The sequence below is a fragment of the Kitasatospora sp. NPDC056731 genome (assembly GCF_040687675.1).
In the GTDB taxonomy this organism is placed as follows: domain Bacteria; phylum Actinomycetota; class Actinomycetes; order Streptomycetales; family Streptomycetaceae; genus Kitasatospora.
Genome location: NZ_JBFBNR010000059.1, coordinates 1 through 41,528, shown reverse-complemented (window position 1 = coordinate 41,528; position 41,528 = coordinate 1). Strand labels below are relative to the sequence as shown.

Genomic DNA, 41,528 nt, shown 5'->3' with positions numbered 1-41,528 from the left:
TCCAGCCGCACCGCCTCGCGGCGCTGACGTGCCTTCGCCGTCAGTCCGCCCCCATCCGCATAGCGCATACCAACGGCATAGCGCGCAAATGACCGTCAGTCAGCTACACAAACAGGCCAATCACCTCGAAGCGCCAAGGTCAGTAACGCTGTTGACGCACCCGCCGCGCCGGCCTCAGCCGGTGGCCGTCGGAGTGGGCGAAGCCGCGCCGGTGGGCGGGGCCTGGCAGGGCAGGACGACCATCACACTCACACCCTGGCCGGGCTTCGACGCGCCCGCCGAGACGGTGTAGCCGTCGGGCTCGTGGACGGCATCGAACTCCCAGGTGGGCGCGGTGGGCTGAGCGTCCGAACCGGACGCCAACGAGGTGATCTTGAAACCCTCACCGGCGAGCTTCTCCCGCAGCGCCCGCAGCACCTCGGGGCGCTTGTCGTCCTCGGCCTTCAACAGGACCCCCGAGCTGAGCTGGTAGGCCTCGCCCTCATCGGCCACACCCAATCCCCGCCCCTGGCACCTGTAGTAGCCGACGAGCTTGCTCCACGGATCGCGCTCAAGGCCCGTCAGCTCGCGCACGTGGTCCTGGACCCGATCCGCCCGGGCCAGTGCCTCCTCCCGGGACTCGACACGTGTGGGCGCGCTCGGTGTTCCCGATCCTCCGCCGGCGACCCCACGGACGAGCATGAGCCGAGCACCAGGGCGCCCGACACCATCACCACGGCCGCGCAGGCCGCCCGTGCGGCCGCCCCGGACGGCACGGCCGTCGATCTCTTGAACAAGTGCAGTACTCTCCCCCGCTGACAGGTGTGCGTTGTGCCATCCGGATGCTATGGCACCACCGGGGAGGCTCCGCATGTGCCGAAGCGTGACAGCTGACACCAAGGCGCGCGCGTACCGATGGACCCGAGGGACCCGGGGAGCCACCTGACGAGCACGATGAACCGGGCCACCACAGGTGGAACCCGGCCGGGCATGCGGGAACTACGGGAGACGTGTCGCCGTCCGGACGAGGTCGGCGACGGCTCTGGACCGACTGTGCGGTGGCCAGGCGATCACGGTGGTGACTTTCGGCGCGTCCAGCACGGGCACGGCGGCGAGGCCACCGTGCAGCTGGGCTCGGCACGACTCCGGTGAGACCGCGCAAGCCCGGCCGAGCGCGACGAGCTGCAACAACTGTGCGTGGTCGCGGACTTGGGGGCCGGGGCCGGGTGCGTAGGTGCCGTCGGGGTTGGGCCAGCGTGGCAGGGGCAGGCCCGGCAGCCCGGCGATGTCGGCCATGTGTACGTGGTCCCGGGCGGTGAGCGGATGCCCGGCCGGCAGGACCGCCACCTGGCCCTCCGTGCTGAGCGCCTCGGCGTGGAGCCCGGCCGTCGAGTCGAACGGCCGGTGCAGCAGCGCCACGTCGGCCCGGCCCTCGCGCAGAAGTCGTCCCTGCTCGGCCGGGCCGCACAGGATGACGTCGACGGGGACCGAGCCGGGTTCGACGGCGTACGCGTCGAGCAGTTCCGCCAGCAGTTCGCTGGACGCGCTGGCCTTCGTGACCAGGACCAGGCCGGGACCGCCGGTGGGGGAAGCGGCGGCGCGGCGGGTCCGACGCTCGGCGGCGTCGACCGCCTCCAGGACCGCCCGGCCCTCGACCAGCAGCACCGAGCCGGCGTCGGTCAGCGTGACGGTGCGGCTGGTCCGATCCAGCAGGGCTGCCCCGAGCCGGCGTTCGAGCTGCTGGATCGCCCGTGACAGCGGCGGTTGCGCGATCCCGAGGCGCTGCGCGGCGCGCCCGAAGTGCAGCTCTTCGGCGACAGCGACGAAGTAGCGCAGTTCCCGGGTCTCCATCCGGCCACGGTACTCCGGATCAATACCCAGACGGTATCGGTGCCCACCCGATCGGTCTTGGACCCCCACCGGGGGCCGCGGGCAGCATGGCCCCATGAGCGAACGAACGACTGCGCTGGTCACCGGCGCGAACAAGGGAATCGGCTACGAGATCGCCGCGGGCCTGGGCGCCCTCGGCTGGAGCGTCGGCGTCGGCGCCCGCGACGACCAGCGCCGGGAGGCCGCGGTGGAGAGGCTGCGCGCGGCCGGCGTCGACGCGTTCGGCGTACCGCTGGACGTGACCGACGACGCGAGCGCGACCGCCGCCGCCCGGCTGATCGAGGAACGGGCCGGGCACCTCGACGTGCTCGTCAACAACGCCGGCATCGCCGGCGGCATGCCGCAGGAGCCCACCCGGGTCGATCCCGCCACCATCCGCACGGTCGTGGAGACCAACGTGATCGGCGTCATCCGCGTCACCAACGCGATGATGCCGCTGCTGCGGCGCTCCGCCTCACCGCGGATCGTGAACATGTCCAGCAGCGTCGGCTCCCTCACCCGGCAGTCAGGAGCCGCCGCCGAGCAGACGGCGGGTCCGGTGGCCGTGGCGTACGCGCCGTCGAAGACGTTCCTGAACGCCGTCACCCTCCAGTACGCCCGGGAGCTGAGTGGCACGAACATCCTGATCAACGCCGGCTGCCCCGGCTACGTCGCGACCGACCTCAACGGCTTCCACGGCGTGCGCACCCCCGAACAGGGCGCGGCGATCGCCATCAAACTCGCGACCCTGCCCGACGACGGCCCGACCGGCCAGTTCTTCGAGGACGCCGGCGTCGTGCCCTGGTGATGCGCACGGCTGCCGCTGAACCGGTCGGCAGAAGGCTGTCATGCCGGGCGTCGCGACCAGCGGAGAGCGGCTCAGCCGGGGCTTCCCGGGGCGAGGTGCCGACATTCTAGATCATCAAGTTGAGGTTCTGTCAGGTTCCGCGACTTCGGCTCCGGGTCCACCACCGGTTGTGCTTCCCTTCGTTCCGGAACGCCGAGTTCGGCGGCCCGGTTCTGCCCCGCGACACACACGATGGAGACGGAATGCCCGAGAACGAGACCGTAACTCGCGCCACCCTGCGCACGCTGACCCTGGACATAGAGGGCCGACCCTCCACCACGTGGCGCCTTGACGACCCGCAGGTACTCGCCGATCTGAAGAAGACTCCGTTCGTCCTCGCCGAAGGTGCCCACTACAGGCTCAGTTACAGCTTCACGGTGAGCGGTGACATCGTGTCCGGCCTCAGGTACGTCTCCGCAGTCTTCCGCAAGGGTCTCAAGGTCTCCAAGGACCAGCAGATGCTCGGCTCATTCGGCCCGCAGGACAAGGAGCACACGGTGTGCATTCCCCGGCACGGCTGGGAGGAGGCTCCGAGCGGGCTGCTGTCCCGCGGCAGCTACACCGCCAAGTCAACCTTCGTGGACGACAACGGCACGACGCTCGGGGAGCTCGAGTACGCCTTCGACATCACCGAGAACTGGCCGGCCACCGAGTCGACCAGCTGACACACCTCCTCCCTTCCTCCCCACGCCAAGGGCAGGCACTCGCCCTTGCCCTTGGCGTGGCCCCGCACCGCCTCGGTTTCCGGGCCCGTCCGACGCCGTGACGTGCTCCACCGAGCAGGAGGTGCTCTCCGGGTTCCGACCGGGCCCTCCGCGCCGAAGCGCGGCGGCCTCCACCGAGATCGGCCGAACGGGTGGGCACCAGCGGCGCCGGAGGCCTTGTGCGTGCACGAAGGCAAATCGCCGTGCGTAACTGTGCGCGGGTCCGACGGCCACACGGTCCGCCGTACGAGCCGATGGCCGCAGCCCTCCCCGCCCCGCACCCCGAACGGAGCCGCCCGCCCATGCGCACCCCCACTCTCGCCGCCCTCTCCCTGGCGCTCGCCCTACCCCTGACGGGGTTGGCCGCCACCGGCACCGCCGCCGCCCAGTCCCCCGCCTCCCGAGAGGTGCCGATCACGGAGTGCGCGGACGTCCCCAAGGTCCGCGACGCCGGCGCCGAGAACTACCTCTGCACCCGGAAGGAACTCGGCCCGGTCACCCTGCCGACGGACCCCGTGGTGACCAAACTGCTGGAGGGCTACGACCGGCTGGGCGGGGTGACACCGGCGCGCTTCCTGGACTGGTACCGGGACTGGAGGGGGTGGAAGTACCCGGACAACAACGGCTTCGTCGACAACAACGGCACCCTCGACAGGGCCGAACAGACCATGACGGAACACCAGAAGCTGGACCGCTTCGGGAACAGCGCCTACGGCTCCTACCTCGCCCCCGGCGGCACGCCGTTCCCCCAGCGCGCCCTTCCGCCGGACTCCCTCAACGAAGGCGACGCCAACTACCACTGCTTCGAGGTGCAGAAGAAGTTCACGGTCCAGCAGGGGCACATCGCGGGCGCGTTCTCCCAGCCGGGCAACGGACTCCAGCAATGGCTCGACCCGGCCCTGAAGCCGAGCGACATCCCGGGCACGTACGACGTCGCCGCCCTCATCACCGCCGGGTACTTGATCGAACACGTCGCCGACAAGACCTTCTGCCTGCCGGACAACAACGCCGTCTGACCCCCACCCGGGCAGACCGGGCTGCGCACGGTCGGCAACCGACACCCGCCCCGCCCGGCAACGCGCCCGGCGGGGCCGGCGCAGCAGTCGGCACGGGTCTGCGACCTGCAGCGACACCGGGACGGTCCGGCCTTCGGCGCTCCCGCTCCTACCGCCGCTGCCCCTCGCTCACCAAGCGTTCTGACACGAACCCCGCATGCACCGGACCCGGCCGTCCGAAGCTCGGCGTGCGGGTTGAGCACCCTCCGCAGCACCTCCGCACCATGGCGCGGGAAAGTCCGGTGCATCGATGACTGCCGGCCCCTAGCATGCGTGGGTGAACCTTTCGCATCTCGGCGTGCCGATCGGGCCCATGATCCGTGTCCACGGCGGGTTCGCCAACCGGATGTACCGGCTCGACACCGACCAAGGGTCGTTCGCGGTGAAGGAGTTGAACGTCGTCGACCGCCGCTGGACCTATCGCGTCGAGGACGTGTTCAGGTTTGAGCGGGCGGCCTTCGCCGCCGGCATCCCGATGCCGGAGCCGATCTCGGCCGGCCACCACACGCTCGTGCACCGATGGGTCGAGGGAGAGAAGGTGCCGGAAGCACCGGTGTCGGCGGCGTACGCGTTCGAGATCGGTGAGATCCTCGCGCGCATCCACGCGCTCGACGTCGCGTGGACCCATGTGCCGATCGAGGAACCGACGTCACGGGACTGGCCCGAGCTCGCCGCGCGGGCGGCGGCGACCGGACAGCCGTGGGCCGACGAACTCGCCTCTCGCGTCGAGACGTTCCTCGCGATCGCCCACTTCGTCGACACCTGCGAACGGCCAGGCCCCGTCGTGCTGACCCACAAGGACATCCACCCGTGGAACCTGCTCGCCCGAGAGGGTCGGCCGGTGGTGCTCGACTGGGAGCTCTCGGGAATGCTCGACCTGTCCGGTGAGCTCGGCTCGACCGCGCTGAGCCTCGCGAAGGGACCCGGCTTCGACCACATCGAGCCCGCCGTCTTCCGCTCGGTCCTCGACGGCTATGTCGCGGGGGGCGGAGCGCTGCCGCCGCCAGGTCCGAGCTGGTTCGTGTTCATGATCGGCGGCTGGCTGGGGCACACGAGGTGGAACATCCTCCGGTGCCTCGCCGGTGTCGAGGCGAGCACCGGCCCTGACCTCGCGCTGTCGCACGAGTCCGTGCGCAACGGCTTGCGCGGCCTCCCCGACCTGTTCGGCCGACTTCCGGAGTTCGAGGCGCTGCTCGTGTGACAGTGACCCGCACCTGTGCCCGGCATGCGGCGCAAGGCGCGCCGGACGCGACGCCGTCGGCCACGACCTCGACATCTGGACGGACCTCACCCTCTCCACCGACTTCGCCCAGGACGACGACACGGACGACCGAGCCCCCCCTCGCCTGTGAGCCAGATCACCGTTGAGGTTGACCCTGGGTCAGGGCTCAAGCTCCTCGCAACGGCACGACGCCGACCCGGGCGTCACCGATGCGAAGGAGCACACCACCATGCCACTCCCCGATTCCGACCTTTCCGGCCCTTCCGGCCCTTCCCACCAGGACGAGAGCACCCTGCGGACCGTCGCCCTCGACGCCCCAGGGCAGGACCGCCCGGAGCTGCAGAAGGCGATCGAGGAGATCGTCGACTCCGGTTTCACCGGGGTGTCGCTGCGCGTGCACGACGAGCGGGGCGCGTGGGTCGGCAGCGCCGGGGCGGCCGAACTGGGCGGGGCCGCGAAGCCGCCGACGGACGGGCGGGTCCGGATCGGCAGCAATACCAAGACCTTCACCGCGACCCTGGTGCTGCAACTGGTGGCCGAGGGCAAGGTCGGGCTGGACACCCCGGCGGCGCACTACCTGCCCGAATTCGGGCTGGACGGGCGGATCACGGTGCGGATGCTGCTGCAGCACACCAGCGGGGTGTTCAACCACACCGGCGAGGTCTACGCCGACGGGACGGTCGCGCCGGGCATCCCCATCCCCTACGGCACCACGGGCAGGGAGTGGATGGACAACCGGTTCAAGACCTACCGGCCGCAGGAGCTGGTACGGCTGGCGCTGTCCAGGCCGGCCCGGTTCGAGCCGGGGGCGGGCTGGAGCTACTCCAACACCAACTACGTGCTGGCCCGGCTGCTGATCGAGAAGGTCACCGGCCGCCCGCTCGCCGAGGAGATGCAGCGGCTGATCCTGGGGCCGCTCGGGCTGTCGGGCACCGTGCTGCCGGGCGCCTCGCCGGAGATCCCCGAGCCGCACGCCCACGCCTACTACCGGTACGAGGACGCCGGCGAGCAGAGGACGATCGACATCACCCGCCAGAACCCCTCCTGGATCTCCAGCGGCGGCGACATGATCTCCACCACCCGGGACCTCCACACGTTCATCTCCGCGCTGCTGGGCGGCAGGCTCCTGCCGGCCCCGCTGCTGGCGGAGATGTGCACCCCGCACCCGACGGGCATCCCGAACATGGACTACGGCCTGGGCGTGTTCGTGGTGACGACGGACGGCGGCGCCACCGTCGTCTCCCACAACGGCGCCGCCGTGGGCCACGCGGCGCTGATGTACAGCACGCCCGACGGCAGCCGGACCCTGACCGCCGCGCTGAACTGCGTGGACGACGCCGGCCTGTCCATCGGCGGGGCGTTCCAGCAGGCGATGCACAGGCTCGTCGACGAGGTGTTCTGCGGCGGGCCGGCCGATCCGGCCCGGCCGACGGACTGATGTGGTGTGCGGAGCCACCGAGTTCGAGTACGAGGCAGGATTGGCGGATGAACGGAGTCACGATCGGGCAGGCGGCGGCATTCGTCGGCATCACGGTGAAGACGGTGCGGCACTACCACAAGCTCGGCCTGGCCGAGGAGCCGGAACGCGACAGCTCCGGATACCGGCGGTACGGATCGGCCGACCTGTTGCGGCTGGTGCAGGTCCGGACGCTGGCCGCCGCCGGGGTGCCGCTGGCCGAGACCGGGCCCCTGCTCGACGCCGACGCCGCGCTGTTCACCGCGAAGCTCGCCGACGTCGAACGTCAACTCACCGAACGGATCGACGAGTTGATTGCGCGGCGCGACACGCTGCACCGACTCGCCGACGGCGACCGGGCGCTACTGCCCGACCGCGCCGTGGCACTGCTGGAGCGGATGGCCGACCTCGGCTTCACCCCGGACGAGGCGGCGGCCACCAGGGAGGGCTGGGTGCTGGCCAGGGCCCTGGTCCCGGAAGGCTTCGACGACTACCTCACCCATGTCGAACACGCCCTGCTGGACAGCCGGTTCGTCGCCTTGCTCAAGCGCGGCGCCGAAGCCGCGACCTGGGAACCGGACGACCCGCGCATCGCCGAACTCGCCGCCGCCGCGGCCGACCACTTCCTCGCCAACCCCGCCCAGCTGAAGATCGTGACCGGCCTCCAAGCCCGCACCGAAGCCGCGACCCGGTACCAGCTGATCGCCCACCACGGCGAAGAACAGGGATCGGCCGAGGCCCGGCTGGTCGCACTGGTCGAGACCAGGCTCCGCTCCGCCAGCGTCCGCATCCCCAGGCCGGACTCCCCCTGACCGAGACGGGACCGATCATTCGAGGAAGCCGCCCCGGCCTACGGGGCCGGGGCGGCTTGTGCGTTTGTCGGTGGCGCAGGTGTCGGGGGCTCAGGCGCCGTACTCGTAGCCGACCGTGACCCGGGTCGGGACGACCCAGAGGCCGAACTCGATCACGCCCTCGTCGTCCGACCAACGATGCACCCCGCCCAGGACCGGGGACCCCACGCGAAGACCCAGGGCCGATGCCTCTCGGGCATCGCACTCCCGGGCATGCATGTCATCCCGGGCATGCGTGATCGTCCGGCCGGAAGCGTCGAGCACTTTCGCAGTGAGACCCGCGTTCTTGCCGGGCGCCGTCGAGAGCAGATCCGGCACCAGCGCGGCGAAGTGCGCCGGGTACCAGACGACCGCCAGCATGGTCCGGCTCCGGCCCCGGCCCGCGATGTACTCGCGCCTGACAAGCTGATCGCCGGGATCGAGGTTGAAGATGTCCTGCACGTACAACGGGGGCACCACCAGCTCGGCGGCCGTGACCCGGCTGGTTTCGCCCTCCATCAGGCTGGACCTGAGCCGCTGGACCGTGGTCAGCCGGTCCCGTCCCGTCGCGGTCGACGTCACCTCGTCCGCGACGAACGTGCCACGCGGACTCGTCCTGATGAGCCCTTCCACCATCAGCTGGTTCAAGGCCCTGCTGACGGTTGCCGCTGCGACGTTCCACCGCTGGCACATCTCCCTGTTGGTCGGGAGTTTCTCGCCTGGAACGAGTTCGCCGGTGAGTATCGCCTGCCGGTAGTGATCGGCGATCGCGGTGAACGTCTTGGATCCGGCCATGCGCTACTCCTCGGTCGAGGTGATAGTCACTCAGGAGCACACTAGTGCACCGACGTTGAAGCCGGCAGCACTTCTCCTCGCTCTACCTTCTGACCTAGGACACAGGTTGAGTGCTCTAGGGAGTTCGCAGTGGCGGTTCGCAAGAGGTCTCGCGCGACGATCTGCCGGCCGAAGGCCGGCGAGGTCGTCAAGGACCTTACGGGCACAGGCATCAAGCGCTTCCAGGTGGTGATCTACCTGGCCAAGGCCAGTCCTGCCTTCCCCGAGTTGGAGATGCGCAGCTGCGAGGAGTACGCGCTCGCCTTCGGGTGGACGGTGGCCCTCACCGTCGTTGATGACGAGATGGAGAAGCCCCCGGACCAACGCCCCCTGCTTCTGGCCGCCTTGCAGACGATCCAGAACCTGGGCGCTGGAGCGATCCTGATCCCGTCCAGGGCGACCGTCTCCCCCATCGACGGCGAGTTCGACGAATTCTCCCGGCGGGTCGAGAAGGTCGGCGGGTTCATCCAGGTGACCCGCCGATGAGCCGGCGATACGGGATCGTTCCCGCCGACGCCGCTCACGGGGCCTCGTACCCGGTCTGGGTCATCCAGGACCACAAGACCGGCCAACTGGTGAAGGCGCTGCCTCCCCGCTCCGAACCGCTGCGCTTCTACTCGTACGACCGGGCGGAACGATGGGTGAGCGCCAATGAGAAACCCCGCCCGGACTTCACGGCTGCCGGGTGACCGTCAGACACACGCCAGGTTCCGGGGGCGGTCGGAGGGCTCGAAGTTCAGCGCACCGGCTCGGGTGAGGGGGACGGGGCGCCCGCCCAGCGGTGCAGGGCGGCTTCGAGGCCGGCCTCGGCGGCGGCGGTGCTGGTGTCACAGGCCCAGGCGACCACTCCGTCCGGGCGGACGAGGACTGCGGTCGGTGTCGCGTGGTCGTCGGTCACGCTGGTCACCCGCCCGGGCCAGTCCGAGGCGAGGCGGGTGAACGCGCCGTCCGCCGTGCGGTCGAGCAGCAGGAACCCGCCGCCGTGGCCGTGGTCGACCAGCCGGGAGCCGTCCCCCAGCCACAGGTCGGGGACGTACCGCCCGACCAGCGGGTGGTCGCCGGGCAGGTCGATGCGCTGCGTCACCCCGGAGATCTTCTTGACCGCGTGGGTCGCGCCCGCCCCGGTGTCCAGCAGGTCGGCGACGACCTCCCGGAGCGCGGCCGACTTGGCGTCCCCGCGCATCACCCCGATCTGGGCCCGCGTCCAGTCCAGCACCCAGGCGCCGAGGGGGCGGCGCTCGGCGTCGTAGGTGTCGAGCAGCCCTTCGGGCGCCCACCCGGCGACCACGGCGCCGAGCTTCCAGCCGAGGTTCATCGCGTCGCCGACCCCGAGGTTGAGCCCCTGGCCGCCGAACGGCGAGTGCACGTGCGCGGCGTCGCCGGCCAGGAGCACCCGCCCCGAGCGGTAGGCCGCGGCCTGGCGGGCGTTGTCGCTCCAGCGGGTCGCGGGGCCGCGCAGCGCGGTGAGGGTGACGTCGGTGCCCGAGACCCGGCGCAGGCTGCTCTGCACCTCCTCAAGGGTGACCGGCGCGGAGCGGTCGGCGGGGCCGCCGTCGAACTCCACGGTGACCACCCGCCCGGGCTGCGGCCCGTAACGGTAGGCGCCCCGGGTCGACCACGCCCATCCGTCCGCGAGCATCGTGGGGTCGGCGATGTCGACGACCGCCAGGTGTCCGGTGAGTTCGGGGTCGGTGCCGGGGAAGCCGATGCCCGCGAGGCGGCGCACGGTGCTGCGCCCGCCGTCGCACCCGACCAGCCATCCGGTGCGCACCGTGCCGGCGGTGGTGGTGACGAGCACGCCGTCGCCGGTGTCTTCGAGCGCGGTGACCTCCACCCCGCGACGCACCGCCACGCCCAGGCGCGCGACCTGACCGGCCAGCAGTGCCTCCAGCTCGCGCTGCGGCACCATCCGCGCTCCGTCGACGGCGGTGTGCGCGGCGAGGTCGGCGTCGGACCAGTCCACGAGGTCGGCGTCGAGGACCATCCCGGCGAAGTGCCCGGTGAAGCGGGGTGCGCGCGCCGGCCGGCCGCCGCCGGGCGGCTGGTCGACCGCGCGGGCGAACGCCCCGACCCGTTCGAGCTGCTCCCGCTGCACCTGTTCGGCGGCCGGCAGCAGGCCGCGGCGGTCGAGCGCCTCGGCCGTCGGGACGTTGACCGCCCCCGCCTTCATCGACCGGTCCGGCTCGGCGAGCCGTTCGAGCACCTGCACCGTCGCCCCGGAGAGCGCCAGCTCGGCGGCGAGCACGAGGCCCACCGGCCCGGCGCCGACCACGGTCACGTCCACGTCCACGTCCACGTCCATGTCCCGCTGCACGTCCCGCTGCACGTCCCGGCTCACGGCCTGGTTCGAATCCTGGTTCACATTCGTAGTCACGAACAGTGTTCTATAAACGAACGGCGTTCGTGTCAAGCTATGATGGTCCGGTGAACCCGAGAGAGCGACGCGCGGCACGCCACCAGCCGCCGAACCCCGACGCCGAGACCGACCCCAGGCCGCGGCGCCGCAAGGCCCCCATCACCGTGGACCAGGTCATCGACACCGCGCTGGACGTCATCGCCACCGAGGGCTACGAGGCACTGACCATGCGCCGCCTCGCCGGCGCCCTCGACACCGGACCCGCCTCGCTCTACGCCCACGTCGTCAACAAGGCCGACCTCGACGAGCTGCTCATCGGACGGCTGTGCGCCGCGCTCGCCCTGCCCGAGCCCGACCCCACGGCCTGGCGGGACCAGATCCGCGGCGTCTGCGCCCAGATCCGCGACCAGTACCTGGACTACCCCGGGATCTCCCGCGCCGCGCTCGCCATGGCCCCCACCGACCTCGAAACCATGCGCGTCAGCGAAGGAATGCTGGCGATCCTGCTCGCCGGCGGCGTCGCGCCGCAGGCCGCCGCCTGGGCCGTCGACGCGCTCCTGCTGTACGTGGCCGCCTACTGCCTCGAAGCCTCGATCGTGCGCCAGCGAGCAGCACATGACGACGACGCGTGGGTCCTCGACCGCGACGAACTGCAGCGCCGCCTCACCGCCCTGCCCGCCGCGGCCTTCCCCCACACCACCCGCCACGCCGCCGAACTCACTGCCGGCACGGGCCACGACCGCTTCGACTTCACCGTCTCCCTGATGATCGACGGCCTCGCCCACCGTTAGGGGCTCTCTATCCAACTCTGTTCACACAGCTCCGCCCGCCGCCCCGGCCCGAGAACGAGGGCCGGAACGACGGGCGGAGTGACGCGCGGGTGCGGTCAGGCCTGGGCGTTGCCCGGCTGGCGGCCCGGGGCGTCGGCGGCGGCGCGCTTGAGGACGGCGGTGTTCGCGATGACGGTGCCGGGCTTGACCCCGGAGACCTCGGTGACCTGGACGCTGCGCTCGCCCAGGAAGGTGTAGGAGCTGCGGTCGAAGATGATCTCGTCGCGGGAGCCGGTGGCGGTGTTGGTACGGGCGATCGCGATGCCGGTGCGCCCGGCGGCGTCGGTGGCGCTGTCGACGAGGACGACACCGGGGATGCGGGCCGCAGCCTGGTAGAGCGCGGCGGCGAGCTCGCCGGGGACGGCCTGCTCGCGGATCAGGTCGCCGATGGTGACGAACGCCTGCTGGTCCGGCCCGCTGCCGCTTCCCTTGGTCTCGGTGTAGATCTTCTGCAGCAGTTCCTGCGGGTCGGTGGGCAGGGTGCGCAGGTAGTCGTAGGAGGGTGCGTTCAGGTGGTTGCCGCTGTCCGCCGAGAGTGCCGCGCCGCCTTCCGGGGACTTGCCCTCTTCGGTGAGCCAGCCCGTACGGCCGTCGGCCGAGTGCCAGATCTGCCGCTGGTGGGGCTTCTCGACCCACACCTTCGACGTGCCGCTGCTGAGGTCGACGGAGCCCGAGAGGTGGGAGACGGTGCTCTCGATGTAGACGTACTGCCCCGGGCGCAGGACGACGTCCGGCGCGGCCTTGGCGGCCAGCGAGATCCGCTCCACCGCGCCGGCCAGGCCTGCGGTGTCGCCCGCCGAGACCTGGATGACGGGCGCGGAGATGCGCTCACTGCCCGCGGGGGTCGCTCCCGGGCTGCCGAGCGTGGTGGCCGCCACGGTGGCGGCGAGGGCGAGTGCCGCCACCGTGGTGGGTACGGCGATCAGCAGCCGCCGGCGCTTCCTGGCCTCGGGGCGGACCGGCACTGCGGCTTCGGTGGTACGGGTGATCTCGTTCATCAGGAACTCCTCGATCTGGCGCTGCCGGCCGAGCGGGACGGCAGGTGCTCCGGCCGCCGGCAGCAGGTGCCTCAGCTCCGTGTCATCGAGCGGCTGCCGCCGCTGCGGGATGCTGGTCATCTGCTTCACTCCTTGTTCGACCGGGCCGGAACCATCCGGCCACCCTGTACTTGTCCGGCTGCCCGCAGGGGTTCCCGGCGAGTTTTCGAGGCCTGCCGCAGTTCCTTGTCGGCCAGGGCACGCAGCCGGGTGCGGGCCCTGGAGAGCCTGGAGCGCACGGTGCCGACCGGGATGCCCAGCGCCTCGGCGGCCTCGGGGTAGCTGAGGTCCGCCCACACGCACAGCGAGAACACCTCGCGCTCCCCACGGCGGAGTTTCTCCAGCGCCGTCTTGGCGGCCAGCAGCTGATCGCGGTCGGCGAGCCGGCCGACCAGCTCGTCGGCGAAGTCCGGGGCGGGGTCGGCGAGCGGCATGCGGGCGAGGGCGGCCGCATGCCGGCGGGCGGCCCTGGCCCGGTTGCGCAGCACGTTGACGGTGATGCCCATCAACCACGGGCGAGGAGTGGCCCCTTCGTCGCGGAGCTTGTCCCGCAGGCGCCAGGCCTCCAGGAAGACCACCGCCATGACGTCCTCGGCACCGGCGCGGTCCCCGCTCACCCGGACCGCGTGTGCCAGAACCGCGCGCGAGTGCTCCTGGAACAACTGCCGGAAGGCGTCCGGGTCCCCGGCTCTGATCCGTTCGTGCAGCGAATAGTCCACACCTCTGGTTGTCCGGCCACCGCGAAGCAGTTCCAGTGAGCTGCGTCACAGGTGTGCCGGCAAGCGGCGGATGCCTTTCGCGTTGACGACGGGTCCTCCGCGCAGGTGCCGATTTGAGCGGCGGCACCTGCGCGGCGGCACCTGAGGCGCTCGGCCCGGTGGCAAGCGGCTGCCACCGGGCCGTCCCCCGAACGCCACGAGGTGTTCCGGCGAACCCCCCGTTGCCGAGAACTCTGCAGCGGCGGCGCATTGTCCGAAAGAGCCCTCTGGGCAGGACATTCAAGTCGGACAACGATGTGAGGGGGCGGGAGGGGCCTGCCAGGGGTGGTGAACGTGGACGCGCGGCCGAACGGGACACAGCGCAAGGCCCGACTGGGCAGACCGGAGCGGTTCGTCGATCCGCAGGCCGGTCCGGTGGAGCGGCTCGCCTGGGAGCTGCGCCAGTTGCGGGACCGGTCGGGCGCACCGAGCTACCGCGTGCTGGCGAAGGAGTCGCACTACTCGGCCAGCACGCTGGCGGAGGCGGCGAAGGGCGAGCGCCTGCCGTCGCTGGCCGTGGTGCTCGCCTACGCGCGGGTGTGCGGCGGGGAGAAGGCGGAGTGGGAGGCCCGCTGGCTGGCGGCTTCCCGCGCCGTCCAGGGGCCGTCCGCCACGGCGCAGGACGGCGACGAGGACCGCCCGGACGGGGGCGACCCCGCTCCCTGCCCGTACCTGGGCTTGGCCGCGTTCGGCACGGGGGACGCCGACATCTTCTTCGGCCGCTCGGAACTGGTGAGCCACCTGGTCCGGCACGTGGGTGACCACCGGCTGACGGCGGTCGTCGGCGCCTCCGGCAGCGGCAAGTCCTCCCTGCTGCGGGCCGGGCTGCTCCCCCGGCTCGACGAGGCCTGGCACACCGCGCCGCTGGTCCCCGGCGACCGCCCGCTGCGGGCGCTGGCCCTGGCGGTCTGCGCCCTGACGGGCGGTGACGCGGAGGCGCTGTCCCGCACGCTGGCCGACGAGCCCGCGGCCCTGGGGATCGCGCTGGACACCTGGCTGGTCACACAGCCCGCCGACCGGCGCGCCGTCCTCGTCGTCGACCAGTTCGAGGAGCTCTTCACCACCTGCGCGGACGCCGGGGAGCGGGAGGCGGCCCTGGCCTGCCTGGCCTGGACGGCCGGCGAGCGTACGACCGGCAACGGGGCCGCCGGCGCAGCCGAGGCCCGGGTACGGGTCGTCATCAGCGTGCGCGCCGACTTCTACGACCGCTGTCTCGCCCACCCCGCCCTGGCCGCCGCCCTCCGCTCGGGCGCCCAACTACCGGTCGGCGCACCCACCCGGGCCGAGCTGCGGGACATCGTCGTCGAACCCGCGGCCCGAGCGGGCGTCGTGGTGGACCCCGACCTGCTGGAGGCCGTCCTCGCGGAGGCCACCGGCCAGCCCGGCGCCTTGCCGCTGGTGGCCCACGCGATGCGCGAGACCTGGACCAGGCGCCGCGGGGCCGTCCTGCGGCTGGCCGACTACCGGGCCACCGGCGGCATGCGGGGAGCCATCACCCAGACCGCCGAGGCCATGTACGCCGCTCTCCCGCCGGGCCACCAGGAGGCCATGCGGCTGCTGTTCCTCCGGCTCACCGCCCCGGGCGAGGGCACCGAGGACACCCGCCGCCGCCTGGCCCGGGAGGAACTCGACGGCCTCGCCGACGCCGCGACCGTCGACGACCTCCTGCACCGGCTCGCCGCCGCCCGCCTGATCGTCCTGGCCGACGGCACCGTCGACGTCGCCCACGAAGCGGTCATCCGCGCCTGGCCGCGGCTGCGCCACTGGCTCGACGTCGATCGCGAGGCCCTGCGGACGCACCGCCGGCTCACCCAGGCCGCCCTGACCTGGCACGAACTCCAGCGCGACCCGGGCGCGTTGTACCGGGGAGCGCAGCTCGCCACCGCCTGGGGCTGGTCCCGGACCCGCGGCGCGGCGCTCAACCGGCTGGAGTCCGCCTTCCTGGACGCCAGCACCGCGGCGGACGGCCAGCGTGGCCGCCGCCGGCGCCGGACGGTCGTGGCGCTGGCCGTCCTGACCGTGCTCTCCCTGGTGCTGGCGGTGACCGCGTTCGTCCAGAGGGAGCAGTCCGACGCGCAGCGCCGCGTCGCGGTCTCCCGCGAACGGGCCGCCCAGTCCAGGCAACTCCTCGAGACGCAGCCCGAGGCCGCGGCGCTGGTCGCGCTGGAGGGCTACCGGACGGCCCGCACCACCGAGGCCCGCGGCAGCCTGCTGAGCGCCTACGCCGCCTACTCCTCCAACCAGTTCACCGGTCACACCGGCACCGTGACGGCGGTGGCGTACGCGCCTGACGGCCGCACCCTGGCCACCGGCAGCGCCGACCACACCGTGAAGCTGTGGGACACCACCACCCACCGCATGCTCGCCACCCTGACCGGCCACACCGGCATCGTCAACACGGTCGCCTTCAGCCCCGACGGCCACACCCTGGTCACCGGCAGCTCCGACCGCACCGTACGGCTGTGGGACGTCGCCTCCGGCCGCACGACGGCCATCCTCACCGGCCACACCGGCGCCGTCTCCTCGGCGGCGTTCTCGCCCGACGGCCGCACCCTGGCCACCGCCGGGTACGACCAGACCGCCCGGCTGTGGGACGTGGCGTCCCGGCGTGCCCTCACGACGCTCACCGGTCACACCGATTCCGTACGAGCGGTGGCGTACGCGCCCGACGGCCGCACCCTGGCCACCGGCAGCGCCGACCACACCGTGAAGCTGTGGGACACCACCACCCACCGCGTGCTCGCCACCCTGACCGGCCACACCGGCGCCGTCGGCACCGTCGCCTTCAGCCCCGACGGCCGCACTCTGGCCAGCGCCGGCGCCGACCGCGCCGTGCGGCTGTGGGACGTGGCGTCGCACGACACCACGGCCGTCCTCGACGGGCACACGCAGGAGGTGAGCCAGGCCGCGTTCACCGCCGACGGCCGCACCCTGACCACGATCGGCCAGGACAACACGGTCGCCCTCTGGGACGTGACCGAGCGCCGACTGACCGCCACCCTCCACGAGACCAACACATCCGCCCCCGCGCTGGCGCTCTCCCCCGACGGCAACGAGCTGGCCACCACCGCCACCGACAACATCGTCCACACGTGGAACCTCAGGAGCCGCCAGATCGCCGCCACCTTCAGCGCGACGAACGACCTGGACACCCTCGCGACCGTCGCCACCTACGCCCCCGACGGCCGGACCCTCGCCATCGGCCACACCGACGGCTCCGTCACCACGTGGACCACCGCTCCGCTGCGCCCCGCCGTGACCTTCGCGGCGCACGGCCAGGGCATCATGCACCTGGCGTTCTCCCCGGACGGCCTCCTGCTGGCCGCCGCGAGCTCCGACCGCACGGCACGCCTGTGGGACGCCGCGTCAGGCCGCCCGGTGGCCACCCTCGAAGGCCACACCGACCAGGTGTCGAGCATCGCCTTCTCCCCCGACGGCCGCACCCTGGCCACCAGCAGCCTCGACACGACCGTGCGCCTGTGGGACGTGGCGACCCACCAGACGACAGCGGTCCTCCAGGGGCACACCAGCCTGGTCGCCAAGGCCGTCTTCTCCCCCGACGGCCGCACGCTGGCCACCGCCGGGTACGACGGGACGGTGCGCCTGTGGGACCTGGCCACGCACCGCACCCTCGCCGTGCTGTCCGAGAACACCAACGCCATCGCCTCCCTGGCCTTCTCCCCCGACGGCCGCACCCTGGCCACCGGCAGCTCCGACGCCACCGTGCGCCTGTGGGACGTGGCGCAGCGCCGGACGGTCGCCACCCTCACCGGCCACATCAACACCGTCTTCTCCGTCGCCTTCAGCGCCGACGGCCGCACGCTGGCCAGCACGGACGCCAGCGGCACGGTGTGCCTGTGGGACGTGGCATCACAGCAGGTCACGGCACTGCTCGTCGGTCACACCAGAGCCGTGCACACGGCCGCCTTCAGCCCCGACCAGAGCACGCTCCTCACCGCCGCCGGCGACGGAGCACGGCTGTGGCCCACGGACGCGGACCGGACCGCCGACCGCATCTGCGAACTGAGCCGGACCAACCACTGGCCCGGATCCCTCTCCGGCACCACCGCGGGCGAGGCCTGCCGGTGAGCGGACTCACGGCGGTATCACGACCTGATGGCCGCACGCTTCCGCCCGCACACCCCGAACGCCGGATGTGCCACGAAGACACCGCCAACCCCCCGTTGCGCGAATCGTCGGAGCGGGCGGGCGTGCCGGGGCGCCGGTCGCGGTCCGTCAGTTGGGCATCGGGCGCGGGCGGCTGGCGGGGGGATCCGAGGGGATGTCATCCACGCTGGGCAGGTTCTTCAGGAGCCAGTGGACGCTGTTGTCACCGCCGAGTTCGGGGAAGTCGACGACGGCGGTCTCGCAGAGCCAGAGCAGGTGCTCCTTCATGGTCCGGTGCCCCTTGGCCTTCTGCTCGGCGGCGAAGTCGTAGTACTCGAAGGTGGGAGCGGCACAGGTCCCGTCCCAGGCGGGGTCGTCGCTGCCCGGGGTCGTCATGAGGAGTTCCGCGATGGGGTAGAGCACACCGCTCATCGAGGCGATGAAGGTGCGCTCCAGGTGGTAGCGGGTGTTCCGCTGGTTCGGGTTGAAGTTCGACTGGACGTCGTAGAGCTTGTCGAGCATGGCCAGGGTGTAGCAGTAGGCGGCGTTGAAGAGGACTGCCAGGCCTGCGGCCGGTCCGGAGAAGCCCTTCGCCCGGGGATCGCTGGGGACGTTGCGGACCTGCCCGGTGACCTCGATGCCCTGTTCGATCCTCTTGAACTTCGCGTAGTGCGAGAGCTCGTCGAGGCCGGGGCGCGGGTTGACCGGGTCGATCGGGACGGTGGCCTTCTTCGGGTCCACGCCCTCGCCCTGCTCGACCACCATCTTCAGAGCGGTCTCGGCGGTGTGGAGGTCGGTGATGACCACGGGTTCGCCGCCGCCGTCGTGGTTCCAGTAGGCGCTCTCGTACTGCCAGGGGGCGTTTGCCTTCGCGTACTTCCACACGTCGTCCGGGTCGGCCTCGGTCAGGTGCTTGAGGCCGACTTCGATCGCCTTGTAGAACTGGCCGAGCGTGTTGTACTCGCCCGGTTGCGGCTTGGCGCCCTTCTCGGCGGGCAGTTCCAGCGGCAGGAACACCCGGTTCATCAGATCCTTGCTGCACGGCTCCAGGTGGAGGGTCAGCGGCGGAGTCCGATGGAGCATCAGGCTCGGGTACCTGGTGATGAAGTCCGGGTCGTAGAAGACGATCCGGTCCGCTCCGCCGAGCGCGATGATCAGGTTGCGCACCAGGCACAGGTGCAGCATCTCCTCGATCGCGATGCTGATGATCGTGCGCTGGGCGGAGATTCCCGGGTCCCACTGGCTGTGGCCCTTGGTCCCGATGGAGTAGGCCGCGTACAGGTACATCGGGACGGTCGACAGCTCGACCTGGGCCGCCTGGTACAGGTGGTCGAGCAAGGTGTCGATGTCCTCGATCGGTCGATCGGCCTTGATCGTGCCGATCGGGGTGACCGCGAAGGGGATGTCGGGCAGGCGGCGGGTGGCGGGCTTGGTGGCGTCGGTCGTCATACCTCGGCTCCGTTCGGTTCCGGGCGCTCGGGGCGCGGTGAGGGCGGTGCGGGCGGTGCGGATGGCGGACCGGCCCGGTCGGGGCGGCCTGAGTACGCGGTGTTCCGGGAGGCGAGGAGCGTGCGCCGGACGTCCTCGGTCAGCTCCGTGACGTGGACGCCGTGGTCCCGGCGGCGCAGCACCAGGAGTACGGGGCACGCGGCCGGCGGCTGCGGGTCCTCGCCGCGGGCCACCGCGGCCGCGTAGCGGTGCACGGGGTGCCGACAGGCCAGCACGCGGCACGCACGGGCCGGCTCGGCGTCGTACACCTCGGCGAAAGCCCGTTCATATCCTGCGAGTTCGACGATCAGCTGGACCCAGGGGTCGACGTCGTGGCACGGCAGGTCGTGGTCGGGTCTGGTGGTCGCGAGGTGTGACGCGAAGCCGTCGGCGAAGTGCTCCAGGGTCCAGCTGCGGGGCGGGCAGGTGTTCAGGTACTCGGTGGCGAGCGCGTCGAAGGCCTCCGGCCCCAGGAGTCGGCGCAGGGCGGGGAAGCAGGAGCGCAGGCAGGCCAGCAGGCGCAGCCGGTAACCGCGGCGGTAGATGTCCAGCCGCTCGCCGGCGGTGAGCCGGCTGGACGGTGTGAGCACCTGGGCGGTGGCCGCGCCGCCCTCCTGGTCAGGGCCGGTGGCGTGGAGGACGGCGGCCTGCAGCCAGTGCTGGAGTTCGGCCAGGTGCGCCGGCGCCCCTTCGACCGTCGACATGTCAGACTCCCGTCGAGACAAGGACGTTCGTCGGGTGGAGGGCCCGCCGGCGCGCCTTGTCGAGTTCCGCGACCAGCTCGGGGAAGGGCGGCAGGCGGTCGTCCCACTCCAGCAGGGTGGACACGGGCCCGGTCAGCGCGATCGCCGCGTCGTACAGCTCCCACACGGCCGGGGCGACCGGTCCGTCATGGGTATCGATCAGATGTGTGCCCGCGTCGGTGTGACCGGCCAGGTGGATCTGCACGACCCGGTCGTGCGGGAGTGCTCCGAGGTATGCGCGCGGATCGGTGTCGTGGTTGACGGCCGACACGTAGACGTTGTTGACGTCGAGCAGGAGCCCGCAGTCGGCCTCGATCGCCAGCCGTGCGACGAACTCCTCCTCCGGCATGGTCGATGCGGCGAAGCCCACGTACGTGCTGGGGTTCTCCAGCACCAGCGGGCGCTCCAGGAAGTCCTGCACGGTCCTGACCCGTCGCACCAGATGGGCCAGCGCGGCCTCGGTGAAGGGGACCGGCAGCAGGTCATGGGTGTTGAGCCCGGCGACCCCGGTGAAGCACACGTGGTCCGACACCCAGGCGGCGCCCACCGCACCGGCCAGCTGCCGGAGCCTCCTCAGGTAGTCGAAGTCCAGGGGCTCCACGCTGCCGATCGACAGCGACACCCCGTGCATGACCAGGGGGTGCCGCTCGGCGACCCGGTCCAGTACGTGACGCGGGTGGCCGTGGGAGTCGAGGTAGTTCTCGGAGATGATCTCCAGCCACTCGGCGCCCAGCTCATCGCCGAGGTGGTCCAGTACGTACCGGTGGTGCGGGCTGCGCAGGCCGACACCGAACCCCAGGTTCGGCAGGTCGAAGCAGGACACCCGGTCGGCCCGCTCACCGTGGTGACGCTGCGTCACGCGTTCGCCTCGTCCGACGGCAGCGGGAGCACCTGCGGCTTGCTCCGGTCGAGCCTCTTCTTCCTCCGCTCGGCCTCGTTCACTTCGTACGGCGGGACCAGGTCGTCCGGGTAGCCCTCGCCCGGGGACGGGCCGAACGGGAGGCCGGCGGCGTACATCCGGGCCTCGAACAGCTGGCGGGCGAGCTTCCAGACGCTCTTGCCCTTCAGCGGGCCGCCCGCGAACACCCGGCTGACGTTGATCGGGCTCGCGCAGCTGCCGTTCTGCCGACAGGCCTGGTCGCCCGGCTTGGCGAGTTCCGCGTCGGGGCCGGTGTAGCCGCACCCGCCCTGCCCGCGGCACTCGTTGGCGCCGTGGCACACGTGCAGGACGGTGGCACAGGCTCCCATGCCCGCCATCGGCGCCTTCTCGTCGATGTCGTGGTTCCGGCAGGCGTTCAGGCCCATGCACACGTGGAGCTCAAGGGCCTTCTGCAGATCGGCCGCGGACACGCGCGGCCCGCCGGCCTCGTGCGCGGCGTGCCGCAGCGCGATCCCGTCGTCGCCGCCGAGGATCACGCGCTCGATCTCCGCCAGCTCCTCGGGGCCCAGATCCGGGAAGCCGTCACCTTCGGCCCCCCTGCCACTGTTCTTCCTGCCACTCACGAGTACCTCCTCGATCGCCTTGGGCCAGGCGCGCACGGCAGCGCGATATCGCTGCGATGTGACGCAATGTGACGTGACGAAATGTCATGCAATGTGATGCACGCCACAGCCGCCAAGGTCATCACAGTCGGAGGCGGGCTGGATAGCGCCAAATGAGTAGCATGCGAATTATTTCTGCCACGCGCGGCGCCCGGCCGTTGTCCGCGTCGGCGCAGGGCCCCGGTGGCGGCGGGCCCCTGCGTCGACGGCAGGTGTCAGGACGGCAGGTGTCAGGACGGGAGGGTCCAGCGCTGGTTGGGGCCGCCGTGGCAGTCCCAGATCTGCAGCCTGGTCCAGTCGGCGCCGCTGCCGTCGCGGGCGTCGAGGCAGCGGCCGGAGGCCGGGTTGAGGAGGGTGCCGTCCGGGCGTGGCTGCCAGCGCTGGGCGCCGGTGCCGTTGCAGTCGTAGAGCTGGGCGGGCGTTCCGGCGGCGGTCCAGCCGTTGGTGACGTCCAGGCACTTGCCGAGGGCCCGCAGGGAGCCGTCCTGCCCGACGGTCCAGTCCTGGGCGCCGGTGGAGTTGCAGCGGTAGAGCTGGACGGCGGTGCCGTTGGCCGTGTCGGCGCGGATGAGGTCCACGCACTGCCCGGCGATGCCGGTCACCCGGCCGGTCGGGCGGGGGGTGGCCCAGCTCTGTTCGGCGCCCCCCGAGCAGGTCCGCAGCAGCAGCCGGCCGTCGGCGGCCGCGAGGCAGCGGCCGGACTCCGGGTGGAGGAGCGAGGAGTCCGGGCCCGGGCGCCACACCTGGTCGGCACCTGCGGTGCAGTCCCGCAGCCGGACGGCGGCGCCGTCGTCCGGGCCCGCCGGGGTCAGGCAGCCGTCGAGGGCACGGACGGTGCCGTCCGAGCCGACCGTGGCGTCCTGGGCCGCCGTGCCCGCGCAGCCGGCCAGCCGTACCGCCTCGTTGCCGTCCGCGGCGGCGGCGCCCGCGTCCAGACAGGACCCGTCGGCGGCGGTGATCCGCCCGGACCAGGTGGAGACGGCCGGCGAGGCCGGGACGTCCACCACGCCCTGCAGCTTCGGCGCGCGCGAGGAGGAGCCGACCGTCAGGCCGTACCGCCCGCCGGGCACCTGCCAGCCGTGCACGCCGGGATCCCAGACCGCGAAGGAGGAGCGGTCCAGCGGCAGTTCCACGTGCGTCGATCGGCCGGGCGCCAGCGTGACCTTGTCGAAGGCCTTGAGCTGCTGCGGCGGCTCGCCGGCCGCGGACGGGAAGGAGACGTACAGCTGCGGCACCTCGGTGCCGGTCCGGGCGCCCTGGTTGGCGAGGTCGAAGCCGACCCGCACCCGGCCGGCGGCGTCCGGGCCGGTCACGGTGAGGTTGCTGTAGCCGAAGGTGGTGTACGAGAGGCCGTGGCCGAAGGGGAACAGCGGGGCGGTGGCGGTCGCTTCGTACCAGCGGTACCCGACCGCGAGCTGCTCGGTGTAGTGGTAGGCGCCGTCCGTGCCGGGGTACTGGGAGGCGTCCCGGATCGGCGTGGCCGCCGCCGAGGTCGGGAAGGTGACCGGCAGCCGCCCCGCCGGGTCGGCGTCGCCGAACAGCACGTCGGCGAGCGCGGTGCCGCTCTGCTCGCCCGGGTACCAGGCCTCGACCACCGCCGGCACCGCGTCCAGCCACGGCATGGTGACCGGCCCGCCGGTGTTGAGCACCACCACCGTCCGCGGGTTGGCGCGGGCGACGGCGCGGATCAGCGCGTCGTCCGCCGGGGCGAGGTCCAGCGAGCCGCGGTCCGCGCCCTCGGTCTCCTCGTCGCCGACCACCACCACCGCGACGTCCGCCCCGGCGGCCACCGAGGCCGCCGCGGCCGCGTCGTCGCCCGGGTGGTAGCGCACCGAGACGCCCGCACCGGCCCGGGCGGCGATGCCCTGACGCGGCGTCACCACCTGGTCGGGGTAGGGGGCGACGTGCGAGGAGCCGTAGCCGCCGGTGTAGGCGTGGTCGGCCCACGGGCCGATCACCGCGACGGACGACAGGTGGGCGGCGTCCAGCGGCAGCACCGCCCCCTGGTTGCGCAGCAGCACCGTCCCGGCGGCGGCCGCCGCCCGGGCGTCGCGCGCGCCGGCGGCGGGGTCGGCGGCGGGCGGCTGGCCGCCGTCCAGCGCTCCGGTCCGGACCATCAACCGCAGCACCCGCCGCACCTGGTCGTCCAGGACGGCCGGGGCGAGCCGCCCGTCGGCCACAGCGGCCGTCAGGTCGGCGAAGTACGACGTACCGCCGAACTCCTGGTCCAGCCCGCCCGCCGCGGCGTTCACCGAGGAGTGGGTGGCCGGGTAGTCGGAGCCGACCGCCCCGTCGAACCCCCAGCGGCCCTTCAGCACGTCCCGCAGCAGCGGGAAGTTCTCGCACGCCCAGATGCTGTTGACCGGGTTGTAGCCGCACATCGCCGACCAGGCCCGGCCGTCCCGGACGGCCGCCTGGAAGGCGGGCAGCTCGATCTCGGCCAGCGTCCGTTCGTCCACCTCGGAGCTGTACGACTGCCGGTTGTTCTCCTGGTTGTTCGCCGCGAAGTGCTTCACCTGCGCCGCGACCCCCTGCGCCTGGATGCCGCGGACCTCCGCCGCCGCGACCCGCCCGGCGAGGAACGGGTCCTCCCCCAGCGTCTCGAAGTTCCGCCCGCCCTGCGGCACCCGCACGAGGTTCACCATCGGCGCGTACAGCACCTGGTAGCCGCGCGCCCGGGCCTCCCGGCCCAGCACCGCGCCGTAGGTGGTGGCGAGCCCCGGGTCGAAGGCGGCGGCCAGCGACACCGGGGCCGGCAGCGCCGTCGCCGGTTGCCCGTCCCGTACGCCGGCCGGGCCGTCGGACAACAGCAGCGGCGGGATGCCCAGCCGCGGTACGCCCCGGACATAGCCGACCGCGTACACCCCGTTCGGTGCGGCGATCCCCTGCAGCAGCGTCGCCTTCTCGTCGGTGGTCAGCTGGCCGAGGAGCGCTTCGACCCTCTGCTCCGGCGACGGCCCGACGTGCGACGGCCCGCCTTGCGACCACCCGTCGTGCGACCGGCCGCCGTGCGACTGCGGACCGCCCGGTCCGGCGACCGCTGGGCACATGCCGGAGCCTGAGGCGGCCGCCAGGAGGCAGCCGCTGAGCCCGAAACGGAGTACTCGCGTCCACGATGAGATACGCCGCATGGCAGCACCTTTCGACGAAGGCGGGCCGAGCCGGGAGGGCCGGGAAATGTGACGGCCAGTCAAATTTACGGCGCACTAACACTTACCGTCAGGTGGCGCGCAAGGGCGCATCGGAGGCACCAGCGGGCGCAGACAGTCACCGAGGGGCGCAGGCGGGCGCTCCGAGCGGAGGCCGCCAAAACAGCGCAGCGTCGTTGACGCGTCGTCTATCCGCTGTCAACGTGCCGACCCTAGGCGGACGGTGCTGCGCAACGGCCTGTACGCCAAGTTCCTCGGGGCGATCCCCGCATCCGGCCCTGGAGGTCATCGCCGGAGGGCGCTGAGCGCCGAACGGGCCGGCGCTGTCCATCGCGTGTCTACCGGCGCCTCGTACGTTCTGCCGCATCAATGTCACCGATCCTTTGGAGAGGACATGTTGCGGTTGCGAACGACCGTCCGGCCCGGCCGGGCACCGGGGGGCCCACCGCCCGGACGGCTGGTCGGAGGGCTCCGACGGATGCTGGTGGTCCTGCTGGCGGTTCTCCTCCTGCCCATCGGGGCCACCGGGCCGGCGCACGCCGCCGACCCGCCGGACCCGGCTCGTCCCTACCTCCAGTTCATCGAGCTCCTGCGGGGGAACTTCACCCGCCCGTACCGCGGGGACTTCAACGTCACGCTCGATGACCCGAACCCCGTGATGGTCAACCTCTTCGATCTGGGACACCCGGACCAGGACCCCGTGCCGGGGATGGAAACCGGACTGATCATCGCGCCGCGCGACATGTACATCTGCGGCTTCTACACCGTCCGGGCGGGCGTGAAGACGCTCTACCGCTTGGCCGACAGGGGCGTCGGCACATCGCGGACCGCCCGCGACAACTGGTTCGCACGACAACAGCGGCAACAACAAGGGCAAACCCCCACGATCCGGTATCGCGAGCTCGGCGACATCGGCGTCGAGTACGGCGACCTCAGGAACGAGTCCGGCACGGCAGGCAACCCCTTCACCTTCGAGAACAGCTGGGCGAATGTCGATGCCGACACGCTGAGGCGCGCCGTCGGAGTCCTGGAGAACGTCCTCGACGGCGGCCTGAACCCCGCGGACCAGGCGCAACGGACACCATGGTTGCGCAGCGCACTGATGGTCCTCGTCGAAGCCGTGGCCGAGGGCACTCGGTTCCAGAACGTCAGGAACGGCATCGCGGCGGCGATGCGCAGCCGGATCCCGGCACGCATCCGTGAGTACGAAACCCAGATCCTGACCTGGGCCAGGCGAAGCAGGGACTTGTGGGACGCCAACCAGGACCCAAGCAACTCCTGGTTCGCCGCCACCGCGGCCGCCGTCGGGCTGGCCGTCCTCCAGGTCCAGGCGCAGGGTCGGATCTGCCGGATACCGCGGTCGAGCGACGGCCCGTTCGCGTGCTCCCAGCCGCTGGTGGAAGCGAGTTTCAGCACCAGCCGTGACGTCTACCTCCTCCACGGGCCGTTCGTCGCCCGCATCGCGGACTTCCCGAACAACGCCAGCCTGGCCGGAGGCAAGGAGGACACCATCTCCCACCTGTGGCCGGTCCTGGGGAACACGCCGTTCGCGAACGGCTTCGACGCGGCCTTCACGCTGCCGGAGAACCCGGATGAAGTGATGATGTTCCGGGGGGACCAGTACATGCGGATGAGGGTGGACCCCAACACGGGGACCGCAACGATGACCAAGCCGCCGACCACGATCGCGGACGGGTGGCACAGCCTGGCCGGCAGTGACAGCACCGCACCCTTCACCCAGGGGGTCGACGCGGCCCTCTCGGTGACGGAGAACCAGGTCTTCCTCTTCAAGGGCGACACGTACGTGTCGCTGGAAGCCAACATCGGCGGTTCCACCGACCGCGTGATCAACGGGCCCAAGCCCATCGGCGACAACTTCACCGCCCTGACCCGAGCCGGCTGGACCGACGGGTTCAATGCGGCCATCCGGTGGCCAGGCTCGCAATTCTCCAACAGGGCCTATGCCTCCTTCTTCCGCGGGAACCAGTGGACCGGCGGATTCGTTGCTGCCGGCGGCACGGACGGCACCGTCATCGTGGGCCCCACGGCTCTGCGCTGGAACGTCTTGCAGGGCACGATCTTCGCCGCCGGCGACACCACCGGCATGTCGAAGATCCCGCGGATGGACGACAACGGCCGCCCGACGGACAGCCCACCGCCCCCGCCCTCGGCAGCCGGCGTCTCGCTGGTCAACGACGGCACCGGCCGGGTGGCCGACGTCGACCAGGCGAACCCCGCCAACGGCACCAAGGTCAAGGCCCTCGGCGGGAACGGGAACCCGGCACAGAAGTGGAACCTGGACCGCCAGGGCGACGGCCGGTTCGCGATCCGGACGGCCCTCGACCCCGGACAGGTGCTGGACGCCAACAGCAACCGGTCGCAGACCGTGGACGGCACCAGCTACTACAGCGCGCTCTGGCGGGACGGCGGGGGCGCGAACCAGCGCTGGCAGCTCGACACGCTGGGCGGGCGGACGTACCAGATCGTCTCCTCGGACGGCGGCTGCCTGACCGACCAGGGCGAGGACAAGGCCCTGGCCTTCTGGAGGTGCGCCGGGGCCGCCGAACAGCGGTGGCACCTGGAGGGCGGCACCAGCACCGGCGACCCCGGGGCGCCAGACTCCGCGGGAGCCCCGTTCGACGACTCGCCCGACGACCGGGGGACGAAACCCGCCTCCTCGGGCGACTGCCGGCCCGAGGGGATGGCCGCCACCCAGGGGGTGAACGCCCGGTACTGCGACGCGTACGACGGCACCGGCCGGGAGTGGGTCGGCAACAACCGCACCCGTCGTACGGTCGGGTACTTCACCGGATGGCGTGCCGGGGCCACGGGAGACCCCGCGTACCTGGCGTCCAACATCCCCTGGTCGAAGGTGACGCACGTCAACTACGCCTTCGCCAAGGTGGACGGGAATCGCATCAGCATCGGCGACGTGAACGACCCGAAGAACCCGGCCACCGGCATGACCTGGGACGGCGACCGGAACGCCATGGATCCGTCGCTGCCGTACAAGGGCCACTTCAACCTGCTGAACACCTACAAGAAGAAGCACCCGGCCGTGAAGACGCTGATCTCGGTCGGCGGCTGGGCGGACACCCGGAACTTCTACGCGATGGCCACCAACGCCGACGGCTCGGTGAACCAGGCGGGCATCGATACGTTCGCCGACTCGGTCACCGACTTCCTGGACCGGTACGGGTTCAACGGGGTCGACATCGACTACGAGTACCCGACCGCGCTGCCCAACACGGGCAACCCCAACGACTGGGACGTCTCCGATCCGCGCCGCAAGGGCCTCCAGCAGGGCTACAACGCCCTGATGAAGACCCTGCGGGAGAAGCTGGACCGGGCGGGCGCGGGCAAGGGCCGCTACTACCTGCTCACCTCGGCCGGCTCCGCGTCCGGTTACCTCGTGCGCGGGCTGGATGCCGGGCAGTCGCTGCAGTACCAGGACTACGTCAACGTCATGAGCTACGACCTGCACGGCTCCTGGAACAAGTACGTCGGCCCGCAGGCCCCGCTCTACGACACCGGGCAGGACAACGAGCTGGCCGCCGCCGGGATCTACAACGACCAGGGCGCCGACACCAAGGACTACCAGAAGAACGGCTACTTCAACGTCGACTGGGCCTACCACTACTACCGCGGCGCCCTCCCGCCCGGCCGCATCAACCTCGGCATCCCCTACTACTCCCGCGGCTGGCAGAGCGTGCAGGGCGGCACGGACGGGCTGTGGGGCACCTCCGCCATGCCGGACCAGTCCAAGTGCCCGCTGGGCGTCGGCGGCCGGGGCCCGGCCAACGGCCAGGACTGCGGTCTCGGCGCGACCGGCATCGACAACGTGTGGCACGACACCGAGGACGGCCGCGAGGTCGGCGCCGGGTCGAACCCGCTGTGGCACACCAAGAATCTCCAGGACGGCCGCACCCCCGGCTACCTGAAGTCCTACGGAGTCGACCCGGCCACCGGCGCCGGCAAGCTGACCGGCAGCTACGCCGAGAAGTACTCCGACCCGCTCCAGTCGTCGTGGCTGTGGAACGACGCCAAGAAGGTGTTCCTCTCCACGGAGAACGAGAAGTCGATCGACGCCAAGGCGAAGTACATCGCGGACAAGGGCATCGGCGGGGCGATGATCTGGGAGCTCGCCGGCGACTACACCAAGCGCTCCAACGGCGAGTGGGGCATGGGCTACGACCTGACCACCCGCCTCGACAACGCGCTCAAGGGCGCCGGGGCGTACGGCAACACCACCGGCGGCGGCAAGCCGCTGCCCTCCCAGGTGATCGACGTCAAGGCCGAGCTGGTGGACTTCCCGACCACCCTCGGGGACATGTGGCCGATGCAGCCGAAGCTGCGGATCACCAACAACTCCAAGGTCGCCCTCGCCCAGGGCACGGAGATCTCCTTCGACCTCCCCACCTCCGCCCCGCCGGTGGTGAAGGACGGGGCCTGGAAGGAGATGAGCGGCATCGTCCCCGGTCACACCGGGCCCAACGCGGGCGGGCTGAAGGGCGACTTCCACCGGGTGACCATCAAACTCGGCTACTGCGAGGACGTACCGGCGGGGAAGTCCAAGGACATCGAGATCAAGTACTACCTGCCCGTGACCGGTCCGGCGAACGTCACCTTCCGGATCGGCGGCAAGGACTACGGATCCACCGGCGACAAGCGCCGCGCGGTGACGACGGTCGATCCTCCGACGGTGTCCGGGGCCCAGTGCCAGGCCGCGCCATGGCAGGCGCACGCCTACAACCCCAACCCCTCGTTCGCGTTCTGGCAGACCGGCGACAAGTGGATCATCGAGGACCGCAACAGCGGCAACGTCCTCGACCACCCCGGCAGTTGGACCGACGCCCACCTGTCGATGAAGCAGACCGGCAACGCCAACCAGCTGTGGACGGTGAGCGAGGACGACCAGGGCTGGTACCACATCAAGTCCGGTACCAGCGGTCACGACCAGTGCCTCGGCGCCACCACGGCCAGGGGCACGCTCACGGTGCGGGACTGCGACGGGAAGACCGACCAGTGGTGGCGTCTGGTGCCGCTCAACACGGACCAGGCCACCGCGGGCAAGCCAGCGCTGGACCGGCAGGTCATCGGTGGCCCCAAGCACGGCAGCTCCTACGCGCTGGGCGGTTTCGCCGACGGGACCGACTGGTGGAAGACCCCGGCCTACCTCGCCGCCCCCGCCAACAGCGCCACCGCCTCCAGCACGAAGATCATCGCCGGGGACCCCGACGGAGCCTGGGCCTCGACGGCGTCGTGGAACGGCTTCTACTGGCGCGCCAAGTGGTGGAACAAGGCGACGGACGAGCCCGGCAAGAGCGACGCCTGGCAGAAGCTCGGCTCCACGCCGTAACCGACCCGCACTCTGAAGGGAGTTGACCGTAGCGGGCCCCGGCAGAGCATCGCCGCTCTGCCGGGGCCCGCTGCGCATCGCCGCCGGGCCTGCCGGCTCGTCCGGGTGCAGGTGTCAGAGGGGTCAGGTGTCAGGGGGTGCCGGGCCGGGTGGGCGTCAGGTCCGCGACCAGGAGTGCCAGCAGGTCCGTCGGCGCCTCGATGAAGCGGTAGTGGCCTCCCTCCAGGAGTTCGAAGGTCGTTTCGCCGCAGGCCGACCAGCCGGTCATCAGCGACGGCTCGATGCCCGTGTCCTCCGTCCAGCCGATGGCGGTGATCGGGGACGGCAGCCGGACCGGCTCGGCCACGTGGTAGCGCTTGTTCATGTCGACGTCGTTCCGCAGGACGCCGAGGTAGAGCGCGAGCAGGCTCGGTTCCAGGGTGCCGCCCAGTTCCGCGACGAGCTGGCGCAGTTCGCCGGCCAGCTCGTCGTCGTTCATGCCGAGGAAGCGGCCGTAGGGGCCGTCCTGCGGCGCGACCTCGGCGGAGACGAACACCCGGGTCGGGGCGGGGCAGCCCCTTTCGACCAGCCGTACGGCGGTCTCGTACGCCGCCAACGCGGAGCCGCAGTGCCCGAACAGTGCGTAGGGACGGTCCAGGTAGGGGCGCAGCGCCTCGCAGAGGTCGTCGGCCAGCGCCTCGTAGGTGGTGTGGGCGGGCTCGCGCATCCGATTCTCCCGGCCGGGCAGCTGCACGGGGCAGACCTCGACGCCGTTGACCGATGACGGCCACTGGCGGTACATGCTCGCTCCGCAGCCGGAGTAGGGCAGGCAGAACAGCCGTGCCGGTGCCACCGGCGACGGCTCGCGCAGGAACCACTTGTTGCGGGTACGGGCCGGCGGAGCGTTCACTGATGACCTTCCGGGTGGGGTTTCTTCTCGGGTGCGGCTGCGGTGGTGCCGGGCAGGGCCTAGCGGGTCCGCGCGGTGATCGGCAGGTGGGTGAAGCCCGCGATGATGTTCGAGCGCATGCGTCGCGGCGTCCCCGCGAGTTCGAAGCCGGTGAACCGGCCGAGCAGTTCGGCGAAAAGGATCCGCAGGGCCACCCGTGCGACGGTGTGTCCGATGCAGTAGTGCGCGCCGACGCCGAACGCGATGTGCTTGTTGGGTCGCCGCCGGATGTCGAAGGTGTCCGGGTCGGCGAACACGGTCTCGTCGCGGTTGGCCGACCCCAGCCACACGACGACCGCGTCCCCCGCGGGGATCGGCACGCCCCGGACCTCGACGTCGCGGGTGGCGTGGCGCATGAAGTGCTGGGTGGGCGAGGCCCATCGCAGTGCCTCCTCCACGCCGCTGCCGAGCAGCTCCGGGTGTGCCGCCCAGTCGTCCAGGACCGCCGTCCCGGCCAGTTCGACCATCGCCGCGACCGGTGGCTGGGCGGTGGTGACGGTCGCACCGAGCAGCAGGCTGTAGCAGTTGGACACGATCTCGCCCGGCGACAGCCGGCGTCCGTCCAGTTCCATCGTGAGCAGCACGCTGATCAGGTCGTCACCCGGTGCGCGCCGACGCGCGGTGACGACGTCCTGGAAGTAGGCGAACAGTTCGCGGTGGGCGGTCACGAGGGTGGCCTGCGGTCCGGCGGCGAGCTGGAACTCGGGGTCGTCCGCGGCGATGCAGGCGTGGGCGAGCCGGACCAGCCGCGGCCAGTCCTGTTCCGGCAGTGCCATCATGGTGCCGATCACCGCCATCGGCAGGGTCGCCATGGCGGCGGCGAAGTCGAACGGGCCGCCGTCGACCAACGGCCGGAGCAGCTCGACGATGACCCGGCGGATGGCCTCCCGGTCGTTCTCCACCGTCTTGATCGACAGCGCCTGCTGCAGCGGGCCGCGCAGGTGCGCGTGCCGGGGCGGGTCGGTCACGGCCATCTGCCGGCCGCCGGCGGGGTCGCCCTGGCCGAGGAGGTTGAGCAGGGTGCCCTGTTCGGAGGTGAACGTGTCGTGGTCGCGGAGCACCCGGTTGGCCTCGGCGTAGCCGACGACCGACCAGTAGCCGATGTCGCCGACCGGCTGCCAGCTCACCGGGGCGTCGCGGCGCAGCCGTCGCCACACCTCGTGCGCCCCGCCCGAGTGGTAGAGGTCGGGGTCGATCAGGTCGACCGGCTGCGGGGCGAGGACCGGGCATCGCGGGGTCGGGGGAACCGCCGTCATCGGGCCTGCTCCTGCCGTGCACCGTCGGCCAGGGCCGCCGCCGGGCCGTCCGGGACCGCCGTCGGGCTGGCCGGGCTCTCCGCAAGGCCGTCCGGGCCCGCCGTCCGCATCCGGGCGGTGAGGGCCGTCGCCAGCTCGGCGACGGTCGGCGACAGGTACAGGATCTGCGCGGGGAGGTCCACGTCGAACTCGCGCTGGGTGGCGACCAGGAGGTCGGTGGCCAGCAGGGAGTGTCCGCCGAGGTCGAAGAAGTCGTCGTCGACGCCGACCGGTTCGATGCCGAGGATGTCGCCCCACAACTCGGTCAGCCGTATCTGCACCTCGGTGACGGGCGGGACGAACTCGTTGGCCACGTTGCGCGGTACCCGGGTGGCGGTGGGCAGGGCGCGGCGGTCGATCTTGCCGTTGCGGTTCACCGGCAGTTCGGGACGGACGAGGATCGCCCAGGGGATCAGGTAGCCCGGCAGCCTGTCCCGCAGTTCGTGGCGCAGCCGCCGGCCGAGGTCGGCGTTGCCCGCCGGATCGGACTGCGCGGGCACGACGTAGGCCAGCAGCCGGGTGCCGCCCGCCGGATCGGCCTGCGGCAGCACGACCGCGTGCCGCACCTCGGCGAGCCGTTCCAGCTCGACCTCGACGGCGCGCGGTTCGGCGCGGTAGCCCTGGACCTTGACCTGGTCGTCCGCGCGACCGACGAACTCCAGCGTGCCGTCGGGCAGCCATCGCACGAGGTCGCCGGTCCGGTACATCCGGGCCCCCGGCTCGGTCCCGAACGGGTCGGGCAGGAACCGTTCGGCCGTTGCGGCCGGGCGGCCCAGGTAGCCGCGGGCCAGGCCCGCCCCGGCCACGTACAGTTCGCCGCACTCGCCGACGGGTACCGGCCTGAGGTCGCCGTCGAGCACGGCGACCCTGGTGCCGCTGATCGGGCGGCCGATCGGCACGCTGCGCAGCTCCGGGAGGGTGCTGCTGGTCCAGCAGGTCGTGTACGTGGTGTTCTCGGTCGGCCCGTAGCCGTTGGTGAAGAGCAGCTCCGGGTAGCGGGCCAGCAGGTGCTGGACGTGGCCCGGCGAGGCCACGTCGCCCCCGGTGAGGACGTGCCGCACGTCGGCGAACGCCTCCAGGTGGGAGCTCACCATCTGGTGGAAGAGCCCGGTGGTCAGCAGCAGGACCGTCACGCGCTCGGCGCGGACGACGCTCGCCACGTGCTCCAGCGTGAGGGCGACCGGGGGGAAGAGGACCAGCCGGCAGCCGTTGACGAGGGGGGCCCAGATCTCGAACGTGGACGCGTCGAACGCGACCGGCGCGAGGTGGAAGAAGACGTCCTCGGCGCGGACGTCCACCCAGTCCGCACCCCGGACGAGCCGGTCGATCGCCCGGTGGGGCACGCCGACGCCCTTGGGCTCGCCGGTGGAGCCCGAGGTGTAGCTGACGTAGGCGAGCCGGTCCGGGTCGCCGGGGCGGGCCGCAGCCGCCGGCCCGGTGGCCGGCTCCTGCGCCGGGCCGCCTTCCGTCACCGTGACCGTCACCGTGACGACGGTGTCGGGCAGCTGCTCCCCCAGGGCCTCTCCGACGATCACCATGCCCGCGCCGGCGTCCTTGAGCAGCAGCGCGTGGCGGCCGGCCGGGTCGTCCGGTTCGAGTCCGAGGTACGCCCCGCCCGCGATGAGGACGGCGAGCAGGGCCACGATCAGCTCAGGCGACCGCGGCACCAGCACGCCCACGACGTCCTCCTGCGCCAGTCCGGCCGCTCGCAGCCGCCCGGCGAGCCGGTTGGCGCGGTCGTTGAGCTGCCGGTGGGTCAGGGTCCGCCCGTCGCAGGTGACGGCGGGCGCGTGCGGGGCCCGCTCCGCCTGTTCGGCGACCAGCTCGTGGATGGCCCGTGCGTCGAACGGTGGCCGTCCGCTGCCGACGAACGCCGGGATGTCGGAGGTGAGGACCGTCTTGGTCAACTGCTTCCCGCTTTCCTGTACTGAAGTGTCCCCGTCGGGGTTGAACGCGCGACCGCGTGGGCCGTCGCCGTGGCCATCGCCGTCGCGGTAACCGTCGCGGTGGCCGGCGCGCAGCACGTGGTGCGCGGTGTCACCGGGTGCGTCCACCGCCTCAGACCGCCGGCACGTGGAAGAAGGTGTCGCGCGCGGCGATGCGGCCCTGCGGCGTCATCCGGAAGAAGTCCGCGAACCGCAGCTCGACCTCACCGCCGTCGTGCAGCACGCCGCGGAACAGGCCGTGCACGGCCACCTCGTCGTCGGTCGTGACCACGGTGGCCAGGGTGTGCACGCCGGCGCGGATCACCCGCTGGTCGCGGTAGAAGCGTTCCAGTTCGGCGTGCCCGACCATGGGTCGGTAGCCGGGGCGGTGGTAGCGGGCGTCCGGGGTGAACAGGGCGACCAGCGCGGGCACGTCCCCGGCGTCGACGAGCTGGTAGTACCGGCGGACCTGGGACACTCCCAGCGCCGGGGCCGTCAGGGTTTCCGGGGCCATCGGGGTCTCCGGTGTCGCGGGTATTGCCGGTGGTGCCGGCGTTTCGTCGGGATGGGAGAGGGTGTGGACCATGCCGAGGAGCTTCCTGTGATCGCTTGACCGCTTGATCGCTGTCAGAGTCGTGTACGTGGTGAGAGAGCCGGTACGGCCGCGGCGTCCGGGGCGTCCTTGAGCGCCTCGACCAGGCGCGCCGGCGTGGGTGTCTGGAACAGGGCGCCGAGGGTGAGTTCACGGCCGAACCTCACCCGCACCCGGTTGACCAGCCGGGTCGCGAGCAGGGAGTTGCCGCCCAGCGCGAAGAAACCGTCGTCGACGCCCACCGCGGGCCGGCCGAGCACCTCGGCGAACAGCGCGCACATCGTCTGCTCCGCCGGGGTTCGCGGCCCAGGCCCGGACGGTGCCGGTGCGAGCTCCGGGACGGGCAGCGCGGCCCGGTCGATCTTGCCCCTGGGCGTCAGGGGGAAGGCGTCGAGCGTGACGATCGCCGAGGGCACCATGTAGTCCGGCAGCGCCGCGCGGGCGTGCTCCCGCACCGCCGCCGGGTCGAGCCCCGAGTCGCCGGCCGGGACAACGTAGCCGATCAGACGCCGGCCGGGCGAGGTGCCCGTACCGGCGACCACGGTCGCCTGGGCGACGTCGGGGTGCCCGGCCAGCACCGCCTCGATCTCGCCCAGCTCGATGCGGAAGCCGTGGAGCTTGACCTGCTCGTCCGCGCGGCCGAGGAACTCGAGTTCCCCCTCGGCGTTCCAGCGGACCACGTCGCCCGTGCGGTACATCCGCTCGCCCGGTTCGCCGAACGGGCACGGCAGGAACTGGCCGGCCGTGCGGCGGGGGTCGTTCAGGTACCCGCGCGCCACGCCCGCACCGGCGACGTACAGCACGCCGGCCACCCCGGGCGGCACCGGCGACAGCGCCTCGTCCAGGACGTACACCCGCCTGTTGTCCACCGGTCGGCCGAGCGGGACGACGTCGGGCACGGGCTCGCCGGGGCGCAGCACCCTGCGCGTGGTGAACGTGGTGGCCTCGGTCGGGCCGTACCCGGCGACCACCACGGAGTCCGGACACCGCGCCAGGACGCGCCGGACGGCATCGGCCGGCACGATGTCACCGCCGGTCCACACCTGGCCGACCCCGGCCAGCGTGCCGGGCGACTCCTCGGCGAACACCCGGAACAGCCCGGCCGTCAGCCACAGCGCACCGACCCGGTGATCGACGATGAGCCGGTGGAGGTCCGAGAGCGCCAGCTCGCCGGGCGGGGCCACGACGACCCGGCCCCCGTTGAGCAGCGGCACCCACCACTCGTAGGTCGAGGCGTCGAAGGCGTGCGGGGAGTGTGCGAGGACTCGCGGGCCGCCCTCCTCGCGCCAATAGCGTTGCGCGGTCAGGCTGATGACGTTGCAGTGGGTCAGGGCCACACCCTTCGGCGTGCCCGTGGACCCGGAGGTGTACAGGACGCACGCCAGGTGGTCCGGGCGCAGCGGCACGACGGGGTCGGTGGCCGGCTCGTCGGCGAGGCCGGGGTCGGCGTCGACGACCACGACCGGTGTGCCGTGGGACGGTGCGTCGTCCCGGGTGGCCCGGTGCATGAGCAGCACCGCCGCACCGGTGTCGTCCAGGACGCGGCGCAGGCGGGCCGTCGGGGCCCGGGTGTCCAGCGGCACGTAGGCGCCGCCGGCCTTGCTGATCGCCAGGACCGACACCACCACGTCGACGGAGCGTTCCATGAGCACGGCCACCGTGCTGTCGCAGCGGACGCCCAGGGCGATGAGCCGGTGGGCCAGCCGGTTGGCCCGGTCGTTCAACTCCGCGTAGGACAGGGTGGTTTCGCCGCACACCACGGCGGTCGCGTCGGGCGTGCGCGCGACCTCGGCCGCGAAGGCCAGCGGCACCGTCGGGTGCGGCAGCGGCTGCGTGGTGCGGTTGACGGCCACGATGGTCCGCTGCCGTTCCTCGGGGGTGAGGAGGTCGGGCCGGCCGATCGGCCGGTCCGGGTCGGCGGCCACCGCGTCCAGGAACCGGAGGAAGCGCTGCTGGTGGGCGGTGAGTTCGGCCTCGGAGTAGAGCGCGGGGTTCGCGTCGACGTCGAGCCGGGGCTCGGTGCCGTCGGAGCGGTCGTAGACGGAGAACGAGATGTCCTCGACCGGCCCGTTGGACAGGTTGTGCACGGTGGCCCGGACGCCCGCGAAGTCCAGGTGGTAATAGAAGGACATGATGTTGGCGATGGGCCCGAACAGGACGCGCTCCGACCGGGCCGGATCCAGCTCCCTGCGCAGGTCCTCGCTGCGGTGGCGCTGGTGCCCGCGCAGGGCGGCGACCTCCTCGGCCACCTGTCGCGCGAGTGCGGACAGGCCCTGTTCCGGGTGCACGCGCAGCCGCAGCGGCACCACGTTCGCCACCATGCCGGGGACGGCCGGCCCGGAGGAGCCGGTGCGCCCGGTCACCGGCATGCTGAGCACGATGTCCCGTTCGCCGCTGAGGCGGTGGAGGTACGCGGCGACCGTTGCGGTGAAGGCGCTGGGCCAGCTCGCCCCGGCGGGTCGTGCGGCCCGCCGCAGCGCGGCCACGGTGGGCGCGTCGAGGGCGCTGGTACGACGCAGGAAGCCGTCCGAGGCGGCCGCCGAGCGGCTGGCCAGGCTGACGGGATCCGGCCGGCCGGCCAGCCGGTCCGCCCAGAACTCCCGGTCCTGTTCGGGCTGTTCCGACGCGTGGTAGGCGGCGTCGTGCGCCAGCAGGAGGCTCAGCGGCCCGAACGCCGGCCCTGCCCCGTCCCTGCCCTCGACCAGCCTGGTGTAGGTCTTGGCGACGCGGCGCGCGATGAGCGACATGCTGAAGCCGTCGACCACGATGTGGTGGACGCGCTGGTACCAGAGGAAGCGGTCCGGCGCGATGACGAACAGGGCCTGGCGGAACAGCCGGTCCCTGGTGAGCCCGAGCGGTGTGGACAGGTCGGCGCGCATCCAGCGCTCGGCCGCCCGCAGCGGATCCGGTGCCGAGGTGAGGTCGACGTGGTCCATCGACCAGTCGGGCGACGGGGTGACGACCTGCCGGGGGCCCTCGGCACCATCGGTGAGGCGAACGCGCAGGGACTCGGTCTCGTCCACCACGCGCCGCACGGCCGTCTCGAACAGCTCCGGGTCGATCGGCCCGGGGATGTCCACGTACTCGCCGGTGTTGTAGGCGGGACTGCCGGGGCGCAGGTGGTGGGCGAACCAGATGCCGGACTGCGCCGACGACAACGGCAGCTCGTGTCCGTCGCTCATCCGAGCTCCTCCAGGAGGGCCGACAGCGCGTCGGCGAAGGGTGCGGCGTGGGGCGGCGACAGCATGTCGTGGTGGTTGCCGGGCACCTCGACCACGCTCAACGCCCCCAGGGTGCGATCGCGCCACCGGGCGGGGACCACGACCGGGGCGGCGAGCACGGGGTGCTCCTCGGCGCTCGTGAACAGGTGGATCGGTGTCCGCAGCCGTGCGGTTGAGCGGTAGCGTCGGGCGGCGTCGCCGTTGGTGGTGAAGACCCCTACCATGCGCCGCAGTTGTTCGGTGCGCACGCGCAGGGGGAGGCGCTCGCCGGCGTGCGCGTCGTGGAGCAGCAGGGACAAGGCGTCCTGCTCGTCGAGCTCGTCGAGGTCTCCGACGGCTCCGGTGGGCAGCCCGGCGGCGAGCGCGAACCGGGCCGTCCCGTGCCCGTCATGGCCGTCGGGCCCGTCGGTGGATCCACCAGTGGATCCGTCGGTGGAGCCGTCGGTGAACGCGGGCGCTCCGACGTCGATGATCCCGAGGAATCCCGGGGGGTTCCCCTCCTCCTCCAGCAGGCGGGCCATCTCGAAGGCGACCAGCCCGCCGAAGGACCAGCCGGCCAGCAGGTACGGGCCGTCGGGCAGGACGGACCGCAGCTCCCGCAGGTAGCGCTGCGCCTGCTCCTCGACGGTGGCCAGCGGCGGCTCGTCGGTGTTGTAGCCGACGGCCTCCAGGCCGTAGACGGGCCGGCCGCCGGCGAGGTGCTCAGTGAGGTGCTCAGTCGGCCGCTCGGCGAGGTGCTCGGCCAGGTGGAGGAAGGAGCACACGTCGCCGCTCTGCGGGTGCACCAGGATCAGCGGCGCCCTGCGGGGGTCTCCTTCGGCCAGCGGGACCACGAGCCGGCGCAGGGCCTGCGAGGCGTTGGGCAGTTCCGCGCACAGGCCCTCGACGGTGGGATGGCGGAACACCGTGTTCAGCGGCACGGTGACCCCCCACTCCCGCCGGATCGCCTCCACGAGCTCGACCGCCCTGAGCGAATGCCCGCCCAGCGCGAAGAAGTCGTCCCGGACGCCGACCCGCGGGGTGCCCAGCACGCGCTCCCAGATCCTGGTCATCAGGAGTTCCAGCAGGTCCCGCGGCGGCAGTGCACCCGCGTCGTGGCCGTGGCGGGCGGGCTCGGGCAGGGCCCCGCGGTCCACCTTGCCGTTCGTGGTCAACGGGATCCGGTCGAGTGCGGTCAGCGTCGTGGGCACCATGAACTCGGGCAGGGTCTCGCGCAGGGAGCGCCGCAGGATCGCCAGGTCACCGGGCCCGTCCTGCCACACCAGGTAGCCCGCCAGTTCGGCGTCCGTCCCGGTGCCCCGCACCGTCACCGTGGCCCTGGCGACACCGGGCTGCGCGCACAGCGCGGCCTCGATCTCGCCCAGCTCGATGCGGTACCCCCGGATCTTCACCTGTTCGTCGGTGCGGCCGAGGAAGACGAGGCTGCCGTCCGGCAGGTACCGCGCCAGGTCGCCGGTCCGGTACAGCCGGCCGCCGTCGGCACCGAACGGATCGGGCACGAAGCGCTCGGCGGTCAGCCCCGGCCGGTTGGCGTACCCGCGGGTGACGCCGACCCCGCCGATGTGGATCTCACCCGGTACGCCGACGGGCACCGGGGCGCCCGCCGGGTCCAGCAGGTAGATCCGGAGGTTGCCCAGCGGCCGGCCGATCGGCACGGACCCTCCCGGCCGGGCCAGGTCCCGGTCGGCGTCCACGCGCCGGGTGACACAGCCGACGGACGCCTCGGTGGGACCGTAGCCGTTCCACAGCGTGGAGACCCGGTCGAGGAGCCGCCGGGCCAGGGCGGGCTGGAGCGGTTCGCCCACGCAGATCGCCTGGAACCGGCCGCCCTGCCAGCCGCCGTCCAGCAGCAGGAGCCAGGTGGCCGGTGTCGCCATGAGCGTGGTGACGCCGAACTCGCGCATCATCTCCGTCAGGCGCGGGCCGTCCACCGCGACCTCCGACGGGGCGATCACCACGCTCGCGCCCCAGGCCAGGGGCATGAGCACCTGGGGGACGATGACGTCGAAGGAGATCGAGGCCACCGAGGCGACGACATCGTCCTCGCCGAGGTCCAGCTGTCGGCCGCGGACCACCAGGTAGTTGACCACGCCCTCGTGCGGGACCAGCACAGCCTTGGGGCGGCCGGTCGAACCGGAGGTGTAGATCGAGTACGCCAGGTTGGCGGGCGTCGCGAGTGGCGGCAGCCGGTCCGCGGGCAGGGCCGCGATGAGCCCGGCCTCGTCGTCCGTCCACACCGTCGCGGCGCCGTGCTGCGGCAGCCGGTCGGCCAGGGAGCGCTGGGTGAGCAGCAGCGGCACTTCGGCGTCGGCGAGCATGAACGACATGCGCTGTGCCGGGAGGTCCGGGTCCAGTGGCAGGTAGGCGGCGCCCGACTTGAGGACGGCCAGCAGGGCCACGACCAGGTCCGCCGAGCGCGGCAGGCAGACGCCGACCAGGCGTTCCGGCCGCGCTCCCCGGGCTCGCAGGTGTCGCGCCAACTGGTTGGCGCGGCGGTCGAGTTCCCGGTAGGTCAGTCGCTGGGCGCCGCAGCGGACCGCCACCGCGTCGGGGGTCAGCCGGGCCTGCTCCTCGACCAGCTCGTGAACGCAGAGGTCCGCGGGGAAGGGTTCGTCGGTGGCGTTGGCGGCCACCAGCAGCGCTTCGCGCTCGGCCTCGGTGAGCAGGTCCAGACGCGAGACGGGACGGTCGGGGTCGCCGGCCGCGGCGTCCAGCAGCCGGAGGTAATGGCCGACCAGGCGTTCCACGCTCGCGCGGTCGAACAGGTCGGTGTCGAAGGCCACGGTCCCGGTGGTGATAGCCGACCGGTCGGCGATCACCAGGCTGAGGTCGACCTTGGCCGTGCCGTTGTCGACCTCGATCTGTTCGACCTCCGTCCCCACCAGCCGGAGGGCGGCGGCCGGGTCGGACAGGCCGGCGAACATCACCTGGAACAGCGGGTTGCGGTCGAGGCCTCGGGCCGGCCGCAGCTCCTGCACCAGCCGCTCGAACGGCAGGTCCTGGTGCGCGTAGGCGTCCACGGCGGTCCGGCGGACCCGATCGAGCAGCTCGGCGAAGCTCGGGTCGTCCGCGAGGTCGGTGCGGATGACCACGGTGTTGATGAACGAGCCCACCAGCGGGTCGAGTTCCGGACGCGTCCGGCCCGCGACAGGTGTGCCGACCGCCACGTCGGACTGCCCGCTGTAGCGGGCGAGCAGGGCCTGGAACGCGGCTAGCAGCGTCATGAACATCGTCGCGCCGTGCCGCCGGCCCAGCAGTCGCAACCGGCCGGCCAGTTCCTCGGGCACCGTGAAGGTGATCCGCTCGCCCCCTCGGTCTGGGCCTGCGGCGTTGCAGATTCCGGCGCCATGGTACGTCGGCGGGTCCGGCGCACGAAGGGTGTCGGGTGGCCGGGCCCTGGAC

The 41,528-nt window shown here is 72.1% G+C and carries 28 protein-coding genes; 11 read left to right on the top strand and 17 right to left on the bottom strand.

Annotated elements, in window-relative coordinates; translation table 11 throughout:
* Positions 1-174 precede the first annotated feature (174 nt).
* Both AB0R04_RS35165 and AB0R04_RS35160 read right to left on the bottom strand, forming a co-directional pair.
* Positions 175-492 carry a hypothetical protein gene (locus AB0R04_RS35165; RefSeq protein ID WP_363377740.1) on the bottom strand — a complete coding sequence of 106 codons (318 nt, stop codon included), beginning with the start codon at positions 490-492 and terminating at the stop codon, positions 175-177.
* 486 nt (positions 493-978) lie between these two features.
* Positions 979-1,830, bottom strand: a complete 852-nt coding sequence (locus AB0R04_RS35160; protein ID WP_363377738.1) for a LysR family transcriptional regulator — start codon at positions 1,828-1,830, stop codon at positions 979-981.
* 94 nt (positions 1,831-1,924) lie between these two features.
* On the opposite strand from AB0R04_RS35160, the gene AB0R04_RS35155 reads away from it, so the two are divergent.
* The 6 genes from AB0R04_RS35155 to AB0R04_RS35130 all read left to right on the top strand — a co-directional run bounded on the left by AB0R04_RS35155 (position 1,925) and on the right by AB0R04_RS35130 (position 7,944).
* Positions 1,925-2,656: an SDR family oxidoreductase gene (locus AB0R04_RS35155; protein WP_363377736.1), complete on the top strand. Its 732-nt coding sequence runs from the start codon at positions 1,925-1,927 to the stop codon at positions 2,654-2,656.
* 242 nt (positions 2,657-2,898) lie between these two features.
* The gene (locus AB0R04_RS35150) at positions 2,899-3,360 is read left to right on the top strand and encodes a hypothetical protein (RefSeq protein WP_363377734.1); all 462 of its coding nucleotides are present in this window, start codon (positions 2,899-2,901) and stop codon (positions 3,358-3,360) included.
* Between the two features lie 341 nt (positions 3,361-3,701).
* Positions 3,702-4,415 carry a TNT domain-containing protein gene (locus AB0R04_RS35145; protein ID WP_363377732.1) on the top strand — a complete coding sequence of 238 codons (714 nt, stop codon included), beginning with the start codon at positions 3,702-3,704 and terminating at the stop codon, positions 4,413-4,415.
* Positions 4,416-4,752: 337 nt separating this feature from the next.
* Positions 4,753-5,655: an aminoglycoside phosphotransferase family protein gene (locus AB0R04_RS35140; RefSeq protein ID WP_363377731.1), complete on the top strand. Its 903-nt coding sequence runs from the start codon at positions 4,753-4,755 to the stop codon at positions 5,653-5,655.
* A 250-nt stretch (positions 5,656-5,905) separates the two neighbouring features.
* Positions 5,906-7,114: a serine hydrolase domain-containing protein gene (locus AB0R04_RS35135; protein WP_363377729.1), complete on the top strand. Its 1,209-nt coding sequence runs from the start codon at positions 5,906-5,908 to the stop codon at positions 7,112-7,114.
* A 47-nt stretch (positions 7,115-7,161) separates the two neighbouring features.
* Complete coding sequence (locus AB0R04_RS35130) at positions 7,162-7,944, top strand: MerR family transcriptional regulator (RefSeq protein ID WP_363377727.1); 783 nt, start codon at positions 7,162-7,164, stop codon at positions 7,942-7,944.
* A gap of 90 nt (positions 7,945-8,034) precedes the next feature.
* Here the strand turns inward: AB0R04_RS35130 and AB0R04_RS35125 are convergent, their stop codons facing one another.
* Positions 8,035-8,757, bottom strand: a complete 723-nt coding sequence (locus AB0R04_RS35125) for a GntR family transcriptional regulator (protein WP_063352252.1) — start codon at positions 8,755-8,757, stop codon at positions 8,035-8,037.
* A 129-nt stretch (positions 8,758-8,886) separates the two neighbouring features.
* On the opposite strand from AB0R04_RS35125, the gene AB0R04_RS35120 reads away from it, so the two are divergent.
* Positions 8,887-9,282, top strand: a complete 396-nt coding sequence (locus AB0R04_RS35120; RefSeq protein WP_363377725.1) for a hypothetical protein — start codon at positions 8,887-8,889, stop codon at positions 9,280-9,282.
* On the top strand, positions 9,279-9,485 hold the full coding sequence (locus AB0R04_RS35115) for a hypothetical protein (RefSeq protein ID WP_363377723.1): 207 nt from the start codon (positions 9,279-9,281) through the stop codon (positions 9,483-9,485). Before AB0R04_RS35120 ends, AB0R04_RS35115 begins: the two co-directional genes overlap by 4 nt.
* Before the next feature lie 47 nt (positions 9,486-9,532).
* Here the strand turns inward: AB0R04_RS35115 and AB0R04_RS35110 are convergent, their stop codons facing one another.
* Positions 9,533-11,098, bottom strand: a complete 1,566-nt coding sequence (locus AB0R04_RS35110; protein ID WP_363377744.1) for an FAD-dependent monooxygenase — start codon at positions 11,096-11,098, stop codon at positions 9,533-9,535.
* Between the two features lie 122 nt (positions 11,099-11,220).
* On the opposite strand from AB0R04_RS35110, the gene AB0R04_RS35105 reads away from it, so the two are divergent.
* Complete coding sequence (locus AB0R04_RS35105; RefSeq protein ID WP_363377721.1) at positions 11,221-11,943, top strand: TetR/AcrR family transcriptional regulator; 723 nt, start codon at positions 11,221-11,223, stop codon at positions 11,941-11,943.
* A gap of 95 nt (positions 11,944-12,038) precedes the next feature.
* Here AB0R04_RS35105 and AB0R04_RS35100 read toward each other — a convergent pair whose 3' ends face one another.
* Both AB0R04_RS35100 and AB0R04_RS35095 read right to left on the bottom strand, forming a co-directional pair.
* Positions 12,039-13,100 carry a CU044_5270 family protein gene (locus AB0R04_RS35100; RefSeq protein ID WP_363377720.1) on the bottom strand — a complete coding sequence of 354 codons (1,062 nt, stop codon included), beginning with the start codon at positions 13,098-13,100 and terminating at the stop codon, positions 12,039-12,041.
* Between the two features lie 5 nt (positions 13,101-13,105).
* Positions 13,106-13,738, bottom strand: a complete 633-nt coding sequence (locus AB0R04_RS35095) for an RNA polymerase sigma factor (protein WP_363377719.1) — start codon at positions 13,736-13,738, stop codon at positions 13,106-13,108.
* Positions 13,739-14,071: 333 nt separating this feature from the next.
* Here AB0R04_RS35095 and AB0R04_RS35090 point away from each other — a divergent pair, with 333 nt between their 5' ends.
* Positions 14,072-17,866 carry a cytochrome D1 domain-containing protein gene (locus AB0R04_RS35090; RefSeq protein WP_363377718.1) on the top strand — a complete coding sequence of 1,265 codons (3,795 nt, stop codon included), beginning with the start codon at positions 14,072-14,074 and terminating at the stop codon, positions 17,864-17,866.
* Positions 17,867-18,013: 147 nt separating this feature from the next.
* Here the strand turns inward: AB0R04_RS35090 and AB0R04_RS35085 are convergent, their stop codons facing one another.
* The 5 genes from AB0R04_RS35085 to AB0R04_RS35065 form a co-directional block, all read right to left on the bottom strand.
* Positions 18,014-19,333 (bottom strand): ferritin-like protein, encoded by a 1,320-nt coding sequence (locus AB0R04_RS35085; protein ID WP_363377717.1) that lies wholly within the window; start codon positions 19,331-19,333, stop codon positions 18,014-18,016.
* Positions 19,330-20,076, bottom strand: coding sequence for a DNA-binding domain-containing protein (locus AB0R04_RS35080; RefSeq protein ID WP_363377715.1), 747 nt, complete (start codon positions 20,074-20,076; stop codon positions 19,330-19,332). The genes AB0R04_RS35085 and AB0R04_RS35080 overlap by 4 nt, the downstream gene beginning before the upstream one ends.
* 1 nt (position 20,077) lies before the next feature.
* Positions 20,078-20,974, bottom strand: coding sequence for a DUF692 domain-containing protein (locus AB0R04_RS35075; protein ID WP_363377713.1), 897 nt, complete (start codon positions 20,972-20,974; stop codon positions 20,078-20,080).
* Positions 20,971-21,618: a hypothetical protein gene (locus AB0R04_RS35070; RefSeq protein ID WP_159398692.1), complete on the bottom strand. Its 648-nt coding sequence runs from the start codon at positions 21,616-21,618 to the stop codon at positions 20,971-20,973. The genes AB0R04_RS35075 and AB0R04_RS35070 overlap by 4 nt, the downstream gene beginning before the upstream one ends.
* 269 nt (positions 21,619-21,887) lie before the next feature.
* Positions 21,888-24,707 carry a glycoside hydrolase family 3 C-terminal domain-containing protein gene (locus AB0R04_RS35065; protein ID WP_363377711.1) on the bottom strand — a complete coding sequence of 940 codons (2,820 nt, stop codon included), beginning with the start codon at positions 24,705-24,707 and terminating at the stop codon, positions 21,888-21,890.
* 577 nt (positions 24,708-25,284) lie between these two features.
* Here AB0R04_RS35065 and AB0R04_RS35060 point away from each other — a divergent pair.
* Positions 25,285-30,165, top strand: a complete 4,881-nt coding sequence (locus tag AB0R04_RS35060; RefSeq protein ID WP_363377709.1) for a glycosyl hydrolase family 18 protein — start codon at positions 25,285-25,287, stop codon at positions 30,163-30,165.
* Positions 30,166-30,295: 130 nt separating this feature from the next.
* Here AB0R04_RS35060 and AB0R04_RS35055 read toward each other — a convergent pair whose 3' ends face one another.
* From AB0R04_RS35055 to AB0R04_RS35030, 6 genes are all read right to left on the bottom strand, one after another.
* Positions 30,296-31,054 (bottom strand): thioesterase domain-containing protein, encoded by a 759-nt coding sequence (locus tag AB0R04_RS35055; protein ID WP_363377706.1) that lies wholly within the window; start codon positions 31,052-31,054, stop codon positions 30,296-30,298.
* 59 nt (positions 31,055-31,113) lie between these two features.
* A complete protein-coding gene (locus AB0R04_RS35050) occupies positions 31,114-32,349 on the bottom strand; it encodes a cytochrome P450 (RefSeq protein WP_363377704.1) in 1,236 nt (411 codons plus the stop codon).
* Positions 32,346-34,295, bottom strand: a complete 1,950-nt coding sequence (locus tag AB0R04_RS35045; RefSeq protein ID WP_363377703.1) for a non-ribosomal peptide synthetase — start codon at positions 34,293-34,295, stop codon at positions 32,346-32,348. Before AB0R04_RS35045 ends, AB0R04_RS35050 begins: the two co-directional genes overlap by 4 nt.
* Before the next feature lie 151 nt (positions 34,296-34,446).
* Positions 34,447-34,827 carry a nuclear transport factor 2 family protein gene (locus tag AB0R04_RS35040; RefSeq protein ID WP_363377701.1) on the bottom strand — a complete coding sequence of 127 codons (381 nt, stop codon included), beginning with the start codon at positions 34,825-34,827 and terminating at the stop codon, positions 34,447-34,449.
* Positions 34,828-34,940: 113 nt separating this feature from the next.
* Positions 34,941-38,087 carry an amino acid adenylation domain-containing protein gene (locus AB0R04_RS35035; protein ID WP_363377699.1) on the bottom strand — a complete coding sequence of 1,049 codons (3,147 nt, stop codon included), beginning with the start codon at positions 38,085-38,087 and terminating at the stop codon, positions 34,941-34,943.
* A complete protein-coding gene (locus tag AB0R04_RS35030) occupies positions 38,084-41,425 on the bottom strand; it encodes an amino acid adenylation domain-containing protein (RefSeq protein ID WP_363377742.1) in 3,342 nt (1,113 codons plus the stop codon). The genes AB0R04_RS35035 and AB0R04_RS35030 overlap by 4 nt, the downstream gene beginning before the upstream one ends.
* Between the last annotated feature and the right edge of the window lie 103 nt (positions 41,426-41,528).

Excerpts from the sequence above, each read along its gene's own strand:
- AB0R04_RS35160 (WP_363377738.1), bottom strand. The coding sequence starts at position 1,830 with ATGGAGACCCGGGAACTGCGCTACTTCGTCGCTGTCGCCGAAGAGCTG.
- AB0R04_RS35155 (WP_363377736.1), top strand. The coding sequence starts at position 1,925 with ATGAGCGAACGAACGACTGCGCTGGTCACCGGCGCGAACAAGGGAATC.
- AB0R04_RS35150 (WP_363377734.1), top strand. The coding sequence starts at position 2,899 with ATGCCCGAGAACGAGACCGTAACTCGCGCCACCCTGCGCACGCTGACC.
- AB0R04_RS35145 (WP_363377732.1), top strand. The coding sequence starts at position 3,702 with ATGCGCACCCCCACTCTCGCCGCCCTCTCCCTGGCGCTCGCCCTACCC.
- AB0R04_RS35135 (WP_363377729.1), top strand. The coding sequence starts at position 5,906 with ATGCCACTCCCCGATTCCGACCTTTCCGGCCCTTCCGGCCCTTCCCAC.
- AB0R04_RS35130 (WP_363377727.1), top strand. The coding sequence starts at position 7,162 with ATGAACGGAGTCACGATCGGGCAGGCGGCGGCATTCGTCGGCATCACG.
- AB0R04_RS35125 (WP_063352252.1), bottom strand. The coding sequence starts at position 8,757 with ATGGCCGGATCCAAGACGTTCACCGCGATCGCCGATCACTACCGGCAG.
- AB0R04_RS35115 (WP_363377723.1), top strand. The coding sequence starts at position 9,279 with ATGAGCCGGCGATACGGGATCGTTCCCGCCGACGCCGCTCACGGGGCC.
- AB0R04_RS35110 (WP_363377744.1), bottom strand. The coding sequence starts at position 11,098 with ATGGACGTGGACGTGGACGTGGACGTGACCGTGGTCGGCGCCGGGCCG.
- AB0R04_RS35100 (WP_363377720.1), bottom strand. The coding sequence starts at position 13,100 with ATGACCAGCATCCCGCAGCGGCGGCAGCCGCTCGATGACACGGAGCTG.
- AB0R04_RS35085 (WP_363377717.1), bottom strand. The coding sequence starts at position 19,333 with ATGACGACCGACGCCACCAAGCCCGCCACCCGCCGCCTGCCCGACATC.
- AB0R04_RS35080 (WP_363377715.1), bottom strand. The coding sequence starts at position 20,076 with ATGTCGACGGTCGAAGGGGCGCCGGCGCACCTGGCCGAACTCCAGCAC.
- AB0R04_RS35065 (WP_363377711.1), bottom strand. The coding sequence starts at position 24,707 with ATGTGCCCAGCGGTCGCCGGACCGGGCGGTCCGCAGTCGCACGGCGGC.
- AB0R04_RS35060 (WP_363377709.1), top strand. The coding sequence starts at position 25,285 with ATGCTGGTGGTCCTGCTGGCGGTTCTCCTCCTGCCCATCGGGGCCACC.
- AB0R04_RS35050 (WP_363377704.1), bottom strand. The coding sequence starts at position 32,349 with ATGACGGCGGTTCCCCCGACCCCGCGATGCCCGGTCCTCGCCCCGCAG.
- AB0R04_RS35040 (WP_363377701.1), bottom strand. The coding sequence starts at position 34,827 with ATGGCCCCGGAAACCCTGACGGCCCCGGCGCTGGGAGTGTCCCAGGTC.
- AB0R04_RS35035 (WP_363377699.1), bottom strand. The coding sequence starts at position 38,087 with ATGAGCGACGGACACGAGCTGCCGTTGTCGTCGGCGCAGTCCGGCATC.